Genomic DNA, 54,088 nt, shown 5'->3' with positions numbered 1-54,088 from the left:
GCAGCGCGGCGGGCCAGATCGCGCCGAACCGCCGCGTCTCGTTGGGCGGCAGCATGTCGTAGAAGCGCGCGCAGGCGAGCACGATCACCGGCTTCATGAATTCGGAGGGTTGCAGCTTGATGCCGACGTCGAGCCAGCGCTGGCTGCCGCCGCGCACCGCGCCGACCAGCTCGACCAGCACCAGCGCAACGACGATCACGACATAGGCGGGCAGCGCCGACGCCTTCCAGATCCGCTCGGGGACATAGGAGATGCCGAGCGCCGCGCCGAGCAGCACGAAGAAGCGAATGCCCTGCGACAGCGCCCAGGGCTGGAGCGAGCCGCCGGCGGCGGAATAGAGCACGATCTGGCCGAACGCACCGATCGCCACCACCAGCAGGATGACGCGCCACGGCTGGCGGGCGATGGGATCGGGGACGATACGGCTGCGGGTCATGGTTCGCTTCGTTCGGTCGTGCCGTCTTCGGCGACGGTGTTGCCGACCGGACCGGGGGTGGCGAGCGCCGCCTGGGTCTGGTTGGCGAGATCGGTCGCCGCCTCCACCGCATCGGAATCGCTCGGTACGGTCGCGTCGGTCTTGGTGGCGTTGGCGGCGGGCGGCGGCGATTGTGCGGCGCGATAGGCGGCGGCCTGCGCCGCCATGCGCGTGCCGATGTCGCCGCCCCAGGTCGGCTCGACGTCGGCGAGGCTCTTCATCGCGCGGTCGCGATCGAACAGATAGGTCATGATGTCGCGGCCGATCATCGGCGTGTCGAGGTTGCGGACGGTGTGGCCGTTGTGTTCGAGCACCACCGCGATCGCGTAGCGCGGGTTGTCGGCGGGGGCGAAGCCGACGAACAGCGCGTGGTCGCGCATCTTGAAGGGCAATTGGCCGTTCTTGATCACGCCGGTGCTGCGCCGTTCCGCCATGGTGATGCGGCGGACCTGCGCGGTGCCGGTCTTGCCGGCGATGGCGACGCCGGGCACCAGCATCCGCGCGGCGGCACCGGTGCCACCCTGATTGATCACGCCGTACATCGCATCGCGGACGATCGCGAGATGCTCCGAGGCGACGGGCAGGGCGGGGGCGTCGAAGTGGACGTGGTCGGCGAGCAGGCTCGGCTGCAACGTCCGCCCGGACGCGATGCGCGCCGCCATCACCGCGAGCTGGAGCGGGTTGGCGAGCACATAGCCCTGGCCGATCGACGCGTTGAGACCGTCGGCGACGGTCCAATTGTGCTTGTACTTGCGCAGCTTCCACTCGGAGTCCGGCACCGTGCCATAGCGCTGCGTGGCGATCGGCAGATCGAACTTCTGGCCGAGCCCGACCAGCCGGGCGATGGGTGCGATCTTGTCATAGCCGAGCCGGCGGATCATCTCGTAGAAATAGATGTCGCAGCTCTGCTCGATCGCGCCCTTGAGGTCGAGCGGGCCGTGGCCGCCCTTCTTATGGCAATGGAAGATGCCGGTGCCGACGCGGAGCGCCCCCGAGCAGACGATGCGGTCGTGCGCGCCGACGCCCGCGGCGAGCAAGGCGAGGCCGTTCATCGGCTTCACCGTCGACCCCGGTGGATACAGACCCTGCGTCACCTTGTTCATCAGCGGCACGTGGTCGTCGTCGGACAGCATCTTCCATTCGAGATGGCTGATGCCGTCCGAGAAGCTGTTGGGGTCGTAGGCGGGCATCGACACCATCGCCAGCATCTCGCCGGTGCGGCAGTCCATCACCACCGTCGAGCCCGAATTGGTGCCGAGACGGCGCGCGGCATATTCCTGCAAGCCGGCATCGATCGTCAGCCGCTGCGTCTTGCCCGGTACGTCGGCGCGGGTCGGCAATTCGGCGACGACCTTGCCGCGCGCGGTGACCTCGACGCGCTTGGCGCCGGGGGTGCCGCGCAATTGCGTCTCGAGCTGCTTTTCCAGCCCGTCCTTGCCGAGCTTGAAGCCGGGGGTGACGAGCAGCGGGTCGCGCGTCTTCTTGAACTGTTCGGCGTTGGCGGCGCCGACATAGCCGGTGAGATGCGCGACCGCGGCACCGGCGGGATAGGCGCGCGCGAAGCCGCGGGTCGGCGCGACGCCGGGCAATTCGGGCTGGCGCAGGCTGATCGCGGCGAACCGGTCCCAGCTGATGTTCTCGGCGACCTGGACGGGCTGGAAGCCGGCCGCGCCCTTGAGGTCGATCCTGATCCGCTCGACGTCGTCCGGGGTCAGATCGAGCAGCCGCGCGAGCAGCCCGAGCACGCGGTCGCGACCGGCGTCGCCCCCTTCGAGGCGGTCGGGGATGATGTCGATCCGGAAGTCGGTGCGGTTGTTGGCGATCGGCGCGCCGTGGCGGTCGATGATCCAGCCGCGGCGCGGCGGGATCATCGTCAGATTGACGCGGTTGCTCTCGGCGAGGAGATTGTATTTCTCGTTCTGCGCGATCGCGAGCCAGCCCATCCGCGCGGCGAGCAGCACGCCGACCCCCGCCTGTGCGGTGCCGAGCAGCCAAGCGCGGCGCGAGAAGCTGTACGTCTGCATCGCCTCGGTGACGATGCGGGGCGAGCGGCGGATCATGCGGCCGGTCCACGCTTGCGGTCGATCCAGGCGACGAAGCGGACCGAGAGGGGGAAGAGCATCACCGCGATCATGATCTGCGCCAATAGCACGGGATCGACGTGCGCGCCGAGCGGAAGCGCGATCCAGCGCCCGACGGTGAGGCAGAAGGCGAGCGCGCCGCTGGCGATCAGCCAGTCCTGCCAGAAGTCGCGGAACACCAGTCGCTGCTCGATGAGATCGATGGCGATGAAGCAGAGCGACCAGAGCAGAACCGCCGAACCGAGCGGCTGACCGCTGACGAGATCGTCGAACAGGCCGAGCGGCGCCGCCGCCCAGGGGCGCAGCGCGAAGCGCGCGAGCAGCCGCCAGGTCAGCAGCATCAGCAGCCCCAGCGGCGGCACCAGCGCGAGGCTGGCGACGACCGGCAGCACCGCGGTGAGCGCGGAGCCGCCGAGGACGCTCATCCACGGCACCGCCCGCGCCCGGCCGGGCGGCAGCGGCGGTTCGAAGGGCCGATAGTCGATCGTGGAGCGGGACATGGGAGTCACCCCGCTCAACGGGCTGGCGCGGGCGCGGACGGCGTCGCGGGAGGGGCGGCGGCACGCGGCGGCGGGGGCGGCGGCAGCGGCATGAACGGGCGCTCGACCAACGCGAAATCGAGCGAATCCGGCGCGGCGAACGGAATGGCGAGGACGCTGTCCGACCCCGACGCCTCGACCTGCGCGACGGGTACGCCCGGCGCGTAGAGGCCGCCAGTGCCCGAGGTGACGAACATGTCGCCGGCCGCGAAGCGGACGTTGGCGGCGTTGACCGAGCGGATGTCGACGCGGCCGTCGCCGCGGCCGGCGGCGATCGCCGGCATGCCGTCGCGGGTGCGGCGTACCGGCACCAGGCTGTCGGGATCGGTGATCAGCAGCACACGCGCGGCGAACGGCCCGGCTTCAAGCACGCGGCCGACCAGCCCTTCGGGACCGCGGACGGGCATGCCCGGGGTGACGCCCTGCACCCGCCCGGCGTCGAGCAAGGCGAAGCGCCGGCCGCTCGATGCGGTCGAGGCGACGAGCCGCGCCGCGACGACCGGTTCGGGCGTGCGGTCGCGTACCTTGAGCAGCGCGCGCAGGCGGCGGTTGTCATAGGCGATGACCCGCGCCTTGGTGAGCAGCGCGCGATGGCGCTTGGCCTCGGCGCGCAGCGTGGCATTCTCGCCATGGACGTGGAACCAGGTGCCGATCGCCTCCGGCACCGACGCCACCGCGTCGACGCCGGCGTCGAGCACGCTGGCGACGGGCGCGGTGACGCTCGCCACCGCCATCCGCGCCGCGCTGAACGCGGGCGGATTGAAGATGGAGGCGGCGAGCAGCGCGGCACCGACCACCGCGCCCGCCACTGCGAGCACGTAGCCGAAGAACGTACTATACTGCCGTCGCCGCGAGAAACCCGTGCGACGGTCGCGGGCAGGCGCCATGCGCCGATGTCCCCCCGTCTCGTGTGAAAGAACGTCCGCGGCTTAGCCGGTCTGCAGCACGCCGCGGAACATCGGATCCTCGAGCGCGCGACCGGTGCCGAGCGCGACGCAGGTCAGCGGGTCCTCAGCGACGGTCACCGGCAGGCCGGTCTCGTCGCGCAGCACCTCGTCCAGCCCCTCGAGCAGCGCCCCGCCGCCGGTGAGCACGATGCCCTGGTCGACGATGTCGGCGGCGAGTTCGGGTGCGGTATTCTCGAGCGCGACGCGGACGCCCTCGACGATCGTCGCGACCGGCTCGCTTAGCGCCTCGGCGATCTGGCCCTGGTTGATCTGGATCTCCTTGGGCACGCCGTTGACGAGGTCGCGGCCCTTGACGAAGATGATCTTGCCGATGCCGTCGGCGGGCGGGCGCGCGATGCCGACCTCCTGCTTGATCCGCTCGGCGGTGGCCTCGCCGATCAGCAGATTGTGGTTGCGGCGGACGTAGCTGACGATCGCCTCGTCCATCTTGTCGCCGCCGACGCGCACCGACGTGGTATAGGCGAGGCCGCGCAGCGACAGCACCGCGACCTCGGTGGTGCCGCCGCCGATGTCGACGACCATCGAGCCGATCGGCTCGGTGACGGGCATGTCGGCGCCGATCGCGGCGGCCATCGGCTCCTCGATCAGATAGACCTGGCTCGCGCCCGCGTTCGACGCGGCGTCGCGGATCGCTCGGCGCTCGACCTTGGTCGAACCCGACGGCACGCAGATCACGATCTCGGGCCAGCGCGCGAACTTGCGCGGCCCGTGCACCTTGCGGATGAAATGCTTGATCATCTCTTCCGCGACATCGATGTCGGCGATGACGCCGTCGCGCAGCGGCCGGATCGCCTCGATCGAGCCCGGCGTCTTGCCCATCATCAGCTTGGCGTCGTCGCCGACCGCCTTCACCCGGCGCACGCCGTTGATCGTCTCGACCGCGACCACCGACGGCTCGTTGAGCACGATGCCGCGGCCGCGGACGTAGACCAGCGTGTTCGCGGTGCCGAGATCGATCGCCATGTCATGGGACATGAATTTGAAGAAGCGAGGAAATGCCATCGAGCGCTAGGTTCCGTATGCGGGACGCGGGAGTTCCAGGAGACCCGCCGCAGACCGTGTCGGTCACGAAGTTCGTCACGTCTGGCGGAGGGGCTCGCGGGATGCGTTCGCTTGGTATAGAGCTTGCGCGGTGTCAATACGCCGTCTGCCTGAACATCTCGTCAACCGTATCGCCGCCGGTGAAGTGGTGGAAAGGCCCGCCAGCGCGTTGAAGGAGCTGGTCGAGAATGCGATCGATGCGGGTGCCCGGCGGATCGCGGTAACCCTCTCAGAGGGCGGCCTTTCGCGGATCGAGGTGGCCGACGACGGGTGCGGCATGACCCCCGCCGACATGGCGCTGGCACTGGAACGGCACGCGACGTCCAAACTGCCGGATTCGCTGGTCGGCGACGAGGGCGCGCTCGAAATGGTCGCCACGCTCGGCTTCCGCGGCGAGGCGCTGCCGTCGATCGCCAGCGTCGCGCGGCTGACGATCGAAAGCCGAGTCGCGGGGGCCGAGGGCTGGGCGCGGACGATCGACAATGGTGCGCTGGTCCGCGAGGGGCCGGCCGCGTTGCCGCCGGGGACGCGGGTGATCGTCGAGGCATTGTTCGGCCGGGTGCCGGCACGGCGCAAGTTCCTGCGCTCGCCGCGCGCGGAATATGCCGCCTGCCTCGATGCGGTGCGGCGGCTGGCGATGGCCCGCTGCGACATTGCCTTCACGCTCGAACACGATGGCCGCCGCGCGCTGGCGGTGACGCAGGCGGAGGAGCGGCCGGAGCGCGTCGCGGCACTGACCGACCGCGCGCTCGCCGACAATGCGGTGCCGATCGACCTCGAACGGTCGACCGACGCCGGGCCGCTGGTGCTCGGCGGGGTGGCGAGCATCCCGACCTACAATCGCGGCGTCGCCGATCACCAATATCTGTTCGTCAACGGCCGGCCGGTGCGCGACCGGCTGCTGATGGGCGCGATCCGCGGCGCCTATGCCGAGATGCTGCCGCGCGACCGCCATGCGGTGGTGGCGCTGTTCCTCGACGTGCCGGCGAGCGAGGTCGACGTCAACGTCCACCCCGCCAAGACCGAGGTGCGTTTTCGCGATCCCGCCATGGTGCGCGGGCTGATCGTGTCGGGGCTGCGGCGGGCGCTGGACGCCGCCGGGCATCGCAGCGTGCAGCGGCCGAGCGCGGATGCGCTGGCGATGTGGCAGCCCGAAAACCCCGCTTCTCCCGCGGCGGGGCGAGCTTGGGGGCTGCCGGAGACGGTCGGTATCGGTGAGGTGTCCGCTGCTCTCGACACCGGGCTGCGCGGGGAGGGGCTTTACGGGGGTGTGCGCGACTATCGGCCGACCTTCTTCACCGCGCCGCCGGCCGCGCGCGCCGAACCCGCCTGGGCGCCGCCGCCGCAGACCGCGTCGCACCCGCTCGGGGTCGCGCGCGGGCAGGTCGCCAAGACCTATATCGTCGCCGAGGCGGAGGACGGGCTGGTGCTGGTCGACCAGCATGCCGCGCACGAACGGCTGGTGCTCGAGCGGATGCGCGCCGCGCTCGCCGGCGGGCGGGTCGCTTCGCAGGCGCTGCTGCTTCCCGAGGTGGTCGAGCTGGAGGAGCCCGCCTGCGACCGGCTCGAGGCGCGGGCGGCCGAACTCGCCGAACTCGGCCTCGACCTCGAACGGTTCGGGCCGACCGCAATGCTGGTGCGCGCGACGCCGGCGCTGCTCGGTCAGGCCGACTCGACCGGGCTGGTCACCGACCTCGCCGACGAACTCGCCGCCTTCGATCAGGCGCTATCGCTGCGCGAGCGGCTCGACTCGGTGGCGGGGACGATGGCCTGCCACGGCTCGGTGCGCGCCGGCCGGGTGCTCGGCGTGACCGAGATGAACGCGCTGCTCCGCGAGATGGAGGCTACGCCGCACTCTGGCCAATGCAACCATGGTCGTCCGACCTGGGTGAAGCTGGCGCATGGCGATATTGAAAAACTGTTCGGCCGCCGGTGAGCGAGTCCTCGAACAGCCAAGCTTCCGCCGCGGCGCGCTCGGAGAAATAGCCGACGCCCTCGCGGCCCGGCTCGGGCAGGCGGCGCATCTGCTGGCGCGACAGCGACATGCCTACGACGAACGCCATGCGGCGCGAGCGCAGCGTGGGATCGCGCGTCATCGCCATGAACGCCTCGACGACCTCGCGGCTCTGGATACGCATCCCCGACGCATCGGTCAGCGTCAGATGCTGGTTGGGACCGCAGTGCAGCAGCTCAAGCGCATCGCGATAGGACTCGCGAAACGCCGCGACGTCTTCCACCAGGAAGAACCCCGCCGAGGTGACGGTGACGAGATGCCGGACGGGGTCGACGGCGATGCTGAAACGGGCTGGCATGAATCAGTCCATAATGGTCTAGGTCTTTCGCGTGTGTTAACGCGTTGATTAGCACTGACCATTTCGCCTCGGCCGGGAATGCTGCCGTCGGCGTCCGCTGCCATGAAAAAAGCCGCCCGGATCGCTCCGGACGGCCTCTTTGTCTTCGGGCAGGCGAACGCGGGGCTCAGCCCTGCGCCGGTGCCTCCTCCGCGGTGTCGGCCTGCACTTCGGCAGTCGCGCCCGGCTCGGCGTTGGGATCGTAATCCTCGACGAAGCCGGCTTCGTCGCGCTCGAACATCGACGACATCACGTCGACGCCCGATGCCTGCATCTCGGCCTCTTCCGGCGAGCGCGCGACGTTGACCTTGACGGTCACGGTGACCTCGGGGTGCAGCGCGACGCGCACGGTGTACAGGCCGATCGACTTGATCGGCTTGTCCAGCACCACCTGGCTCTTGGTGACCTTGTGGCCGTCGGCGACGAGCGCCTCGATCAGATCGCGGACCGCGACCGAACCGTAGAGCTGGCCGGTGTTCGACGCCTGACGGATCAGGGTGACGCTCGCGTCCTTGAACGAACCCGCTTCCTTCTCGGCCTCGCCGCGACGGTTGGCGTTGTCGCTTTCGATGCGGGCGCGGTTCGCCTCGAACACCTTGCGGTTGGCTTCGTTGGCGCGCAGCGCCTTCTTGTTCGGCAGCAGGAAGTTGCGGGCGAACCCGTCCTTGACCTTCACCACGTCGCCGATGGCGCCGAGCTTCTCGACGCGCTCAAGCAGAATGACGTCCATGTGTCCGTTCCTTACTTAACGACGTAGGGCAGCAGGCCCAGGTGGCGGGCGCGCTTGATCGCCTGGGCGAGCTCGCGCTGCTTCTTGGCGCTCACCGAGGTGATGCGCGACGGCACGATCTTGCCACGCTCGGACACGAAGCCCTGGAGCAGACGGACGTCCTTATAGTCAATCCGCGGCGCATCCTTGGCGCTGAACGGGCACGACTTGCGGCGGCGGAAAAACGGGCGAGCCATTATGCGGCCTCCTCTTCACGGTCACGACGGGGGGCACGGTCCGGACGATCGCCACGATCACCACGGTCGCCGCGCGGGCCGCCATCACGGCCGCCTTCGCGGTCGCCACGACGCTCACGATCGCGCTCCTGCTTGCGCATCATCACGGTCGGACCGTCTTCCAGCGCATCGACCTTGACGGTCATGTAGCGGATGACGTCTTCGTTGATCTGCGTCTGGCGCTCCAGCTCGGCGATCACGGTGCCGGGGGCATCGATCTCGAGCATGACGTAATGCGCCTTGCGATTCTTGGCGATGCGATACGCGAGGCTGCGCAGGCCCCAGGTCTCGGTCTTGACGACCTTGCCGCCATTGTCTTCGATGATCTTGGTGGCGGTTTCCGCCAGCGCGTCCACCTGCGCCTGTGCCAGATCCTGGCGCGCAAGGAACGTGTGCTCGTACAGAGCCATGCCTTGTCCTTCGTTGGCCGATCGCTGGCGCCGCCCCATGCGACGCCCCTCCGACTGTCGTCTCAAACATAAAAACCGGGGCGGAGAGACTGGCTCTCCACCCCGGATATCGATGCTCATACGCCTTGCGGGCGAAAAGGCAAGCCTTGGCGCTTAGCGGAACGAGCGCTGGATCACCCGCACGACGGTGCCGTTGTCGCGGACGAGCACCGCGTCGTTGCCCGAGCGCGCCCAATACTGGCCGCGCGGCGGGGCGGCGAGACGATAGGTGCGATAGTCGCGGACGACGCGATAGTTGGTCGCATAGCGGCGATCGAAACGCTGGCCGGCGCGCCAGGCGCGCGGAGCGTTGTTGCGGACGGTGGTGCGCTGGGTGACGACGGTGCGGCCGTTCGGACGCTCCTTGACGGTGGTGACGGTGCGCTCGCGCTGCACGGGGGCGGCGTCCGCGGCGGCGACCGCCAGCGGGCTGGCGACGAGGGTCGCGGCAATCGCGCTCAGGATCAGCTTCTTCATTGTAATCACTCCCATTTGCATACCGGCGCCGTGTCCGGCGTCGACACGAGAGATAGGGGCGACTTGTCGCACACCTCTCTCGCCGATCCCGGAAAACGGTCGCAAGGTGTCGCAACTCCGAGAGGTTCGTTCAGGTTGCGTGAGGGCCGCCGCGGTCCTAGTGGCGCGCTCCTGTTGTTCAGAGGAGACGCGCGATGCGGGCATTCATCTTTCCCGGCCAGGGCAGCCAGGCGGTCGGCATGGGCAAGGCGCTGGCCGAGGCGAGCCCGGTCGCGCGCGAGGTGTTCGGCGAGGTCGACGAGGCGCTCGGCCAGCATCTGTTCCGGCTGATGGCCGAGGGGCCGGGCGAGGACCTGCAGCTCACCGCCAATGCGCAGCCGGCGATCATGGCCAATGCGATCGCCACGCTGCGCGTCGCCGAGCGCGAGGGCGGCCTCCGTCTCGCCGACAAGGCCGACTACGTCGCGGGCCACTCGCTCGGCGAATATGGCGCATTGTGCGCGGCGGGGGCGTTCGACCTCGCCACCACCGCCCGGCTGCTGCGGCTGCGCGGTGAGGCGATGCAGGCGGCGGTGCCGGTCGGCGAGGGAGCGATGGCGGCACTGCTCGGTGCCGATCTCGCCAAGGCGCAGGCGATCGCCTCCGCCGCCGTCGCGGCGATCGCCGCGGAGGGGGGTGGCGACCTCGTCTGCACCGTCGCCAACGACAATGATCCGTCGCAGGTGGTGATCTCGGGCCACCGCGCCGCGATCGAGCGTGCGGTCACTTTGGCCAAGGACCATGGCGCCAAGCGCGCGCTGCTGCTGCCGGTGTCGGCGCCGTTCCACTGTCCGCTGATGCAGCCCGCCGCCGAGGCGATGGAGGCCGCGCTCGCCGATGCACGGATCGCCGCGCCGCTGGTGCCGGTCTACGCCAACGTCGACGCCGCGCCGATCGCCGACCCCGACGCGATCCGCGCCGCTCTGGTCCGTCAGGTGACGGGCATGGTGCGCTGGCGCGAATCGGTGCTGACGATGGCCGAGGCGGGGGTGACGCATTTCGTCGAATTCGGCGGCAAGGTCCTCGCCCCGATGGTCAAGCGCATCGCCCCGGACGTCGAGGCGACCAGCGTCGTGACGATGGACGACATCGAGGATCTAATAAAGAAGGTGTGATGTTGCGCGGCCGGATCGCGTAGATTTTTTCGCGCAGAGGCGCAGAGGCGCAGAGGCGCAGAGAACGCAGAGGAAGAAGAGGGCGTGCGGGACATTGATGCGATCAGCGGAGATGTCGTCGATGTCGCACTTCGTCTGCACCGCGACTTGGGCCCCGGATTGCTGGAGAGCGTTTACGAAGCGGTGCTCGCAGCGCGGTTAAACCAGATGGGCTATGGCGTGGTTCGGCAACAGCCCGTCAGCATCGACTTTGAGGGCGTTCATATAGACGGCGCTTTCAAGATGGATTTGCTGGTTGATGGCCGATTAATTGTTGAAATCAAGTCGGTCGAGCGGTTGCTGCCGGTGCACGCGAAGCAGTTGCTTACCTACCTGCGACTGACCAATCAGCCTGTCGGGCTGCTGATCAATTTCGGTGGCGAGACGCTCAAGGAAGGTGTGAGACGCCTCGTCAACAATCACCGGCCCTCTGCGTCCTCTGCGCCTCTGCGCGAACAAAAGTAGCTGTTTTTGGAGAGTAAAATGTTCGATCTGACAGGCATGACTGCGCTGGTTACCGGCGCTTCGGGCGGTATCGGCTCCGCCATCGCGAAGGCGCTGGCGGGGCAGGGGGCGACGCTGGCGGTGTCGGGGTCCAATTCGGAGAAGCTCGAGGCGTTTCGCGCCGGGCTGGGCGGCGCGCATGTCGCGGTGCCGTGCGACCTGTCGGATGCCGCCGCGGTCGACGCGCTGGTGCCGCAGGCGGTGCAGGCGCTCGGCGGGCGGCTCGATATCCTCGTCAACAATGCCGGCGTGACGCGCGACAATCTGGCGATGCGGATGAAGGACGACGAATGGGATCAGGTGATCCGCGTCAATCTGGAAGCCGCGTTCCGCCTCGTCCGCGCCGCCGCCAAGCCGATGATGAAGCAGCGCTTCGGCCGCGTCGTGTCGATCACCTCGGTGGTTGGACAGACCGGCAATCCGGGGCAGGCGAATTATGCCGCATCGAAAGCCGGCCTCGTCGGCATGTCGAAGGCGCTGGCGCAGGAGCTGGCCAGCCGCAACATCACGGTCAATTGCGTCGCGCCCGGCTTCATCCGCTCGGCGATGACCGACGTGCTGCCCGAGGCGCAGAAAACCGCGCTGCTGGGGCGGATTCCGGCCGGCGATCTCGGCACCGGCGAGGATATCGGTGCCGCCGTCGTGTACCTCGCCAGCCGCGAAGCCGGATATGTCACCGGCCAGACCTTGCACGTCAACGGCGGCATGGCCATGATCTAGGCGGGTTGGGGCTGATCACAACGATCGACCTTAACAGACGCTTGCCACCCGAACCGCCCCGTTCTACGGGCGTTTGGTAACTGACAAACACCCCCCAAAGCGAAGAGGGACTATACCATGAGCGAGACCGCCGACCGCGTGAAGAAGATCGTCGTCGAGCATCTCGGCGTCGAAGCCGACAAGGTGACCGAGGACGCGAGCTTCATCGACGACCTGGGTGCCGACAGCCTCGACATCGTCGAGCTCGTCATGGCGTTCGAGGAAGAGTTCGGGGTCGAGATCCCCGACGATGCCGCCGAGAAGATCACGACCGTCAAGGACGCGATCACCTATATCGACGAGCACAAGGGCTGAGCCTTCGGCTTGCCCGCGCCCGCTAAGGGCCGGATCTGAACGGCTCCCCGTCCCCGATTGTGAGGGCGGGGGGCCGTTTTTCGTAACAGCCGCCCGCTTCCGTCGGACGGCGACCTGTTTGGACTGGATGGAGTAAGGGTATGCGGCGCGTTGTCGTAACCGGTTTGGGTCTGGTGACCCCGCTTGGCGCGGACGTCGAAACCGCCTGGGCGAACCTGATCGCGGGCAAGTCGGGCGCCGGCCCGATCACGCGCTTCGACGCGTCGGACCAGAAATGCCTCATCGCCTGCGAGGTCAAGCCGGCGGATCATCCTTACGGCTTCGACCCCGACAAGCGCGTCGACCACAAGGTCCAGCGTCAGGTCGATCCGTTCATCGTCTATGGCATCGATGCCGCCGGTCAGGCGCTCGAGGACGCCGGCCTCACCGAGATGAGCGAGGCGGAGCGGTTCCGCACCGGCTGTTCGATCGGTTCGGGCATCGGCGGCCTGCCGGGGATCGAGAGCGAATCGCTCGTCCTCGCCGAAAAGGGGCCGAAGCGCGTCAGCCCGCATTTCGTCCACGGCCGGCTCATCAACCTGATTTCGGGACAGGTTTCGATCAAATACGGGCTGATGGGGCCGAACCATGCGGTGGTCACCGCCTGTTCGACCGGCGCGCATTCGATCGGCGACGCGGCGCGGATGATCGCGCTCGACGATGCCGACGTGATGCTCGCGGGCGGCGCGGAAAGCACGATCTGTCCGATCGGCATCGCCGGCTTCGCCGCGGCGCGCGCGCTCAACACCAGCTTCAACGACCGGCCCGAACAGGCCAGCCGCCCCTATGACCGCGACCGCGACGGCTTCGTCATGGGCGAGGGCGCGGGCGTCGTCGTGCTCGAGGAATATGAGCACGCCAAGGCACGCGGCGCGAAAATCTATTGCGAGGTCGTCGGTTACGGCCTGTCGGGCGACGCCTATCACGTCACCGCACCGGAACCCGAAGGATCGGGCGCGTTCCGCTCGATGGAAATGGCGATGAAGCGCTCGGGCCTCGCGCTCAGCGACATCGACTATATCAACGCGCACGGCACCTCGACGATGGCCGACATGATCGAGCTGGGCGCGGTCAAGCGCCTGTTCGGCGATGCGATCGGCGGCCTGTCGATGAGCTCGACCAAATCGGCGATCGGCCATCTGCTCGGCGGCGCCGGCGCGGTGGAGAGCATCTTCTGCATCCTCGCGATGCGCGACCAGATCGTGCCGCCGACGCTCAACCTCGACAATCCGTCGGAAGGCGCGGAGGGCGTCGACCTCGTGCCGCACGTCGCGCGCAAGCGCGAGGTGCGCGCGGTGCTCAACAATTCGTTCGGTTTCGGCGGCACCAACGCCTCGCTGGTGATGAAGGCGATCTGATTCCATGCGCAAGGTCGGTTGCCTCGGTCTGCTGATCGGCCTCTTCGCGATCGTCGCGGCGTTTCTGGTGGTGCAGGGCTGGGGTGGCAGCGGTCCGGCGCCGCGGACGCTGACCGTGCAGGTCGCGGAGGGCAGCAGTCTCGCCTCCGCCGCGCGCGAATTGGAGAAGGCGGGGGCGATCCGCTCGGCCGGGCGCTTCCGCCTGCTCGCCCGCGTGTTCGGTTCGGGCGAACCGATCAAGGCGGGCGAATATCGCATCCCGGCGCACACCAGCCCCGCCGATATCCTCAAGATGCTGCAGGGCGGCAAGGTGTTGCAGCGGCTGGTGGTGGTGCCGGAGGGCTATCCTTCCGTGCTCGTCCACGACGCGCTAATGAAGGCGGATGGCCTCACCGGCGACGTGCCGGTGCCGGCGGAGGGATCGGTCCTGCCCGACAGCTACGCCTTCCAGCGCGGCGATACCCGCGCGAGCGTGGTGGCGCGGATGCAGACGGCGATGCGCGACTATCTGGCCGCCGCCTGGGCGAAGCGCAAGCCGGGGATCGCCGTGACGACGCCCGAACAGGCGATCATCCTCGCCTCGATCGTCGAGAAGGAGACCGGCAAGCCTGCCGAGCGGCGCACGGTGGCGGCGGTCTATGGCAACCGGTTGAAGCAGGGGATGCCGTTGCAGGCGGATCCGACGGTGATCTATCCGATCACCAAGGGGCGACCGCTCGGCCGGCGCATCCTGCGGTCGGAGCTGCATGCGAAGAACGGTTATAATACCTATGCCGAGGCGGGGCTTCCCGCCGGGCCGATCGCCAATCCCGGGCGTGCCTCGATCGATGCGGTGCTCGACCCGGCATCGTCGAAGGCGCTGTATTTCGTCGCCGACGGCACCGGCGGGCACGTGTTCGCGGACACTTTGGCGCAGCACAACGCCAATGTGCAGAAATGGTATGCGATCCGGCGCCAGCGCGGCGAAATGTAGCGCGGGTCAGCGCGCCGCCTGATCTTCGCGCAGGCGCGCCTCGAGTTTGCGACGTGACGAGGCGGCATAGGCACGGCAAGCGCCGGGCGTCGTGCGGAAGCGATCGGTGGCGCCGTCCTGATCGGCGTGCGCGGTGATCAGCAGATCGCACGGCAGGCCCTGCATCACCCCATAGCTCTTGCGAAACCCGGCGACGATCGGGCGGCTCGTGGTGGCGGTGTAGCGATAGCCGTCGCTCGAGACGGGATTGAGGCTGGCGGCGAAGACGATCGTCCTGCACCCTTGGCGCGCGCAGGACCGCCAGCTCCAGCTTGTGCTGCCCATCGTGTGGCCGGGCGTCGCATGCGCGGTCACCGTGGTGCGCCCCAGCGTCAGCCGCTCGCCGTCCCCGATCACCCGCACCGCTGAAACGGCGGGAAAGCGGCTGTCGTAACCGCGCTGCGGATCGTCCGCGGCGAGGCGGCCGGATCGCAGTCCTTCGGCAGCACGGGCGCTGGCGATCACCGTCGCGCCGGTGGCGCGGGCGAGCGCGGCGATGCCGCCGGCATGATCGAAATGCGGTTCGGTGCTGAGGATGTAGCGAATGTCGCGCGGCCGGAAGCCGAGCCGCCTGACATTGGCGAGGATCGCCGGCGCGGCTTGCGGCAGGGCGCCGTCGATCAGGATCAGCCCCTTGCCCGTGTCGATCAGTGCGACGTTGAGGCCGCCAAAGCCCACCAGATAGCTGTCGCCGAACACCCGCACCGGCGGCCGCGGCGCCAGCCATTCGGCGACATGCTCGCCGACGATCGGCCGGGTGAGGGGATCGTCGCGCTGCGCTGTGGCGACGGGCGTGGTCTGCGCGGCGAGCATGGCGGCAACGAGGCTGGCGGTCATGGACGGGTCTCCTTCGTGCCCGGAATGCCCGTCACGGCGATGCCGTACAAACCATCTTCCCTCGTCTTAGCCATGAGGTTTACTCATGGCCGATGGATCGCGCCCAGCTCCCGCTCAACGCTTTGCGCGCCTTCGAGGCGGCGGCGCGGCATCTCAATTTCACCCGCGCCGCGAGCGAGTTGTTCGTCAGCCAGGGGGCGGTGAGCCATCAGGTCGCCGCGCTCGAAGAGAGGCTGGGTACGAAGCTGTTCCGGCGGCTGCCGCGCGGACTGGCGCTGACCGACGAGGGGCAGGCGCTGGTGCCGGTGCTCGCCGAAACGTTCGACCGGATCGGCGCCACGCTCGACCGGTTCGAGGGCGGACGCCTGCAACATCCCCTCGCGCTCGGCGTGGTGGGCACGTTCGCCACCGGCTGGCTGCTGCCGCGGCTCGATCGCTTCGCCGCAAGCCATCCGCACGTCGATGTCCGGCTGTCGATCAACAACAACCGCGTCGATCTGGCGGGCGAGGGGCTCGACGGCGCGATCCGCTTCGGCGACGGCGCGTGGCACGGCACGCAGGCCGAGCCGTTGCTTGCCGCGCCGCTGACCCCGCTTTGCGCGCCGCGCATCGCCGCGCGGTTGCGTGACCCGGCCGATCTGCTGCGCGAACCTCTGCTGCGCTCGTACCGGACCAGCGAGTGGGAGGGGTGGTTCGCCAAGGCGGGGCTGTCGCCGCCGGCGCTGCGTGGGCCGCTGTTCGACAGTTCGGCGGTCATGGCGAGCGCGGCGATGGCGGGGCTGGGCGTCGCGCTGGCACCGCGCGCGATGTTCCTGCGCGAACTCGCCGCGGAGCAGCTCGTCCAGCCGTTTGCGATCGAGATCGATGCCGGCCGCTACTGGCTGACGCATCTGCTCTCGCGCAAGCCGTCGCCGACGATGCGCGCGTTCAGGGACTGGCTGGTGACGGAGGCGGGGGAGTGATCCGCCCGCCTGCGCCCTGTCGTCAGCGGCGCAGGCCGCTCGCCGCGCGGGCCTTGGCCTCGACCTCTGCCATCGAGCCGCCGGTCACCCAGCTGCCGCCGACGCACAGCACCGGTGCGAACGCCAGCCAGTCGGGCGCGCTCGCTTCGGTGATGCCGCCGGTCGGACAGAAGCGGCACTGATAGAAGGGCGCCGCCAGCGCCTTCAGCGCCTTCAGCCCGCCCGACGTCTCGGCCGGGAAGAACTTGAAATGGGTGAGGCCGAGGTCGAGCCCGCGCATGATGTCGCCCGCGGTCGCGGTGCCGGGCAGATAGGCGACGCCCGCGTCGAGGATCGGCGTGGCGAGCCGCTCGGTGAGCCCCGGCGAGACGATGAACTCGACGCCGGCGTCGATGACTTTCCGTGCCTGGCTCTCGTTGACGACGGTGCCGGCGCCGACGATCGCGCCGGGGACCTTCCTCATCTCGGCGATCGCCTCCATCGCCGCGCCGGTGCGCAGCGTCACCTCGAGCACCTTGAGCCCGCCGGCGACGAGCGCCTCGGCCAGCGGCCGCGCGGTGGCGGCGTCGTCGATCACCAGCACCGGGATGACGGCGCTGGTCTGCATGATGGTGGCGATGTCGGTCATGACGCAGGAGCCTCTTATGCGTGTTCTTGGGCGAAGGCCGCGGCGGCGCCGAACAGGCCCGGCTGCGGATGGGTGATGAGCTTGACGGGGATGCCCGCCATCATGTTCTGGAACCGGCCCTTGGCGACGAAGCGCTGGTCGAAGCCCGACCGGATCAATTTGTCCTTGATGCGCAGGCCGAGCCCGCCGGCGATCACCACCGCTTTGGCGCCGTGTGCCAGCGCGAGGTCGCCCGCCACCGCACCGAGCGCGAGGCAGAAGCGGTCGAGCGCGGCGAGCGCGATCGAATCGGTGCCGTCGAGCGCCTCGGTCCAGATCGTCTTGTCGTCGCGGCTGGGAACGGCGCGGCCTTCGAGCTCGGCGAGCGTCTCGTACAGCGCGACGATGCCGGGGCCGGAGCAGATCCGCTCCGCCGAGACGCGCGTATAGGTGCGACGCAGGCGCTTGACGAAGGCGTCCTCGATGCCGTCGAGCGGCGCATAGTCGACGTGGCCGCCTTCGGTGGGCAGCACGTGATAGCGGCCCTTGGTCTTGAACACCTGCGCGACGCCGAGGCCGGTGCCGGGGCCGCAGACCGTCGTCACGCCCTCGGTCGGCAGCGCGATGTCGGGGCCGCAAAGGTGCTCGAAATCGTCGTGCGGCAATTGCGCGACGGCATGGCCGACCGCGCCGAAATCGTTGATGACGGTATAGATGTCGGCGCCGAGCCGCTCGGGGATCAGCGACGGGCGGATCACCCAGGGATTGTTGGTCAGGCGGATGATGTCGCCGGTGATCGGCGAGGCGACAGAGATCGCCGCCGCCTTGGGGAGGGGCGCGCCGTGGCGGGCGGCGAACGCCTGCCACGCGGTCTGCAGACTGGCGTGTTCGGCGGTCTTGAGCGTCACCGGTTCGCCGAGCGCGACGACATGGCCGTCCTCCACCTCCGCGATGGCGAAGCGGGCATGGGTGCCGCCGATATCGACGCTGACGAGCTGCATTTCTGTTCTCTCCTGACGTTCCGCTCTCACCCCCACCCATCGCCGGCTTTGCCGTCTCTCCCTCTCCCGGCGGGAGAGGGAAGGGGCCCGCCGCCGCAGGCGGTGGGAAGGGTGAGGGTGGTTGGTGTTGCTATAGACCCGCCGCCGCGAGCATGCCCGATGCGCCCTTCTCGGCCTCGTCGGCAAGGCCGCGGAACATCGCGAACAGCTCGCGGCCGGTGCCGCTCGCCGCGCCGGGGGCGTCGCACAGTGGCCGCGCCAGCCATTCCGCCGCGTCGACCAAAGCGTCGAGCGTGCCGTTGACCGCGTCGACGCGGATGATGTCGCCGTCGCGGATCTTGCCGATCGCGCCATGGCCCAAGGCCTCGGGCGAGCAATGGATCGCGCACGGCACCTTGCCGCTCGCGCCCGACATGCGGCCGTCGGTGACCAGCGCGACCTTGAAGCCGCGGTTCTGGAGCACGCCGAGCGGCGGGGTCAGCTTGTGCAGTTCGGGCATGCCGTTGGCGCGCGGACCCTGGAAGCGCACGACGACGACCATGTCCTGCTCCAGCTCGCCACGCTTGAACGCCTCGAGCACGTCGAGCTGGTCGTGGAAGACGCGCGCCGGCGCCTCGACCACCCAGCGTTCCTTGTCGACCGCGGACACCTTGATACAGGCGCGGCCGATGTTGCCGGCGAGGATGCGCATGCCGCCATCGGGCGAGAAGGCCTCGCCGACCGGGCGCAGGATGGCGGTGTCGCCGCTGTCGCCGACCGGCTGCCACGTGAGCCGATCGTCGACGATCGCCGGCTTGTCGGCATAAGCGGCGAGGCTGTCGCCGCTGACCGTCGTGATGTCGCCGTGCAGGAGGCCGGCGGACAGCAGTTCGCGGATGACGAAGGGCATGCCGCCCGCCGCCTCGAACGCGTTCACGTCGGCGGCACCATTGGGGTAGACGCGGGCGATCAGCGGCACCGCGCGGCTGAGGCGATCGAAATCCTCCCAGTCGATGACGATGCCGGCCGCGCGTGCGATCGCCGGTACGTGGAGCAGATGGTTGGTCGAGCCGCCGGTGGCGAGCAGCCCGACCGCGGCATTGACGATCGCGCGTTCGTCGACGCAATGGCCGAGCGGGCGATAGTCGTTGCCGCGCCAGCCCATGCCGGCAAGGCGATGCACCGCGGCGCGGGTCAGCTCCTGACGCAGCTTGGTGCCGGGATTGACGAAAGCGGCGCCGGGCATGTGCAGACCCATCACCTCCATCATCATCTGGTTGGTGTTGGCGGTGCCGTAGAAGGTGCAGGTGCCCTTGGAGTGATAGGCCTGGATTTCGGCGTCGAGCAGTTCCTCGCGCCCCGCCTTGCCCTCGGCATAGGCTTCGCGCACCGCCGCCTTGGCCTTGTTGGGCAGGCCCGAGGGCATCGGCCCGCCGGGGATCAGCACCATCGGCAGGTGACCGAAGCGCAGCGCGCCCATCAGCAGGCCCGGCACGATCTTGTCGCAGATGCCGAGCAGCGCCGCGCCCTCGAACGTGCCGTGGCTGAGCGCGACCGCAGTCGCGAGCGCGATCGTGTCGCGGCTGAACAGCGACAGCTCCATGCCGGCATAGCCCTGCGTCACGCCGTCGCACATCGCCGGTACGCCGCCGGCGACCTGCGCCGTCGCGCCGGCTTCGCGCGCCCAGACCTTCATCAGCTCGGGATAGCGGTAATAGACCGCATGTGCCGACAGCATGTCGTTATAGGCGGTGACGATGCCGATGTTCATGCCGGTATCGGCGCGCAGCGTGTCGCGATCCTCCTCGGTGCCGGCATAGGCATGGGCGAGATTGGCGCAGCCGAGCTGCGGCCGGCGCGCGCCGCTCTCCCGCTCGCGCTCGATCAGCGCGAGATAGGCGGCACGGCGCTCCCGCGATCGTTCGATGATGCGGTCGGTGACGGCGGAGACTTCGGGGTTCATGACGCGGATCCTGGGGAGGGGGCGAGAACGGGACCCCATTCTACCGTTCGCCCTGAGCTTGTCGAAGGGCCTTGGGATTCCAAGTGCTTCGACAAGCTCAGCACGAACGGTGCGAAGGGATGGCCACCGGCGTTACGGCGCCCAGTGGATATCGACGGGCAATTCGGCGTCGGCAAGCACGCGGCCGATCGGATAAGGCGACGACGGCCCCTGTTTGATCGCCTTCTCGATGACGTCGCGCTTGGCCTGGCCGGTGACCGCGATCATCAGCGCGCGCGCCGTCACGATGCCCTCGCGCGACAGCGTCACGCGGGCGACGGGGGCCTCGGGCGGCAGCGGATCGGGCATCACGCCGAGCGCGCGGCGTTCCTTGGGGCCGGACAGCGCCTCGTCGAAATCGGGGCCGGGGAAGATCGACGCGGTATGGCCGTCGCCGCCGACGCCGAGCAGGCACAGGTCGAGCGGCCAGTGCAGGTCCTGCATCAGTGCGTCGGCCGAGCGGCCGGCGGACTTATAGTCGGCGGTCGCCTGCGGCACGATCGGCATCACCCGCGCGCCCTTGGGCAGGAAGGTCTTGGCGATCATCGTCACGTTCGACAAAGCGTCGCCGAGCGGCACGATACGCTCGTCGGTGGGGACGATCGTCACCCGCTTCCAGTCGAGCTTCGCCTTGGACAGCGTGTCGTAGATCGGGATCGGCGTCTTGCCGCCCGACAGCGCGATCACCGCCGCGCCGCGTGCGTCGATCGCCGCCTCGATGATGAACTGGATGTCGCCGGCGACCGCCTGGGCCATTTCGGCGGCGTCGTCATATTCCCACCATTCGATCTCGGTCATGTCTTTGCTTTCGTTCGGTCGGCGTCCCGCCCGATAGACCGGGCGGACGCGCAAGGTAAGAGGCCGCGCATACGTATGAGCGGTGGAATCGACAGGTCGGTGACCCAAAACGCACCCCATATCCCGTCACCCCGGGCTTGACCCGGGGTCCCGCTATTGGCCGACCGCAGGAGAAGCGGGACTCCGGATCAAGCCCCGGGTGACGGGGGTGAACGGCTCGGCCTGAAGCCTCAATCGTCCTGCCAGGTCACGCCGTCGCGCTCGGTCAGCGCGATCGCGCCGGCGGGGCCCCAGGTGCCGGCGGCATAATGTTTGGGCTTGGTCTGGTTGGCATCCCAGCCGGCGCGGATCGCGTCGATCCACGTCCATTGCGCCTCGACCTCGTCGCGGCGGACGAACAGCGTCTGGTCGCCCTCGATCAGGTCGAGCAGCAGCCGCTCATAGGCGATCCGGCGGCGCGAGCCGGCGAATTCGGCGTCCATGCTGAGGTTGAGCGGCACCTCGCGCAGGCGGATGCCCTCGCGGTCGAGCCCCGGCTCCTTCGCCATCACCAGCAGCTGGACATATTCCTCTGGCTGCAACCGGATAACGAGCGTATTGGGCTGGAGGATGCCGCCGCGGCCCGAGAACATCGAATGCGGCACCGGCTTGAACTGGATCGCGATCTCGCTGCGCCGCTTCGCCATCCGCTTGCCGGTGCGCAGATAGAAGGGCACGCCCTGCCAGCGCCAATTGTCGATATGCGCCTTGATCGCGACGAAGGTCTCGACGTTGCTGTCATAGCCCAGCTCGTCGTCATAGCCCTTGACGACCTTGCCGCCGACTGCGCCCTCCTCATACTGGCCGGTGACGGTGCAGATCGGCACGTCCTCGGGCGCGATCTTGCGCAGCGAGCGGAACACCTTGGCCTTTTCGTCGCGGATCGCGGCGCCGTCGTAGAGGGCGGGGGGCTCCATCGCGATCAGCGCGACGAGCTGGAGCATATGGTTGGCGACCATGTCGCGCAGCGCGCCCGCGCCCTCGTAATAGCCGGCGCGATCCTCCAGCCCGACCGTTTCGGCGATCGTGATCTGGACGTTGTCGATTCCCTGCGCGTTCCACACCGGCTCGAAGAACGAATTGCCGAAGCGCAGCGCGAGGATGTTCTGGACCGTCTCCTTGCCGAGATAATGGTCGATGCGGAAGGTCCGCTCCTCGGGAAAGGCGGAGGCGACGGTGTCGTTGATCTCGCGGCTGGAGGCGAGATCGTAGCCGAGCGGCTTCTCCAGCCCGATCCGCACCGTCTCGCCGGCAAGGCCGACGCTTTCCAGCCCCTTGACCGCCGGCTCGAACAGCGACGGCGCGGTCGACAGATAGATGGCGAGCCCGCTCGACACGTCGCCGATCTTTTCGGCGAGGCCGGCGAAGCTCGCCGGGTCGGACAGGTCGGCGGGCTGGAAGAACAACCGTTCGAGGAAGCTGGCGATCTTGTCGTCGTCCTTGCGGTCGGCGGCGAGGAACTGGCCGAGCGCCTTCTGCACGAAGGCGCGGAAGGCGTCGTCATTCTGCTCGCCTCGCGCCGAGCCGACGATCGTCAACGCCTCGGGCAGCAGCCCGTCGGCGTGCAATCCGTACAGCGACGGCCACAGCATGCGCTGGGCGAGGTCACCGGTCGCTCCGAACAGGAGCAGCTTGCCGACGGGATTGCGCTGCATGACGGTCCTTCTGTTAAACGATCAGGCCGGCCAGGGGATCGAGCCCGGCCATGATGTTGAGATTCTGCACGGCGGCGCCACCGGCGCCCTTGCCGAGATTGTCGAGCGTGGCGATCAGCCGCACCTGGCCGCTGTCGGCATTGCCGCAGACGCGCAAGGTCATCCGGTCGGTGCCGCTATTCTCCTCGATCGTCACCGCGGCGACGTCGCCACTCGCGACCGTGATCAGCGCGCTGTCGGCATAGGCCGCGGCGAGCGTCTCCTCGACCGCGGCGAGGCTCGGCCGGCCGGGTAGCTGGGCGAGCGCCAGCGGCACCTCGCCGAGCATGCCGCGGTTGAGCCGCGCCACCGCGGGCGCGAACACCGGCGGATGGGCGAGGCCGGCATGCGCGCGCATCTCGGGTAGATGCTTGTGCGACAACGTCAGCGCATAGGCGCGCAGCGCCGTATCGACCCCGCCGCCCTCGAATTCCGCGATCATCGCCTTGCCGCCACCCGAATAGCCCGACACCGCATTATAGGTCAGCGGCCAGCCGGCAGGGATCAGTCCCGCGCGCACCAGCGGCGCGACCAGCGCGAGGAAGGCGGTGGGATAGCAGCCGGGGTTCGACACGAACCGCGCCGCGGCGATCCGCGCCGCCTGACCCTCGGTCAGTTCGGGAAAGCCATAGGTCCAGCCGTCGGCGACCCGATGTGCCGACGAGGCGTCGATCAGCCGCGTCGTGCCGCTACGCACCAGCGCGGCCGCCTCGCGTGCCGCCTCGTCGGGCAGGCAAAGGATGGCGATATCGGCGTCGTTGAGCGCCTCGGCGCGAGCATCCGCGTCCTTGCGGCGCGAGTCGTCGAGCGTCACGACGGCGATGTCGGTGCGGCCGCTCAACCGCTCGCGGATGTCGATGCCGGTGGTGCCGACGGCGCCGTCGATGAACACGGTGACGCTCATGCTGCGCTCGCCTTGTCGAGGATGGAACGGTCAACATAGCCGACCAGATTCTGGCCGATCGCCCGGCCCCAGGCATGGCGCCCGGCGAGTTCGAGCACCTCGAACACGTCACCGGTGGCGAGCGTCGCGATCGGCTCGCTCAGATTGCGATCGGCGAAGAGGCCGGCGTCGCCCAATGCCACCGCGGCCATCGGCGCGGCATAATGCGGCGCAAACACCTGTTCGGCGAGGCGGACATCGGCGAGATCGCCGCGCACCGCATGCGTCCGGGGATCGAGCGTGACCGACGGGCCGGTGAGCGCGAACGCCCTACGCGAGGGCTGGCTGGCGCGACCGGGCGTCGCCTTCGCCAAGGAATTGCCCGAACTCTTCAAGAAACTCTGCCCCTTCGGAAGTACGCGCGACGAAGATGTTGCGCTTGTCGCTGTCGTCGCGTTGCCGGCGCAGATAGCCGAGCGCACCCAGCCTGTTCAAGGCGCGCGTGACGACGGGCTTCGATACGTTGAGGGCCCGGGCCAGGCCCCGCACCGTATGCGGGCCGGGATTGAGGTAGACGAGGAGGAGCAGCGCCATCTGCCGGTTGGTGAGATCGGGTTCGCCCGAGCGCACGTAATCCACCAGGGCCGTCATCCACGTCGCGAGTGATTGCGCGGCAGTTCCCACGTTCAAATATCCGTTTCTGCGCCGTTTTCGGGGCTTTGTTTCGCGGTCATAACGCCCCCGCACGGTGCAGGTTTCCGGTAAACGGACGGGTAGGGTGAATAAGTGGCCTGGGTACGGTTGCGGACCGGCGGGTGGCTTCGGTGCCCGATGCCGTGATCGTCGCGCGCACCCGCACGGTTGATCGTTTCGCAGCCCTCGCCTATGTGCGCGCCTTCATACGCGTTTCCGGGACCATAGATGTTCACCTTCCTCCTCGTCGTTCATGCCATCATCGCCGCGGCGCTCGTGACGGTGATCCTGATGCAGCGGTCGGAGGGTGGTGGCCTCGGCATGGGCGGCAGCCCGTCGGGGCTGATGTCGGCGCGCGGCGCGGCCGATTTCCTCACCCGGATGACGTCGATCCTCGCGACGGTGTTCGTCGGCATGTCGATCGCGCTCGCCTTCATCGCGGCGCATCGCCAGACGCAGACGATCGACACCTCGCTCGCCCGCACGCCCCCGGCGGCGGCACCGGCCCCTGCGCCCGCGCAGGATGCGGTGCCCAACGCTCCCGCCGACAATGGTGCGGTGCCGCTCCAACGCTAACCCGCTGATCCGTTCATCGTGAATCGCGCGCGGGGCCGACCCGCGCGCTCTTGTCGTTCGACCCCATAACACGCTAGGCGATTTCTCCCATGGCGCGGTACATCTTCATCACCGGCGGCGTGGTTTCGTCGCTCGGCAAAGGCCTCATGGCGGCCTCTCTCGCAGCTTTGCTCCAGGCGCGCGGCTACCGCGTCCGGATTCGCAAGTTCGATCCCTATCTCAACGTCGATCCCGGCACGATGAGCCCGTATCAGCACGGCGAGGTCTACGTGACCGACGACGGTGCCGAGACCGACCTCGACCTCGGCCATTACGAGCGATTCACCGGCGTCGCCTCGCGCCAGTCGGACAACGTCACCTCGGGGCGCATCTACAAGACGATCATCGAGCGCGAGCGGCGCGGCGACTATCTCGGCGCCACCGTGCAGGTGATCCCGCACGTCACCGACGCGATCAAGGCCTTCGCCCGCGCCGAGACCGATGACCTCGATTTCGTGCTCTGCGAGATCGGCGGCACGGTCGGCGACATCGAGTCGCTGCCGTTCATCGAGGCGATCCGCCAGCTCAAGAACGAGGTCGGCCGCGGCAATGCGATCAGCATCCACGTCACGCTCGTTCCCTATATCGCCGCCGCCGGCGAGCTGAAGACCAAGCCGACGCAGCATTCGGTGCGCGAACTCGCCGCCTTGGGCGTGCAGCCCGACGTGCTGGTCTGCCGCTGCGAACATCCGCTGCCGCCGTCGGAGCGCGCCAAGATCGCTTTGTTCTGCAACGTGCCGGAGACGGCGGTCATTCCGGCGCTCGACGCCAAGAGCATCTATGCCGTGCCGCTGCAATATCACGGCGAGGGCCTCGATTCGGAGGTGCTGCGCGCCTTCGGCATCACGCCGTCGTCGGCGCCCGACCTCAGCCGCTGGACCGATATCATGGATCGGCTCACCAATCCGGAGGGCGAGGTGACCGTCGGCGTCGTCGGCAAGTACGTCGGCCTGCAGGATGCGTACAAGTCGCTCAACGAGGCGCTCGTCCATGGCGGGATCGCCAACCGGGTCAAGGTCAACGTCCGCTGGATCGACGCCGAGATCTTCGAGAACGACAATGGCGAGATCGTCAGCCAGCTCGAGCCGTGCGACGCGATCCTCGTCCCCGGCGCGTTCGGCGAGCGCGGTGCCGAGGGCAAGATCAAGGCGGTCAAATTCGCCCGCGAGCGCGAGATCCCCTATTTCGGTATCTGCTTCGGTATGCAGATGGCCTGCGTCGAGGGCGCGCGCGACCTCGCCGGTATCGCCAATGCCTCGTCGACCGAATTCGGCCCGACCGACGAGCCGGTCGTCGGCCTCATCACCGAGTGGATGGGTCGCGACGGGCTCGAGAAACGCGAGGAGCAGGGCGATCTTGGCGGCACGATGCGGCTCGGCGCCTATGAGGCATCGCTCGACGGCAACAGCGTCGTGTCGTCGATCTACGGCGATACGGTGATCCACGAGCGCCATCGCCACCGCTACGAGGTTAATACGCATTACAAGGATGCGCTGGAGAAGGGCGGGCTGGTGTTCAGCGGCATGTCGCCCGACGGCACCCTGCCCGAGATCGTCGAGCGGCCGGATCATCCGTGGTTCGTCGGTGTCCAGTTCCACCCGGAGCTGAAGAGCAAGCCGTTCGATCCCCACCCGCTGTTCGCGAGCTTCATCCAGGCGGCGCTGACGAAGAGCCGCTTGGTCTGACGCTCTTGCGCGGATCCGCGCGACTGCGGCATGATGGCGGTGGAGCATCGATATGGCGACATCATCACCAAGGCTGCCCGCGGATCCGACGTTCGACGATTATGCGTTGGTGAGGCTGCGCTCTGTCGTCGGCACCGACGCAGGGATTTTGTTGCCGGGAACAATTGGGACAATCGTACACCGGCACGATGGCGGCGAGGCCTATGAGGTGGAGTTCGTCGAACCGGTCGCCATCGTCGTCACCTTGCGCAATGGCGATCTTGCCCGCGTGATATGATCGGCCTTCCCGGCATTCGCGTCGTCGAGATCGCGAAAGTCGAGGCGTATCTGCTCAATCGCGATCATCCGACCGGGCGTGCCAAGGCGACGTTCTTCGGACGCTTCGGATATGATTCGTCCGACCCAATCGCCTTTGCGGTGGCGCTGGATCGGCATGGGGCGACACGGCCGATCGTGCGAACGTCGAGCAACGCTTACGGTATAAAACATGAGGTGCGATGCAGCCTCGAAACGCCTGACGGGCGCGACCCCTGTATCGTGACGATCTGGCTCCAGCCGGACGGCGAGGCAGGCTGCCGCCTGATTACCGCCTATCCGGCCGATCACCGTTAACAGAGCGCTCGGACCGATCGGCCCGGACGCCCCGATGATTACGCGGCCGCGGCCACGTCCTTGTTTTCCACCGCGGCGAGCGGTGCGCCGGTCTTGATCGCGATGGTCTTCGGCTTCATCGCCTCGGGCACCTCGCGGACCAGGTCGATGACGAGCAGGCCGTCGTTGAGACGGGCATCCTCGACGAAGACGAAATCGGCGAGTTCGAAGCGGCGCTCGAAGCTGCGGTTGGCGATGCCGACGTGCAGGAAGTTGGCGTTACCGGCCTTGTCGTCCTTCTTGCCCGAGACCAGCAGCAGGTTCTGCTGCGCGGTGATCTCGATCTCGTCACGCGAGAAGCCGGCGACCGCGAGCGTAATGCGATAGCGATCCTCGGCGAGGCGTTCGAGGTTGAAGGGCGGGTAATTCTCCGCCGTGGCGGCACGCGCGTTGCTTTCCAGCATGTCGAACAGTCGGTCGAAACCGATGGTCGAGCGGCGATAGGGGGTCAGGTCGAGTCGCATGTCAAATCCTCCGCGAGAAGCGAGTTGAACGACGGCATCCACGGGCGTGCGATGCCGGTGCACGGCCCGTGATCGGCGCCGCGCAGCCCCGATTTTGGATTGCCCCGGCCGCGGTTCAAGAGGGCCTCTGTTCGCCCGTTTCGTAATTTTCGGGGTCGGCGCCGAAGCCCCGCTTTGTCGCCGCGAAGCATCTCCATCTTTGAACATCCCCCGAACCAGTGGAGTTTGCGGCGAAAATAACATCAGGGAAACCGCATGTCGCTGACGCTCGCCATTCTTCTCGCCGGCCAGACCGCCGCTGCCGCCGCCGCACCCGCCGCAGCGCAGGACGATGCCGCACCCGCGCCGGTGACCGCCGGGGGAAGCGAAGACGCCCGGCCGGCGGCTCCGGCACCGGGCGGCGGCGACATCCTCGTCACCGCGCGCCGGCGTGCCGAATCGGTGCAGCGGGTGCCGATCGCCATGTCGGTGGTCGGCGGCGCCGATATCGACAAGACCGGCGCGTTCAACGTCAACCGCCTCCAGCAGCAGCAGCCCTCGCTGCAATTCTTCTCCAGCAACCCGCGCAATTCGGCGATCAACATCCGCGGCCTCGGCGCACCGTTCGGCCTGACCAACGACGGCATCGAACAGGGCGTCGGCTTCTACGTCGACGGCGTCTATATCGGCCGGATCGGCGCCTCGACCTTCGATTTCGTCGACGTCGACCGGGTCGAGGTGTTGCGCGGTCCGCAGGGGACGCTCTACGGCAAGAACACCACCGCCGGCGCGCTCAACGTCACGACCCGCCCGCCGAGTTTCACGCCGGAGGGCAGGGCCGAGGTCAGCCTCGGCAATTACGATTTCGTCCAGGCTAAGGCGTCGGTGTCGGGGCCGCTGTCCGACACGGTGGCGCTGCGGCTGTCGAGTTCGGCGACGACGCGCAAGGGGACGATCCGCGACGTGACTTCGGGTGAGGACCTGCATCGCCAGCGCAATCTGGGGGTGCGCGGCCAATTGCTGTGGAACGCGAGTCCGTCGCTCAATTTCACGTTTTCGGGCGATTTCAACGTCCAGAACCCGGAATGCTGCGTGCAATATTACGCCCGCGTCGGCACCACGCAGCGCCCGATTGCGCGGCAATATGACGCGCTCGCCGCGGCGCTCAATTATACCCCGCCGAGCAAGGACCCGTTCGATCGGCGCACCGACCTCGATGCGGCGATCAATTCGCGGCAGGAGGTCGGCGGCGCCTCGCTGGTCGCCAATTGGGATCTCGGCCCGGCGACGCTGACCTCGGTCAGTGCGTGGCGCTATTGGGACTGGCAGCCGCAGAACGATCGCGACTTCACCGGCCTGCCGATCACCACCGTCTCGCAGAATCCGTCGCAGCAGAAGCAGGTGTCGCAGGAATTCCGCTTCGCCTCGAACGGCACCAACCGGCTCGACTACACGGTCGGCGCCTTCCTGTTCCACCAGACGATCGATACCCAGGGGTCGCAGGTGCAGGGATCGGCGGCGAGCCGCTTCCTGCTGTCGGGCACCGACGCCAGCAACCCCAACGTTCTCAACGGCCTGACCTCGACCAATACGATCAGCTTCGACAACACGAGCTTCGCGGTGTTCGGCAAGCTCAACTGGGCGCTGACCGATGCGCTGCACATCCAGCCGGGGCTGCGCGTCAATTACGACCGCAAGTCGGGCTTCTACGAATCGGTCGTCAGCATCGCCAACAGCCAGTATAATTTTACCGCCACGGCCGACAATGTCGCGACGCTGCTCGCCGCGCAGCCCACCACGGCGGCGCGCACGACCTTCCAGAACCAGATCAATACACTCGCACCGCAGCGTTACAGCCCGCGGTTCAGCGCCTGGAATACGTCGGGCGATATCACCGTCTCTTATGATTTCGCGTCCGAGATTCACGGCTACGCCACCTATGCGCGCAGCTTCAAATCGGGTGGGATCAACCTGTCCGGCCTGCCGCTCAATTCGAACAGCACCGGCGTCGATCTGACGACGCAGACGGTGAAGCCCGAAAAGGTCAACAATTACGAGATCGGCCTCAAGACGCAGTTCCTCGACCGGCGGCTGACGCTCAACCTCGCCGGCTTCTGGACCGACGTGTCCGACTATCAGGCGACGGTGAACAACAATGCGATCAACGTGATCCGCGGCTATCTCGCCAATGCCGGCAAGGTGCGGTCACGTGGCGTCGAGTTCGATTCGAGCTTCCGCCCGAGCAAGCGGCTCAGCGTCTACGTCAGCGGTGCCTTCACCGACGCCAAATATGTCGACTTCAAGAACGCGCCGTGCCCGCCCGAACTGTCGGGTGGCACCGCGACTGCGCCCGGTGGCGTGACCGATCCGGCGGGGACGCCCGGCGGGCGTAGCCCGGCCTTTTGCGACATCTCCGGCCAGCGCCTGCCGGGCATCTCGAAATGGTCCTTCTCCTACGGCGGCGAATATAACGTCCCCGTCGACGGCGCGGGCGGCGAGGTCTATATTGGCTATGACGGAAATTACCGGTCGCGCTTCTCGTCCAACCCGTCGCCGTCGGCCTATACGTGGATCGAGGGCTATTCGCTGTCGAACGTCCGCGCGGGCTATCGCAAGAACGATTTCAACGTCTTCGGTTGGGTGCGCAATGCGTTCGACCAGAACTACTTCGAACTGCTGTCAACGCAGTCGGGCAACACCGGCCTCATCGTCGGCCAGCCCGGTGATCCGCGCACTTATGGCCTGACGGTGTCGAAGCGGTTCTAGGCGTTTGAACGTTCGGGAAGGGCGGGGATCGGACAATGTCGCGACACGTTCGGCCGGTCTGCCAACCGCCTGAGCTACCCGCAGTTCGTCACCCCGGCGAAGGCCGGGGCCCATGGTTTCGGTGATTTCAAAGGCAGCGCATACCGTTGTCGCCATCGCATCCATGGGTCCCGACTTTCGCCGGGATGACGAAGCGGGGGAGGGATGACGCCACGCCCGCATTGTGCGTGCCAAACGGTTCGGAATCGCAGATACTTCGGTCCGCGTTATGACCCGGTTCAGGATTGATCGGCAATAAAGACGATCGCCGGACAGGGGGCGCGACCTGGAAGCTCCCACCCTCTGCCCGGCTACTCTGGTCTAAAACTGCGGCGGACAAGCAAACGCCCGGACCGTTGCCGATCCGGGCGCCTGCGTGACGAGAAAACCCGTCAGCCCCCTTAGGTCGCTTTCCGACAATCGCGCGTTGTTTCGCTGCGCTGTCGTTCCGCTCTTCCCCGAACCACGGCCGTTGCCTGTGTCTCAGTAAGTCTTTGCTAGGCAGCACTGCCGGCTTTGTCACCGGCTATGTGGAGGGGCAGAATCGATTGGCCGAAACCTGTGTCGAATCCGCAACATTTGTTGCTTGTGACTCGCACGTCACCTAGAGGTCCGGCCATGCTCCTCTCACGCTACGAACGGATGATCGCCCGGCGCTACCTGCTCCCGGGCAAGGGCGAGGCGTTCATCTTCCTGGTCGCCTCGATCAGCCTCGTCGCGGTGATGCTCGGCGTCGCCGCGCTCGTCATCGTGATGAGCGTGATGAACGGCTTTCGTGCCGAGCTGTTCGACAAGATCGTCGGGCTCAACGGCCATGCCGTGATCCAGGGCGTCGGCGGCCGTCTGCCCGACTGGCGCGAGATCGTCGCCGAGGCGCGCAAGACGCCCGGCGTCACCTCCGCCACGCCGATGGTCGAACAGCCGCTCGCCGCGACCTATAACGGCCGCGCTGAAGGCGTGCTGGTCCGCGGCGTCCGCCTCGCCGACGTCAAGCCGGTGATCGGCGACAAGCTCGTGATGGGCACGCTCGCCGGCATCACGCCGGGCAGCGGCCGGATCGCGATCGGATCGCGGCTTGCCGAGGCGCTCGGCGCGCAGGTCGGCAGCGAGATTTCGCTGTTCAACCCGCAGGGGCAGGCGACTCCGTTCGGCACCGTGCCGCGTATCGTCAATTATACGGTCGGCGCCATCTTCGAGATCGGCCTGTACGATTACGACAAGGCCTATGTCATCATGCCGATCGAGGATGCGCAGACGCTGCTGCTGCTGGGCGACAACGTCAGCCAGATCGAATTGCAGACCGTCGATCCCGACAAGGTCGCGCCGATCCTCGCGCCGCTCGCCGATCGCCTTCGCGGCGGCGCGGTCATCGCCGACTGGCGCAGCATGAACGCGCAGCTGTTCCAGGCGCTCGAGGTCGAGCGGGTCGCGATGTTCACCGTGCTGTCGATCATCATCCTCGTCGCGGTGTTCAACATCCTGTCGTCGCTGATCATGCTGGTCCGCGCCAAGACGCGCGACATCGCGATCCTGCGCACGATGGGCGCGACGCGGGTCGGATTGATGCGCATCTTCATGGTCGTCGGCACGACGATCGGCGCGCTCGGCACGCTCGCAGGCCTCGTGCTCGGCTTCGTCTTCCTCTTCTATCGGCAGGCGGTGGTGAACCTCGTCCAGCTCGTCACCGGGCAGAATCTGTGGGACCCGTCGATCCGCTATCTCACCGAGCTGCCGTCCAAGCCCGACCCGGTCGAGATCGTCATCATCGCGCTGATGGCGCTGGTGTTCAGCTTCCTCGCCACGCTCTATCCGGCGTGGAAGGCGGCGAGCACCGATCCGGTACAGGTGCTGCGCTATGAATGACGTCCTCCGCACCACCGGCCTGACCCGCAGCTTTCGCCAGGGCGAGGAGACGATCCACGTCCTGCGCGGCGTCGACCTCTCCGTCGCGCCGGGCGAGATCGTCGCGCTGGTCGGCCCGTCGGGTTCGGGCAAGTCGACCCTGTTGCAGGCGGTCGGCCTGCTCGAGGGCGGCTTCCAGGGCTCGATCATGATCGGCGGCGAGGAAGCCGCGAAGCTCGATGCGCACGGCCGCACGATCATGCGCCGCGACCGGCTCGGCTTCGTCTACCAGTTCCACCATCTGCTGCCCGACTTCAACGCGACCGAGAATGTCGTGCTGCCGCAGCTCGTCCACGGCGCCGAGCGCAAGCCCGCCGACGATCGCGCGGTGTCGCTGCTGACGGCGCTCGGCCTCGGCCACCGGCTGACGCACCGGCCGAGCCAGCTCTCCGGCGGCGAGCAGCAGCGCGTCGCGGTGGCGCGCGCGCTCGCCAACCGGCCGGCGCTGGTGCTCGCCGACGAACCGACCGGCAATCTCGACGAACATACCGCCGACGTGGTGCTTGCGGAATTCCTGCGGCTGGTGCGCGGCGAGGGCTCGGCGGCGTTGATCGCCACGCACAACGAGCGGCTGGCGCAGAAGATGGATCGCGTCGTCCGCTTACACGAAGGCGTGCTGACGTGACGGCGTGGGGCGAGACGCCGACGCTCGTCGGGCGTCACGTCACGCTGCGGCCCCTGGAGCGCGCCGACCGGGACGCGCTGGTCGCGGTCGCCGCGGCGGACGATCTGTGGGACACCTTCTACGCCAACGTCTCGCAGCTCAAGGATGCGGACCGTTGGCTCGACACGGCGTTCGAGCAGCAGGCGTTCGGCCGCGCCCGCCTGTTCGCGGTGTGCGATCCGGCGGGGCGGGTGGTCGGCACCACCCGCTATATGCGCATGGCGCCGACGCATCGCCGGCTCGAGATCGGCGGCACCTTCTATGCGAAGGCGGTGCAGCGCACCGGCGTCAACACCGAAGCCAAACTCATGCTGCTCACCCACGCCTTCGAGGCGCTGGACTGCCAGTGCGTGCAGATCCGTACCGATTCGCTCAACAAGCGCAGCCAGGCGGCGATCGAGCGGCTCGGCGCGAAGCAGGACGGTGTGTTGCGCGGTCATCAGCAGATGGCGGACGGCCGGCTGCGCGACAGCGTCGTCTATTCGATCCTCGACCGCGAATGGCCGGGGGTGAAGCAGAACCTCCTTTTCCTGCTCGCGAGGCACGCATGACCGCGATCACCGACTTCACCGTCACCGGCGCCGACGGCGCGCCGATCCCGCTCGATCGCTGGGCGGGGCAGGTGCTGCTGATCGTCAACACCGCCTCGAAATGCGGCTTCACGCCGCAATATGAGGGGCTCGAGGCGCTGCATCGCCGCTTCGCCGAGCGTGGCTTCGAGGTCCTCGGCTTCCCCTGCAACCAGTTCGGCGCGCAGGAGCCCGGCGACGCCGCCGAGATCGCCAATTTCTGTTCGCTGACCTATGACGTGACCTTTCCGGTCTTCGCCAAGGTCGACGTCAACGGGGCAGGGGCCGATCCGTTGTTCTCGCGGTTGAAGACCGAGGCGCCGGGCCTGCTCGGCTCTAAGGCGATCAAGTGGAATTTCACCAAGTTTCTGGTGAACCGCGAGGGCAAGGTGGTCCACCGCTACGCGCCGACGACCAAGCCCGAGGAGATCGCCGCCGATATCGAGGCGTTGCTCTAACGCCTGCAAATTCCAATACCCCGGCGGAGGCCGGGGTATTGGTTTCGCCCTCACACCTCCGGTGCGGCGAAGGGCTTCGCGCCTGTCTTGTGGTTGAGCGCCGACGCCACCGAGGCGACGCCGCCGAGCAGGAAGCTGATCCCGAGGATGAAGCCCGGCAGCGTCAGCGCCGACCAGGGCAGGGTCGCGAGCACGTAGATCGCGAGCAGGATGTTGACCACGCCGAGCACGATCATCAGCGCGCGCCCCCGTTTGAACCGCGCGCCGAGCCCGATCTCGAGCGCCCCGCGGATGCCGAGCCAGATCGCGACCAGCAAGGTCAGCGAGATCGCCGCGGTCGCTGGCGCGAACGCCATCAGCAGTCCGATGACCAGCGACAGCACGCCGAAGCCGATCGCATAGCCGCGCCCTTCGTGATCCCTGCCGGCAAACCCGGCCGCGATCGACACCAGCCCGGCGGCGATGAAGAATGCACCGATCACCAGCGTCGCCGCATAGGTCGCGGCGAAGGGATTGAGGAAGGCGAGCACGCCGAGCACGATCGACAGCACGCCATAAGCGAGGATCCAGCCCCAGCCGGCACCGGCGGCACGCGGCGCGAGCGGATCGGTGAATACAGTGTCCGACATTGACGTAACCTCCTCCGTTATGCCCGCGTAACGGAGTTATCCACCGCAGGTTCCTTGGCCTGCCCTGTTCGAATCGGGGTTGAGCGGCTAAGTCTCCGCAATGGCTCATTCCGGTTTCGTACCGCTCCGCATTTTCTCGTCCTACACGATGCTCGACGGGGCGATCGAGCCCAAGGCGATCGCCAAACAGGCGAAGGCGATGCGCTTTCCCGCCGCCGGCCTGACCGATCGCAACGGCCTCTATGCGGCGATGGCCTTTTCCGATGCCGCCAAGAAGGACGGCGTCCAGCCGGTGATCGGCACGATGCTGTGCGTCGCGCGGCCCGGCATGCCCGACGGCGTCGCCGTCCCGCTCGACTGGATCGCCCTCTATGCGCAGGATGCGACGGGCTATGACAATCTGTGCGCGCTGGTCAGCCTCGCGCATCTCGAACGGCCGATCGAACTGCCCGCGCATGTCGATTTCGCCGCGCTGGAGGGGCGCACCGACGGCCTGATCGCCCTGACCGCGGGCGGCGAGGGCGCGCTGGCGCGATTGATCCACGAGGACCAGCCGGATCGCGCCGCCGCCTATCTCGACCGGTTGCAGGCGCTGTTCCCCGACCGCCTCTATATCGAGCTGGCCCGCCGCAGCGACGTGATCGAGGAGGCCGCCGAACAGGCGTTGGTCGACTTCGCTTATGATCGCAACCTGCCGCTGGTCGCGACCAATCCCTGCTGCTTCTCCGACAGCGCCTTTCTCGACGCGCATGATGCGATGCTGTGCATCGCGCACTCGACCTATGTCGAGAGCGAGGACCGCATCCGCTCCTGCCCCGACGCATGGCTCAAGCCCGCCGAAACGATGCGCGAACTGTTCTCCGACCTGCCCGAGGCGATCGACAATACGTTGGTCGTCGCGCAGCGCTGCGCGGTGATGGCGCCCTATCGCAAGCCGATCCTGCCCAGCCTTGCCGGCGATCGCGAGGGCGAGGCGGCGATGCTGCGCGCCGAGGCGGCGGCGGGGCTGGAAAAGAGGCTCGACCGGATCGAACAGCTCGGCGCCCAGCCCGTCGACGATCCGAACTGGCGCGACGCCTACCGTGAGCGGCTCGCCTTCGAGGTCGACGTCATCGTCCAGATGGGCTTTCCCGGCTATTTCCTGATCGTCGGCGACTTCATCAAATGGGCGAAGGATCACGACATTCCGGTCGGGCCGGGGCGCGGTTCGGGCGCCGGCTCGGTCGTCGCCTGGGCGCTGACGATCACCGATCTCGATCCGATGAAGCTCGGCCTGCTGTTCGAACGCTTCCTCAACCCGGAACGCGTCTCGATGCCCGACTTCGACATCGATTTCTGCGAAACCCGGCGTGGCGAGGTCATCCGCTACGTCCAGGAGAAATACGGCCGCGATCAGGTCGCGCAGATCATCACTTTCGGTAAGCTCAAGGCGCGGGCGGTGCTCAAGGACACCGGCCGCGTCCTTCAGATGAGCTACGGCCAGGTCGATCGCCTCGCCAAGCTCGTCCCCAACCATCCGACCGATCCGTGGGACCTCAAGCGCGCGCTCAACGGCGTGCCCGAGCTCGCCAAGGAATATTCGAACGACAATCAGGTCCGCCGCCTGCTCGATCTGGCGACGAAGCTGGAGGGCCTGCCGCGCCACTCGTCGACGCACGCCGCCGGCGTGGTGATCGGCGACCGCCCGCTCGCGCAACTGGTGCCGCTCTACCGCGACCCGCGGTCGGACATGCCGGTCACCCAGTTCGACATGAAGTACGTCGAGGGCGCCGGCCTGGTGAAGTTCGACTTCCTCGGCCTCAAGACGCTGTCGGTGCTCAAGAAGGCGGTGCAGCTGCTCGCCAAGCGCGGCATCAGCGTCGACCTCGACGCTTTGCTGTGGGACGACGAGGCGGTCTACAAATTGCTCCAGAAGGGCGACACGGTCGGCGTGTTCCAGCTCGAATCGGAGGGCATGCGCCGCACGCTCAGCGCCGTGCGCCCGACCAATTTCGGCGACATCATCGCGCTCGTCTCGCTCTACCGCCCCGGCCCGATGGACAATATCCCGAGCTTCGGCCGCCGCAAGCAGGGCACCGAGCCGATCGTCTATCCGCACGACCTGCTCGAACCGATCCTGTCCGAGACCTACGGCATCTTCGTCTATCAGGAACAGGTGATGCAGGCGGCGCAGATCCTCGCCGGCTTCTCGCTCGGCGGCGCCGATCTGCTGCGCCGCGCGATGGGCAAGAAGATCAAGGCGGAGATGGACGCGCAGCGCGCGATCTTCGTCGAGGGCTGCGCCAAGGTGAACGGCATACCCAAGAACAAGGCGAACGAATTGTTCGACTTGATCGACAAGTTCGCCGGCTATGGCTTCAACAAGAGCCACGCCGCTGCCTACGCGCTACTCGCCTATCAGACCGCGTGGCTGAAGGCGCATCACCCGGAGGAATTCTACGCCGCGTCGATGTGCTACGACATGGCGCAGACCGACAAGCTCTGCATCTTCGTCGACGATATGCGCCGGCTGGGCGTGACGATCTGCGGCCCCGACATCAACAAGAGCGACGCCGAATTCGACGTCGAGGCGACCAAGGACGGCGGCCTCGCCGTCCGCTATGCGCTCGCCGCGCTGAAGTCGGTCGGCGAGGGGGCGATGGAGAAGCTCGTCGTCGAGCGCAGCACCAACGGCCCGTTCAAGAGCATCGACGATCTCGCCACCCGTGTCGATCCGCGCCTCATCAACAAGCGCCAGCTTGAAACGCTCGCCGCCAGCGGCACGTTCGACTGTTTCGATGCCAACCGCGCGGGCATCCACGCCGTCGCCGAGACGATCCTCGCCGTCGCCGCCCGCACCCACGAGGGCAAGACCAGCGGCCAGCACGGCCTGTTCGGGGCGGAGGATGTCGCGGGCGATGCGATCAAGCTGCCCGCCAGCGTGCGCTGGTCGATGGCCGATGCGATGGAGCAGGAAAAGGAGGCGTTCGGCTTCTATTTCTCGGCCCACCCGGTCGACCGCCACGCGCATCTCGCCAAGATGCATGGCGCGCGCCAATATGTCGCGCTGACCGAGCTCAACATCCCCGAGGACGGCACCCGCGCCGGCGCGACGATGGCGGTGCTGGTCGAGGATGCGCGCTGGCGCACCTCGGCGCGCGGCAAGCGGTATATGATGGCGACCTTGTCCGACGCGAGCGGCCAGTTCGTCGCCACCTGTTTCGACGATTCGGTCGCCGCCGAGCTGGAGGATGCCGCGCGCTGCGGCGGCTGCGGCCTCATCACCGTCGAGCTCGACCGCCGGCCCGGCGAGGAGACGCCGCGCGTCTCGGTGAAGCGCATTCAGCCGTTCGAGGGGCTTGCCTCGATCGCGCGCTTCACCATCGCCGCCAGGGTGGCGCATGCCACCGCCTTCGAGGCGCTGTCGGCGCTGCTCGCGCATCATCGCGGCGCCCGCGGCGAGGTGCGTGCGCATATCCCGGTCGGGGAAGGCGAGGCGACGGTGCTGCTCGGCCGCGACTTCCTGCTCGACATGGAATTGGTCGAGACGATCCAGGCGATCCCCGGCATCAGCGACGTCGCGCTCGACCGCGTCGCCTCGCAACTGCGCTCGGTGGGCTGAGCCATGCCGATCGACACCAGCCTGACCTTCCGCCCGGTCAACATCGCCGTGCTCACCGTCTCCGATACGCGTGGCCTCGCCGAGGATCGCTCGGGCGATACGCTGGTCGGACGGATCGAGGCGGCGGGCCATGTCCTCGCCGAGCGCGTCATCCTGCGCGACGATGCCGACGCGATCGTCGCACAACTCCATCGCTGGATCGACGACGAGAGCGTCGACTGCGTCATCACCACCGGCGGCACCGGTGTCACCGGCCGCGACGTCACCCCCGAGGCGGTCGAGCGCGTCGCCACCAAGATGATCCCCGGCTTCGGCGAGCTGTTCCGCTATCTGAGCTATGCCAAGATCGGCACCAGCACCGTCCAGTCGCGCGCCTGCGCCTGCGTCGCGCGCGGCACCTATATCTTCGCTCTGCCCGGCTCGACCGGCGCGGTGAAGGACGGCTGGGACGGCATCCTGCAGGACCAGCTCGACAGCCGCCACCGCCCCTGCAATTTCGTCGAACTGATGCCCCGGCTGATGGAACGGTGATCGGTCCGCGACCGTAAGCGCAAGTCGGGTGTGCCGACGTCGCCCCGAACTACCCGTCACCCCGGACTTGTTCCGGGGTCCACCGGCCCGCAGGACCAACAGCTTTTACTCCTGCCGAACAGTGGATGCCGGAACGAGTCCGGCATGACGGACGTGTGGATCGGCCGGCCCGTGACGGACAGACCTAACCCGCGTCGACCTGCATCACCGCCAGCTCGTGCCCATCCGGATCGGCGAAGTGGAACCGCCGTCCGCCCGGGAAGGCGAAGACCGGCATCGTCACCCGGCCGCCGGCTGCCTCGACCGCGGAGAGTGCCGCGTCGACATCCGCGACCTCGATCACCGGCAGCGCCGCCGCGGTCTGCTGCGCGGGATCGGCCTGGAAGCCGATATCAGTATCGCCACTGGTCGTCGCCGCATAGCTCGGCCCGAAATCGCTGAACGCCCAGCCGAACGCTTCGCCGTAGAACGCCTTGGCCCGCGTCGTGTCGGCCACCGGCAGTTCGAGATAGTTCAACCGCGCCATCTTATATCTCCCATTGCGTTCTTGCTATGTTCTATTCAGCTGCCTACCATCGCGCAATGGCCAAGCCGCTCGTCAAACGCGCCGTTCGCGGTGCCACGGTCAACACCGGGAGCCGCCGCTTCAACCTGCCCGAGCGTGAGGCGGATGGCGACTGGCTCGATGCGCAGGGCGAGATCGATGGCGCGCCCGCACCGTTGCGGACCAGCGTCACCGTCGAAACCCCGCGCACGATCATCACCCGCAACAGCTCGCCCGACGTCTTCTTCGATCGCTCGATCAACCCGTATCGCGGCTGCGAACACGGCTGCATCTATTGCTTCGCGCGGCCGACGCATGCCTATCACGATCTCTCGCCCGGCCTCGATTTCGAATCGCGGCTGTTCGCCAAGCCGCAGGCCGCCGAGCTGCTCCGCGCCGAATTGCGCAAGCCCGGCTACGTCGTCGCGCCGATCGCGCTCGGCACCAACACCGATCCCTATCAGCCGATCGAGCGCGACTGGCGGATCACCCGCGGCGTCATCGAGGTGCTCGCCGAGACGCGCCATCCACTCACGATCACCACCAAGTCGGATCGGGTGACGCGCGATATCGACCTGCTTTCGGCGATGGCGGCCGAGGGACTGGCCGGCGTGGCGATGTCGATCACCTCGCTCGACCCGAAGATCGCCGCGACGATCGAGCCGCGCGCGCCGCATCCCGAACGGCGACTGCGCGCGGTGCGGATGCTCGCCGATGCCGGCGTGCCCGTCTATGTCTCGATCGCGCCAGTGATCCCGTCGATCACCGACCACGAACTCGAGCATCTCGTCGAACGCGCCGCGGAGGCTGGCGCGAAATCCTGTTTCTTCATCCCAGTCCGCCTGCCGCACGAGGTCGCGCCGCTGTTCCGGGCGTGGCTCGACGCGCATTTCCCCGATCGTGCCGGCAAGGTGATGGCCATCATCCAGTCGCTGCGCGGCGGTCGCGACAACGATCCCGATTTCTTCACGCGCATGCAGGGCGCCGGCCCCTGGGCCGAGCTGATGCGCACCCGCTTCCGTATCGCCTGCCGCAAGCACGGCCTCGGCAATCGCGGCGCACCGCTGCGCACCGACCTGTTCCGCCCGCCCGCCGGGCCGCAGGGCGAGCTGTTCTGACCGCGTTAGCGCGCCGCTAACCCTCTTTGCGCCATGACGCATGGTACATGACGCAGCGGCTTTCCTGGCTGATCCTGATCCTCGCCGCGGTGGCGTTGCGCCTGCCGGATATCGGCAACCCGCTGATCGACGTCGACGAACAGATGTACCTGCTCGTCGGGCAGCGGATGTGGGAGGGGGCGATCCCCTATGTCGACATCTGGGACCGCAAGCCGATAGGCCTGTTCCTGATCGCCGCGGCGGCGCGGGGCCTGCCCGGCGATCCCGTCGTCGCCTATCATCTGCTCGCGCTCGCCGCCGCAGCGGCCACCGCCGGCCTGATCGCGACGATGGCGCGACGCCATGCCGGCGCCGCCGGTGCGCTGGTGGCGGGCCTGCTCTATTTCGTCTGGCTGGAACTGCTCGGCGGCCGCGGTGGCCAGTCGCCGGTCTTCTACGATCTCGCCATCGTCGCGGCGGCGATGCTGACCCGTGACACGATAGCTGGTCGCCGCCGCGCCGCGATCCCGGCGATGCTGCTCGCCGGGATCGCGTTGCAGATCAAGCCGACCGCAGTCTTCGAAGGCTGTTTCTTCGGCGTCGCGCTGCTCGGCGCTACATGGCACCGCCATCGCAACCCCGCACGGCTCGCCGCTGCGGCAGCGCTCTATGCCGCCAGCGCGCTGCTCCCGACGATCGCTGCCGCCGCCGCTTATGCCGGCATGGGGCACGGCGGCGCCTGGTGGTTCGCCACGATCGAGTCGATCTTTCTGCGCCAGGCGACCCCCGGCGATCCGATCGCGGCACGGCTGGCCGGCGTCGCCCTCGTCCTGCTCGTCCCCGCCGGACTCGCGATCCGCGGGCTGGTCGCGCGGCCCGACCGATTCCTGACCGGTTGGCTCGCCGTCGCGGTGGTCGGCTGGCTGCTCGTCCCGCCCTATTTCAACCATTACGCGCTGCCACTGCTCTTGCCCATCGCGGTCTGCGCCGCCGCCGCGCTCGACCGCCGCGCGATGCAGGCGCTCGCCGCCGTCGCGGGGGGCGCATTGCTGGTGTTCAGCGGCTATCCGCATCGCGGCGATACCGCCGACACGCGCCAGCGCGTCGCCACGCTCGCCCGGGTCATCGATCGGATGCGCGGGCAGGGCTGTCTGTTCCTCGTCCAGGCCCCCCCGGCGCTTTACGACGCGACGGAGAGCTGCCTGCCGACGCGCTATCCGTTTCCGTTCCACCTCGTCGAGGCGAGCGAGGCGCGCGCGATCGGCATCGACCCGACGCAGGAGGTCGCCCGCATCCTCGCCGCCCGCCCGCCGGTGATCGCGATCGGCGACATCCCCCGCAACCGCCGGCGGCCCGGCGTGATCCTCGTCCACCGCGCGCTCGCGCGCCATTATCGCGCCGTCGCGCGCGAACTCGGCGTGACCGTCTATCGTCGCATGTCGGCCGCCGCGCCGCCGGCGAGATCCGGAAACACGCACGGAACGTAGCGGCCGACCGTCGGTTGGTCCTCCACCTCCGCGCTGCAGAAGGACTGACGATGACCGACCCCGACCGCACCGACGACCAGGACAAGAACGACCACAATATCGATCCGCTCGCGCCGACGGAAAACACCGACACCGAGGAATCGGGTGCCGGCTACGGCAATCACGGCGAGGGCCAGGGCGGCGTCAACGACAACACCTGATCGTCCTCCACCGTCGTCCCGGTACCTGCCGGGATGACGGACGGGGATCAGGCCGCCCCGTCCCGCCGTTCGCGCGCATCCGCCATCAACCGGTCGCGGCTCGACAGGAACGGTCCCTCCGGCCGCCGCGCCGGTGCGAAGGCGCCGAGCCCCACGGGATCGTCGATCCCGACATAGATCGCCTCGATCCCACCCTTGGCGCTATACGCCTCGTGCCAGAACCCGCAGCCGTGGCGATCGCTGAGGAAGTCCCGCCACCAGTCGCTATGCGGCGCCGACCGGGTGAAGCGGCCGAGGCTGTCGAGATCGCGCCAATAGTGGCGGATGCCGACGTGGTTCCACGCGAACATCATGCCGTCATTGCCCAGCAAGCCGTCGGGCGGCGTACGGCCGATGGTGGCGAGGCCGCGACCGATCCGCATCAGCGCGGGCAATCCGCGCAGGCTGCCGACCCGGAAGCCGAGCAATACCATCACCAGATCGGGATAGCCCGACAGATCCACCGTCGCGCGGGCCGTGGCGGCACGCCCATCCATTTGCATCATCCGACTCCTTTGTTTACAGCGTAAGCTACCATCAGCTGCTTACAGTGTAAACACACCGAATGACGTCGACGCCTTCTTTGCGCCAGTCGCTTGTCGAGCATGCGATGCGTCTGCTCGATGCGGGCGATCACGATCTCTCGCTCCGCGCCGTCGCACGCGCCGCAGGGGTATCGGCGATGGCGCCCTATCGCCACTTTCCCGACAAGACGGCGCTGCTCGGCGCGGTGGCGGCGGAAGGCTTTGCGATGCTGCACAACCAGCTTGTCGTCGCCGACGCGCAGGGTAACGCCATCGCCCCCGAACAGGCGCTGGTCGAACAGGGGCTGGCCTATGTCGCCTTCGCGCAGGCGCATCCCGCGCTGTTCCGGCTGATGTTCACCGATGCGATCGCCACCGCCGCGCACGTCAGCCCGGATCACGCCGCCGAGGGCGATGCCTATGGCATACTCGCCGCGCGCGTCGCGACGCTCTGTCCCGGCACCGCGCCGACCGCGACGATGGCGGCCTGGGCGCTGGTCCACGGCTTCGCGACGCTCGCGCTCGACCGCCGCCTGCCGCCCGATCCGGAGGCCGCCCGCGCAGCGCTCGCCCTGTTCGTCGCCGGCCTTACGAAAAAGGGCCCGGAAGCCTAAGCCTCCGAGCCCCCGATCGTCTCAGGCGAAGCGGATCAGCCCCAGTTCGCCATTTTCTGCTCGAGGTTGGCGCGCACCGCCTCGAAGAACTGCTCGGTGGTCATCCACGGCTGGTGCGGCCCGATCAGGATCGCGAGATCCTTGGTCATCTGGCCGTTCTCGACGCACTCGATGCAGCAGCGCTCCAGCGTCTCGGCGAACTTGGTCACCTCGGGGGTGCCGTCGAACTTGCCGCGATATTTCAGGCCGCCGGTCCAGGCGAAGATCGACGCGATCGGGTTGGTGCTGGTCGCCTTGCCCTGCTCGTGCTGGCGATAGTGGCGCGTGACGGTGCCGTGCGCGGCCTCCGCCTCGACCGTCTTGCCGTCCGGCGTCAGCAGCACCGAGGTCATCAGGCCGAGCGACCCGAAGCCCTGCGCGACCTGATCCGACTGGACGTCGCCGTCGTAGTTCTTGCAGGCCCAGACGAACTCGCCGTTCCACTTCAGCGCCGAGGCGACCATGTCGTCGATCAGGCGATGCTCGTAGACGATGCCCGCTTCCTTGAACTTGTCCTTGAACTCGGTTTCGAACACCTCGGCGAACAGGTCCTTGAAGCGGCCGTCATAGGCCTTGAGGATCGTGTTCTTGGTGCTGAGATACACCGGCCACTTGAGGTTGAGGCCGTAATGCATCGAGGCCCGGGCGAAATCGCGGATCGAATCGTCCAGATTGTACATCGCCATTGCGACGCCCGAGCTCGGGAAATCGAAGACTTCGCGGTCGATCGTCTGGCCGTCGACGCCCTCGAATACGAGGCGCAGCTTGCCGGGGCCGGGGACGAGGAAGTCGGTCGCGCGATACTGGTCGCCGAAGGCGTGACGGCCGACGACGATCGGATGCGTCCAGCCCGGGATCAGGCGGGGGACGTTCTTGATCACGATCGGTTCGCGGAAGATCGTGCCGCCGAGGATGTTGCGGATCGTGCCGTTGGGCGACTTCCACATCTTCTTGAGGCCGAATTCCTCGACGCGCTGTTCGTCGGGGGTGATCGTCGCGCACTTGACCGCGACACCGTGCTTCTGCGTCGCCTTGGCGGCGTCGACCGTCACCCGGTCCTCGGTCGCGTCGCGATTCTCGATGCCGAGATCGTAATAGTCGAGCTCGATGTCGAGATACGGCTTGATCAGGCGCTCGCGGATCCATTCCCAGATGATCCGCGTCATCTCGTCGCCGTCGATCTCGACGATCGGGTTCTTCACCTGAATCTTGGCCATATGCGCTTCCTGCGAGAGGGGATTTGCGCCGTCGTCTAGGCACAAGCGGGCAGGGGATCAACCATCTCGGGCGGATTGGCCGCGCAGTGAACGTCGTCGCCGGCAAACGTTGTGTTGCATGAACGACACGGTTACACCCCGTGGTTATGCCATCGCTCGAAAAGCCACCGACCAGCCCGCTGCCGACGACCACGGTGAAGTGGCGCTTCCCTTCGGTCCACCCCGAAGGCCATAAATACGCCGCCATCGCGCTTGGGCTCACGCTGATCGCGACGATCGTCACCAAGGTGCTGTTCTGGCCGCTGCTCGCCGTCGTCGTCTGGGTGCTGACCTTCTTCCGCGATCCGATCCGGACCACGCCGGTCGGCGACGGCCTCGTCATCGCCCCCGCCGACGGGCTCGTCACGATGATCCAGCGGGTGGCGGTACCGCGCGAATTGGTCGGCGAACTCGGCGAGGTGCCGTTGACGCGCGTGTCGATCTTCATGTCGGTGTTCGACGTGCACATCAACCGGACGCCGATCGCGGGTACGATCCGCCAGGTCGTCTATATCAGCGGCAAGTTCCTCAACGCCGATCTCGACAAGGCGTCCGACGAGAACGAGCGCCAGCATATCGTCGTCGAGGGGCGGGATGGCCGCCGCATCGGCTTCACCCAGATCGCCGGGCTGGTCGCGCGCCGCATCGTGCCCTTCGTCAAGCCGGGCGACATGGTCGCGACCGGCCAGCGGATCGGCCTGATCCGCTTCGGCAGCCGCGTCGACGTCTTCCTTCCGGACGACATCATCCCGCAGGTGACGCTCGGCCAGCGCACGATCGCCGGCGAGACGGTGGTCGGCCGTATCGGCGGCATGGCCGTCACCGGCATCGCACAATGATCGGCAAGTAAATGGAACCGCGCGACTCCACCCCCGATCCCGCCCGCCGCCTGCCGCGTCGCCTGCCCCGCCGTCCGCGCGGGCTGCCGCTGCGCGCCGTCGCTCCCAATGCCGTCACCGCGCTCGCGCTCTGCTCGGGCCTCAGCGGCGTGCGCTTCGCGATCGGCGGCGAATGGCAGAGTGCGGTGACGATGATCATGATCGCCGGCGTGCTCGACGGGCTCGACGGACGCATCGCCCGCATGCTCCACGGCGAGAGCCGCTTCGGTGCCGAACTCGATTCGCTGTCCGATGCGATCTCCTTCGGCGTCGCGCCGGCGCTCATCATGTATCTATGGTCGCTCGCCGCCCTGCCGCGGCTCGGCTGGATCAGCGCGCTGATCCTCGCGGTCTTCTGCGCGCTTCGCCTCGCCCGCTTCAACGCGGCGATCGACGCCGACGACCAGCCGCACAAATCGGCGGGCTTCCTCACCGGTGTGCCGGCACCGGCCGGGGCGGGTCTCGCGATGCTGCCGCTCTATTTCTGGTTCTGGACCGATCAGCCGATCTTCGCCAACCCGTATCTCGTCGCGCTCTGGGTGGCGTTCATCGCGCTGCTGATGGTGTCGAGCGTCGCCACCTTCTCGTGGGGCTCGCTGCGCCTGCGCCGGACGATCCGGTTCGAGGCGATCGCTGGCGTCGTCCTGCTCGGCGCGGCGCTCGTCTCGGCGCCATGGCATACGCTGAGCGCGATCTGTGTCGGTTACCTGATCACGATCCCGTTCAGCGTCGCCAGTTATGCGAAGATCAGGCGGCAGCGCGCAGGCGGCGAACGCCAGCGGGAACCGGAGCCGACGCCCAGCGCCTGACGGCGATGCGGCGTTCGGCCGAGGCGAGCTGCGACAGCGGAGCGAAGGCGGGCTCGACGTTGCCGGCGGCGAGGCGGACGATACGCTGCCACTGGGGCGCGACCGTCGCGGCGATCACGCCCGCGGCAACCGCGAACGCACCGGCAAAAACGAGAACACTGACGACTGCAACCATCGAACCGACTCCCTGGCAGGCGAGCGAGCAGCCTGTGGATAACTCGCTTAACCATTGTTTAATCAGTGAGTTCCGCGCTGGGTCCATTTTCGCCGATTTCGCTTCGCCGCAGCGCCGCTAAACTGGGTTAGACTCACCGTGTCCACTGTCTGGACGCTTTATGTTCCACCTACGTTCTACCTGTCAAGCGGGTTGGAACGACTTGCGTTCTGCGTCCGCTGCGGCTAATGGCGCAGCCCTCTAACCCCGCATGGGAAGCATCATAGCCCGGTGCGTGCGGCCGCAAGGCCCGCGTCATCCGCTTCCCAGAGGCATTAACCGGAAAGGACTCATCCTATGGCGGCTCCCGTCGTCACCATGCAGCAGCTCATCGAGACCGGCGCGCACTTCGGCCACCAGACCCACCGCTGGAACCCGAAGATGAAGCCCTACATCTTCGGCGACCGTAACGGCGTCCACATCCTCGACCTGTCGCAGACCGTTCCCCTCTTCGCCCGCGCGCTCGAGTTCGTCTCGTCGTCGGTCGCCAGCGGCGGCAAGGTGCTGTTCGTCGGCACCAAGCGCCAGGCGCAGGACGCCGTCGCCGATGCGGCACGTCGTTCGGGCCAGCATTTCGTCAACCACCGCTGGCTGGGCGGCATGCTCACCAACTGGAAGACGATCAGCAACTCGATCAAGCGCTTGAAGACGCTCGAAGAGCAGCTTTCGGGCGACACGCACGGCCTCACCAAGAAGGAAGTGCTCCAGCTCACCCGTGAGAAGGACAAGCTCGAAATGTCGCTCGGCGGCATTCGCGACATGGGCGGCGTGCCCGACGTCATGTTCGTGATCGACGCGAACAAGGAAGAGCTGGCGATCAAGGAAGCCAACACGCTCGGCATCCCCGTCGTCGCGATCCTCGATTCGAACGTCTCGCCCGACGGCATCGCATTCCCGGTGCCGGCGAACGACGACGCCAGCCGCGCCATCCGCCTGTATTGCGAAGCGATCGCCATCGCGGCGACGCGCGGCAACCAGGAGCAGCAGTCGCGCCGCGGCGTCGATCTCGGTGCGCAGGATGTCGCCCCGGTCGAGGAAGCGCTGACCGTCCCGACCCCCGAGCCCGAGCAGCAGGCTGCCGGCACGGTCGAGGGTGCGGGCGCCGAGGCCGAGCGTCAGATCGACGCGTAACCGCCGTCGTCGAACCGTCATGCGGGCGGGGTAGGGCGGCGCCCTGCCTCGCCCGTAAACACATTCAGAACAAGGAATATGCAACATGGCTGATATCACCGCAGCGATGGTCAAGGACCTGCGCGAGAAGAGCGGCGCGGGCATGATGGATTGCAAGAAGGCGCTCAACGAGACCTCGGGCGACATGGACGCCGCGCTGGACTGGCTGCGCACCAAGGGCCTCGCCGCCGCGCAGAAGAAGTCGAGCCGCACCGCCGCCGAGGGTCTCGTCGGCGTCGCCACCGCCGGCACCAAGGGCGCCGCGGTCGAGGTCAATTCGGAAACCGACTTCGTCGCCAAGAACGACCAGTTCCAGCAGTTCGTCCGTGAAGTGACCCAGATCGCGCTCGCCACCGGCGGCGACATCGAGGCGCTGAAGGCCGAGGCGATGCCGTCGGGCACCACCGTCGCCGAAGTGCTGACCAACAACATTGCCACGATCGGCGAGAACCAGTCGCTGCGCCGCGCGCGTCGCCTCGAAGTGTCGCAGGGTGCGGTCGTGTCCTACGTCCACAACCAGGCGTCGCCGGGTCTCGGCAAGATCGGCGTGCTCGTCGCGCTCGAATCGGATGCCTCGGACGAGGTGCTGCAGGGTCTCGGCAAGCAGATCGCGATGCACATCGCCGCGGCCTTCCCGAAGGCGCTCAACGAGGAAGACCTCGACGAGGCCGAGATCGAGCGCGAGCGTGCGATCGCGACCGAAAAGGCCGCCGAATCGGGCAAGCCCGCCGATATCATCGCCAAGATGGTCGAGGGCGGCATCGCCAAGTTCCGCAAGGAGCATGCGCTGGTCAGCCAGCTGTTCGTCATGGACGGCAAGACCAAGATCAGCGACGTCGTCGCCAAGGCGGCCAAGGACGCCGGCGCGTCGATCGTGCTGAAGGACTATGTCCGCTTCCAGCTCGGCGAGGGCATCGAGAAGGAAACGTCCGACTTCGCCGCCGAAGTCGCCGCCGCCTCGGGCGTCGCGCAGAAGGCCTGATCCGGCCGGCGCGCTGCGGCGCGCCATGGCATCCAGCGAAGGGCGTCGCGCATCCCGCGCGGCGCCCTTTGTCGTTGCCATGACCGTCGGGCGGATCGGCATCCTGCACCGGCGCACATAACCCCGGATCCGATCAGGCGAAGGTTGCCCCGGCGCGCGCGTCGGCCTAAGGTCCGACCCGCTTTCTCCCACCAGCGATAGGAACTTATGACGTTCGCGCCGCGCTTCAAACGCATCTTGTTGAAACTGTCCGGCGAAGTGCTGATGGGCGAGGGCGGTGGCCTGTCCATCGATCCCGCCGTGACCGCGCGCGTCGCCGAGGAGATCGCCGACGTCAAGGCGCAGGGCTATGAGCTCTGCATCGTCGTCGGCGGTGGCAACATCTTCCGCGGCATCTCCGGCGCGGCGCGCGGCATGGAACGCGCGACCGGCGATTATATGGGGATGCTCGCCACGGTCATGAACGCCCTCGCGGTGCAGAATGCGCTCGAGCAGATCGGCGTCGAGACGCGCGTCCAGTCGGCAATTCCGATGGCGTCGGTGTGCGAGCCGTTCATCCGTCGCCGCGCCGAACGCCACCTCGAAAAGGGGCGCGTGGTGATCTTCGCCGCCGGCGTCGGCAGCCCGTTCTTCACCACCGATTCCGGTGCCGCGTTGCGCGCCGCCGAGATGAAGTGCGATGCCTTGTTCAAGGGCACCTCGGTCGACGGCGTCTACGATGCCGATCCCAAGAAGGTGCCGACCGCGACGCGCTATGCCACGGTCAGCTATTCGAAGGTGCTGTCCGACGACCTCAAAGTCATGGACGCCAGCGCGATCGCGCTGTGCCGCGACAACAACATTCCGATCGTCGTCTTCAACATTCGCGAACACGGCAATTTCGCCGCGGTTCTCAACGGTGATGGCATCTCGACGGTCGTCCAGAACGAACAGGAGTAGACCATGGCAGCCTATGACAAGGCCGATCTCGAGCGCCGGATGGCCGGCGCCGTCGAGGCGCTCAAGCACGACCTCAACGGCCTGCGCACCGGCCGCGCCTCCACCGCCCTGCTCGATCCCGTGACGGTCGAGGTCTATGGCAGCCATATGCCGCTGGTGCAGGTCGCCACCGTCTCGGTGCCCGAGCCGCGCATGCTGTCGGTGCAGGTTTGGGACAAGTCGAACGTCGGCCCGGTCGAGAAGGCGATCCGCTCCGCCGGCCTCGGCCTGAATCCGATCAACGACGGCCAGACGCTGCGCCTGCCGATCCCCGATCTCACCGAGGATCGCCGCAAGGAACTGGCCAAGCTCGCCGGCAAATATGCCGAGGGCGCGCGCATCGCGGTCCGTAACGTGCGGCGCGACGGCATGGACGCGCTGAAGACCGACGAGAAGAAGGGCGTCATCAGCGAGGACGAGCGCAAGCGCCACGAGACCGAGGTGCAGAAGCTCACCGACGCGACGGTCGCCGAGCTCGATGCGGCGGCGGCGGCGAAGGAAAAGGAAATCCTCGGAAAGTGAGTCCGATCGCGGCCTCGGTTGCGTCGCTGGCGGCGGTCCCGGACACGGGGCCGGTGCCGCGTCACGTCGCGATCATCATGGACGGCAACGGCCGCTGGGCGAAGGCGCGGCATCTGCCGCGCGTCGCCGGTCACAAGGCCGGGGTCGAGGCGGTGCGCCGCGTCACGCGCGCCGCGCGCGCGATGGGCGTCGAGGCGCTGACGCTCTACGCTTTCTCCAGCGAGAACTGGCGCCGTCCCGAGGATGAGGTCGGCGCGCTGATGGGGCTGCTGCGACTGTTCATCCGCAGCGACCTCGCCGAGCTAGTCGCCGAGAACGTGCGGCTGCGCATCATCGGCGACTATCGCCGCTTCGCACCCGATCTGGTCGCGCTGGTCGACGATGCGATGGCCAAGACCGCCGCCAACACCGGTCCGATCCTGGTGATCGCGCTCAACTACGGCTCGCAGGCCGAACTGGTCGCCGCCACCCGCCGGCTCGCCGCACGCGCCGCCGCGGGCGAGATCGACGCGGCCGCGATCACCGCTGAGCATATCGAGGCGGAGCTCGACACCGCCGACCTGCCGCCGCTCGACCTCGTCATCCGTTCGTCGGGCGAGCAGCGCCTGTCCAATTTCCTGCTGTGGCAGGCGGCCTATGCCGAGCTGCTGTTCGTCGACACGCTCTGGCCCGATTTCACCGCCGACACGCTCGGCGACGCCATCGCCGCCTTCGGGCAGCGCCAGCGGCGCTACGGCGGCCTGTGAGCGACGCGCCCGCCGGCAAGCGCCCCTCGGAGCTTGCGACCCGTACGCTTACCGGTCTGGCCCTGATCGCGCTTGCGCTGGTCGCGCTGGCATTCGGCGGCTTCGTCTTCTGGCTGCTCGCCGTCACCCTCGGCGTCTTCATGATGGCGGAGTGGAGCGACCTCCACGGCGCCGATTCGAAGACCAAGCGGCTCGGCCAATATGTCCTGTCGGTGCCGCTCGCGATCATGTGTCCGCTTGCCGCCGGCCCTGATTTCTTCGCGCTCGGGCTGCTGGTCGGCGCCTTCTTCTTCCTGACGATCATCAGCCGCCGCCCGCAACTGGGCGCCGGCGTGCTCTATTGCGGCCTGCCGATCTACGCGCTGGTGCTGATCCGCCACGAACCCGATGGCCTGCGCAACGCTTTATGGGCGCTGAGCCTCGTCTGGGCGACCGACATCGGTGCCTATTTCGCCGGGCGCAGCATCGGCGGCCCCAAGCTCGCGCCGCGGGTCAGTCCTAACAAGACCTGGGCCGGCCTGATCGGCGGCATCGTGCTCGCGACGGTCGTCGCCGCGGTGATGGGCCAGGTCTACCTTCTCCCGTTGCGCTTCGTGATCGCGACGCCGCTGCTCGCGATCCTCGCGCAGGCCGGCGACCTCTACGAAAGCCACCTCAAGCGCCGCGCCGGCGTCAAGGATTCGGGCAGCGTCATCCCCGGCCATGGCGGCTTCCTCGACCGTCTCGACGGCGTCGTCCCGGTGATGCCGGTCGCGGCGCTGCTCGTCGTCGTGCCGCTCGCCTTCTGATATGAAAACCGTCTCCATCCTCGGTGCGACCGGCTCGGTCGGCACCTCCACGCTCGATCTCGTCGAGCGCGAGCCCGACCGTTTCAGGGTCCGCGCGCTCACCGCGAACGGCGACGTCGGCAAGCTCGCCGCCGCCGCGCGCCGCACCGGGGCGGAGCTCGCGGTGGTCGCCGACGAATCCTGCCTGCCTGCTTTGCGCGACGCGCTCGCCGGCACGGTCACGCAGGTCGCCGCGGGGCGGCAGGCAATCTGCGACGCCGCGGCGGGCGCCGACTGGACGATGGGCGCGATCGTCGGCTGTGCCGGGCTCGAACCCGTCATGGCGGCGATCCGCCACGGCGGCACGGTGGTGCTCGCCAACAAGGAGCCTTTGGTGTCGGCGGGCGAGGTGATCCTCGCCGCGGCGGCGCGCTCGGGGGCGACGCTGCTGCCTGCGGACAGCGAACATAACGCCATCTACCAATGTTTCGACTTCGCCCGGCCCGAGGGGGTGCGACGCATCATCCTCACCGCCAGCGGCGGCCCGTTCCGCGACTGGTCGCGCGAGCAGATGGCGGACGTCACCGTCGAACAGGCGGTCGCGCATCCCAATTGGTCGATGGGCGCCAAGATCAGCATCGACAGCGCGACGATGATGAACAAGGGCCTCGAACTGATCGAGGCGGCGCGGCTGTTCCCGGTGCCGCACGAGCGGATCGAGGTGGTGATGCACCGCCAGTCGGTGATCCACTCGATGGTCGATTACGTCGACGGCTCGATGCTCGCGCAGCTCGGCCCCTCCGACATGCGCGTGCCGATCGCGCATACGCTCGCCTGGCCCGAGCGGATGGCGACGCCGATGGCGCCGCTCGACCTCGTCGCGATCGGCCGGCTCGACTTCGAGGCGTGCGATCCCGTCCGCTTCCCGGCGATCAAGCTGGCGCGCGACGCGCTGGAGGCGGGCGGCGCGCGTCCCGCCATCCTCAACGCCGCCAACGAGATCGCCGTCGCCGCGTTTCTCGACCGGCGTATCGGCTTCCTCGAAATTGCCGCAATCGTCGCCGATACGCTGGATCATTACGATCCGCCGGCTCCGGAGACGCTGGAGGCGGTCCTCGCCATCGATGGCGAGGCGCGACGAATGGCGGACGAGCGTATTCGGGACCATGCTAAGGGGCGTGTAAGGGTTCGCGCGTGAAGGATTGCCTAGCTTGATCCAGTCTCCCGGCGTTCTGATGGCCGTACTCGCGTTCCTCTGCGCGATCGGCCCGCTCGTCTTCATCCACGAGATGGGCCATTATCTCGCCGGCCGGCAGTTCGGCGTGAAGGCGGAGGCCTTTTCGATCGGCTTCGGGCGCGAGATCGCGGGGATCACCGATTCGCGCGGCACGCGCTGGAAGTTCGGCTGGCTGCCGCTCGGCGGCTATGTCCGCTTCGCCGGCGACATGAACCCGGCGAGCCAGCCCGACGCCGCGTGGCTGGCGCTCCCCGCCGCCGAACGTGCGCTGACCTTCCAGGCAAAGCCCCTGTGGCAGCGCGCGATCATCGTCGCCGCCGGGCCGGCGATCAACCTGATCCTCGCGGTGCTGATCCTCGCCGGTTTCGCGCATCATTATGGCGTCGACCGTACCCCGGCGGTGGTCGGCACGGTCATCGCCGGCGCCCCCGGCGCGAAGGCTGGCCTGCAACCGGGGGATCGCATCCTGTCGATTGACGGCCGCGCCATCCAGACCTTCACCGATGTCGCCCGCTATGCGCTGATCCGGCCGGGCGAGCAGGTGACGTTGCGCGTCGTGCGCGGCGGCACGACGTTCGACCGCCCGCTCGCGATCGGCGTCGTTCACCAGCGCGACCGCTTCGGCAACGAATATCGCATCGGGCGGATCGGCATCGGCAGCGGCGATCCCGTGCTCGCGCCGGTCGGCCTCGCCGAGGCGCCGGCGGCGGGCGTGCGGATGACCGTCGACATCATCTCGGGCACGCTCGAAACGCTCGGCCAGATCATCAGCGGCCGCCGCTCGATCGACGAACTCGGCGGCCCGATCCGCATCGCCAAGATCTCGGGCGAGCAGATGGCGCTCGGCGTGTCGGCGTTCGTCTGGCTGGTGGCGATGCTGTCGATCAATCTGGGGTTCATCAATCTGCTGCCAGTACCGATGCTCGATGGCGGACACCTCTTCTTCTATGCGATCGAGGCGATCCGCCGCCGGCCCCTCGAACCCAGGGTGCAGGAATGGGCATTCCGTGGTGGACTCGCCGCGGTATTGGCGCTGATGCTGATCGTGACCTTCAACGATTTGAGTGCAGTCGGTCTGTGGCAGCGGCTGGCCGGCTTGATCGGCTGACCGGCTTGGGGCAGGGCAGGCGCCTGCGTCCCGGCGGATATTGGTATCCTGACGTATTTGGGGTGGGTTGAGTGACAGCGATGAAGAGTACCAAGTTCGCGCCGGTGAGCGCCGCGTTGCTGGCCGGCACGATGCTGTCGGGCATGCCGGCGATGGCGCAGACCGCGCCCGAACCGGCGGCGCAGCAGCCCGCCGCGCCGGCCGCCGACTCGCCCGCCGCGACACCGACGCCGGCTCCGGCCCCCACCCGCGCACCCGCCACC

At 67.9% G+C, this 54,088-nt stretch carries 59 protein-coding genes (1 of these 59 cut by a window edge); 34 read left to right on the top strand and 25 right to left on the bottom strand.

Annotated features, from left to right (window positions below):
* The 5 genes in view from rodA to FFS23_RS11215 are tightly spaced (at most 42 nt apart) and all read right to left on the bottom strand, a layout consistent with a single transcriptional unit that may run on beyond the window.
* Nucleotides 1-436, bottom strand: the beginning of a protein-coding gene (gene rodA / locus FFS23_RS11235) for a rod shape-determining protein RodA (RefSeq protein WP_038660025.1). 674 nt of this gene lie to the left of the window's left edge; the window shows 436 of its 1,110 coding nt (coding positions 1-436); the start codon lies at nt 434-436; the stop codon falls past the left edge of the window.
* Nucleotides 433-2,535: a penicillin-binding protein 2 gene (gene mrdA, locus FFS23_RS11230; RefSeq protein WP_171009457.1), complete on the bottom strand. Its 2,103-nt coding sequence runs from the start codon at nt 2,533-2,535 to the stop codon at nt 433-435. The genes rodA and mrdA overlap by 4 nt, the downstream gene beginning before the upstream one ends.
* Entirely contained in the window at nt 2,532-3,056 is a 525-nt protein-coding gene (gene mreD / locus FFS23_RS11225; protein ID WP_038660022.1) for a rod shape-determining protein MreD, read from the bottom strand. Before mreD ends, mrdA begins: the two co-directional genes overlap by 4 nt.
* 14 nt (nt 3,057-3,070) lie before the next feature.
* Entirely contained in the window at nt 3,071-3,982 is a 912-nt protein-coding gene (locus FFS23_RS11220; protein WP_137898688.1) for a rod shape-determining protein MreC, read from the bottom strand.
* Between the two features lie 42 nt (nt 3,983-4,024).
* Entirely contained in the window at nt 4,025-5,065 is a 1,041-nt protein-coding gene (locus FFS23_RS11215; protein WP_038660014.1) for a rod shape-determining protein, read from the bottom strand.
* Between the two features lie 130 nt (nt 5,066-5,195).
* On the opposite strand from FFS23_RS11215, the gene mutL reads away from it, so the two are divergent.
* On the top strand, nt 5,196-7,040 hold the full coding sequence (gene mutL / locus FFS23_RS11210; protein ID WP_137898687.1) for a DNA mismatch repair endonuclease MutL: 1,845 nt from the start codon (nt 5,196-5,198) through the stop codon (nt 7,038-7,040).
* Here mutL and FFS23_RS11205 read toward each other — a convergent pair.
* The 5 genes from FFS23_RS11205 to FFS23_RS11185 form a co-directional block, all read right to left on the bottom strand.
* On the bottom strand, nt 6,949-7,416 hold the full coding sequence (locus FFS23_RS11205) for a hypothetical protein (RefSeq protein ID WP_038660008.1): 468 nt from the start codon (nt 7,414-7,416) through the stop codon (nt 6,949-6,951). The genes mutL and FFS23_RS11205 overlap by 92 nt on opposite strands.
* A 166-nt stretch (nt 7,417-7,582) precedes the next feature.
* Nucleotides 7,583-8,185 (bottom strand): 50S ribosomal protein L9, encoded by a 603-nt coding sequence (gene rplI, locus FFS23_RS11200; RefSeq protein WP_038660005.1) that lies wholly within the window; start codon nt 8,183-8,185, stop codon nt 7,583-7,585.
* Nucleotides 8,186-8,196: 11 nt separating this feature from the next.
* The gene (gene rpsR / locus FFS23_RS11195) at nt 8,197-8,421 is read right to left on the bottom strand and encodes a 30S ribosomal protein S18 (protein WP_007403456.1); all 225 of its coding nucleotides are present in this window, start codon (nt 8,419-8,421) and stop codon (nt 8,197-8,199) included.
* Nucleotides 8,421-8,870: a 30S ribosomal protein S6 gene (rpsF, locus tag FFS23_RS11190; protein WP_038660000.1), complete on the bottom strand. Its 450-nt coding sequence runs from the start codon at nt 8,868-8,870 to the stop codon at nt 8,421-8,423. Before rpsF ends, rpsR begins: the two co-directional genes overlap by 1 nt.
* A 153-nt stretch (nt 8,871-9,023) precedes the next feature.
* A complete protein-coding gene (locus FFS23_RS11185) occupies nt 9,024-9,386 on the bottom strand; it encodes an RcnB family protein (RefSeq protein WP_137898686.1) in 363 nt (120 codons plus the stop codon).
* Between the two features lie 194 nt (nt 9,387-9,580).
* Between FFS23_RS11185 and fabD the strand changes: the two genes are divergently transcribed.
* The 6 genes from fabD (at nt 9,581) to mltG (ending at nt 14,527) form a co-directional block, all read left to right on the top strand.
* A complete protein-coding gene (gene fabD / locus FFS23_RS11180) occupies nt 9,581-10,540 on the top strand; it encodes an ACP S-malonyltransferase (RefSeq protein ID WP_137898685.1) in 960 nt (319 codons plus the stop codon).
* An 84-nt stretch (nt 10,541-10,624) separates the two neighbouring features.
* Nucleotides 10,625-11,044 carry a GxxExxY protein gene (locus FFS23_RS11175; RefSeq protein WP_137898684.1) on the top strand — a complete coding sequence of 140 codons (420 nt, stop codon included), beginning with the start codon at nt 10,625-10,627 and terminating at the stop codon, nt 11,042-11,044.
* 18 nt (nt 11,045-11,062) lie between these two features.
* Nucleotides 11,063-11,803, top strand: coding sequence for a 3-oxoacyl-[acyl-carrier-protein] reductase (fabG, locus tag FFS23_RS11170; RefSeq protein ID WP_137898683.1), 741 nt, complete (start codon nt 11,063-11,065; stop codon nt 11,801-11,803).
* A gap of 117 nt (nt 11,804-11,920) precedes the next feature.
* Nucleotides 11,921-12,157: an acyl carrier protein gene (locus FFS23_RS11165; protein ID WP_019515010.1), complete on the top strand. Its 237-nt coding sequence runs from the start codon at nt 11,921-11,923 to the stop codon at nt 12,155-12,157.
* Nucleotides 12,158-12,297: 140 nt separating this feature from the next.
* Nucleotides 12,298-13,554: a beta-ketoacyl-ACP synthase II gene (gene fabF / locus FFS23_RS11160; RefSeq protein ID WP_137898682.1), complete on the top strand. Its 1,257-nt coding sequence runs from the start codon at nt 12,298-12,300 to the stop codon at nt 13,552-13,554.
* Between the two features lie 4 nt (nt 13,555-13,558).
* A complete protein-coding gene (gene mltG, locus FFS23_RS11155; RefSeq protein ID WP_137898681.1) occupies nt 13,559-14,527 on the top strand; it encodes an endolytic transglycosylase MltG in 969 nt (322 codons plus the stop codon).
* A gap of 6 nt (nt 14,528-14,533) precedes the next feature.
* Here mltG and bla read toward each other — a convergent pair whose 3' ends face one another.
* Nucleotides 14,534-15,403, bottom strand: coding sequence for a subclass B3 metallo-beta-lactamase (gene bla, locus FFS23_RS11150; RefSeq protein ID WP_137898680.1), 870 nt, complete (start codon nt 15,401-15,403; stop codon nt 14,534-14,536).
* Between the two features lie 92 nt (nt 15,404-15,495).
* Here bla and FFS23_RS11145 point away from each other — a divergent pair, with 92 nt between their 5' ends.
* Nucleotides 15,496-16,365 (top strand): LysR family transcriptional regulator, encoded by an 870-nt coding sequence (locus FFS23_RS11145; RefSeq protein ID WP_137898679.1) that lies wholly within the window; start codon nt 15,496-15,498, stop codon nt 16,363-16,365.
* 22 nt (nt 16,366-16,387) lie between these two features.
* Here the strand turns inward: FFS23_RS11145 and eda are convergent, their stop codons facing one another.
* The 8 genes from eda to FFS23_RS11105 all read right to left on the bottom strand — a co-directional run bounded on the left by eda (nt 16,388) and on the right by FFS23_RS11105 (nt 24,019).
* A complete protein-coding gene (eda, locus tag FFS23_RS11140; RefSeq protein WP_137898678.1) occupies nt 16,388-16,993 on the bottom strand; it encodes a bifunctional 4-hydroxy-2-oxoglutarate aldolase/2-dehydro-3-deoxy-phosphogluconate aldolase in 606 nt (201 codons plus the stop codon).
* Nucleotides 16,994-17,007: 14 nt separating this feature from the next.
* Complete coding sequence (glk, locus tag FFS23_RS11135; protein WP_038659969.1) at nt 17,008-17,973, bottom strand: glucokinase; 966 nt, start codon at nt 17,971-17,973, stop codon at nt 17,008-17,010.
* A 130-nt stretch (nt 17,974-18,103) separates the two neighbouring features.
* Entirely contained in the window at nt 18,104-19,915 is a 1,812-nt protein-coding gene (gene edd / locus FFS23_RS11130) for a phosphogluconate dehydratase (RefSeq protein ID WP_137898677.1), read from the bottom strand.
* Nucleotides 19,916-20,047: 132 nt separating this feature from the next.
* Nucleotides 20,048-20,752: a 6-phosphogluconolactonase gene (pgl, locus tag FFS23_RS11125; protein WP_137898676.1), complete on the bottom strand. Its 705-nt coding sequence runs from the start codon at nt 20,750-20,752 to the stop codon at nt 20,048-20,050.
* A gap of 230 nt (nt 20,753-20,982) precedes the next feature.
* Complete coding sequence (gene zwf / locus FFS23_RS11120) at nt 20,983-22,446, bottom strand: glucose-6-phosphate dehydrogenase (protein WP_137898675.1); 1,464 nt, start codon at nt 22,444-22,446, stop codon at nt 20,983-20,985.
* Nucleotides 22,447-22,459: 13 nt separating this feature from the next.
* Nucleotides 22,460-23,389 carry an N-acetyl-gamma-glutamyl-phosphate reductase gene (argC, locus tag FFS23_RS11115; protein WP_137898674.1) on the bottom strand — a complete coding sequence of 310 codons (930 nt, stop codon included), beginning with the start codon at nt 23,387-23,389 and terminating at the stop codon, nt 22,460-22,462.
* Entirely contained in the window at nt 23,386-23,742 is a 357-nt protein-coding gene (locus FFS23_RS20430; RefSeq protein ID WP_245640836.1) for an SH3 domain-containing protein, read from the bottom strand. The genes argC and FFS23_RS20430 overlap by 4 nt, the downstream gene beginning before the upstream one ends.
* Nucleotides 23,699-24,019 (bottom strand): MarR family transcriptional regulator, encoded by a 321-nt coding sequence (locus FFS23_RS11105; protein ID WP_038659952.1) that lies wholly within the window; start codon nt 24,017-24,019, stop codon nt 23,699-23,701. Before FFS23_RS11105 ends, FFS23_RS20430 begins: the two co-directional genes overlap by 44 nt.
* Nucleotides 24,020-24,289: 270 nt before the next feature.
* Here FFS23_RS11105 and secG point away from each other — a divergent pair, with 270 nt between their 5' ends.
* From secG to FFS23_RS11085, 4 genes are all read left to right on the top strand, one after another.
* On the top strand, nt 24,290-24,637 hold the full coding sequence (secG, locus tag FFS23_RS11100; protein ID WP_038659948.1) for a preprotein translocase subunit SecG: 348 nt from the start codon (nt 24,290-24,292) through the stop codon (nt 24,635-24,637).
* A gap of 89 nt (nt 24,638-24,726) precedes the next feature.
* On the top strand, nt 24,727-26,361 hold the full coding sequence (gene pyrG, locus FFS23_RS11095; RefSeq protein ID WP_038659946.1) for a CTP synthase: 1,635 nt from the start codon (nt 24,727-24,729) through the stop codon (nt 26,359-26,361).
* Between the two features lie 52 nt (nt 26,362-26,413).
* Entirely contained in the window at nt 26,414-26,638 is a 225-nt protein-coding gene (locus tag FFS23_RS11090) for a DUF4926 domain-containing protein (protein WP_052075507.1), read from the top strand.
* Nucleotides 26,635-26,973 carry a DUF6883 domain-containing protein gene (locus FFS23_RS11085; protein WP_137898673.1) on the top strand — a complete coding sequence of 113 codons (339 nt, stop codon included), beginning with the start codon at nt 26,635-26,637 and terminating at the stop codon, nt 26,971-26,973. Before FFS23_RS11090 ends, FFS23_RS11085 begins: the two co-directional genes overlap by 4 nt.
* A gap of 38 nt (nt 26,974-27,011) precedes the next feature.
* Here FFS23_RS11085 and FFS23_RS11080 read toward each other — a convergent pair whose 3' ends face one another.
* Complete coding sequence (locus FFS23_RS11080) at nt 27,012-27,476, bottom strand: Hsp20 family protein (protein WP_038659940.1); 465 nt, start codon at nt 27,474-27,476, stop codon at nt 27,012-27,014.
* A 255-nt stretch (nt 27,477-27,731) separates the two neighbouring features.
* Here FFS23_RS11080 and FFS23_RS11075 point away from each other — a divergent pair, with 255 nt between their 5' ends.
* The 5 genes from FFS23_RS11075 to FFS23_RS11055 all read left to right on the top strand — a co-directional run bounded on the left by FFS23_RS11075 (nt 27,732) and on the right by FFS23_RS11055 (nt 33,853).
* Nucleotides 27,732-30,221 carry a TonB-dependent receptor gene (locus FFS23_RS11075; protein WP_137898672.1) on the top strand — a complete coding sequence of 830 codons (2,490 nt, stop codon included), beginning with the start codon at nt 27,732-27,734 and terminating at the stop codon, nt 30,219-30,221.
* A 657-nt stretch (nt 30,222-30,878) separates the two neighbouring features.
* Entirely contained in the window at nt 30,879-32,123 is a 1,245-nt protein-coding gene (locus tag FFS23_RS11070) for a lipoprotein-releasing ABC transporter permease subunit (RefSeq protein ID WP_038659934.1), read from the top strand.
* On the top strand, nt 32,116-32,787 hold the full coding sequence (locus FFS23_RS11065) for an ABC transporter ATP-binding protein (protein WP_038659931.1): 672 nt from the start codon (nt 32,116-32,118) through the stop codon (nt 32,785-32,787). Before FFS23_RS11070 ends, FFS23_RS11065 begins: the two co-directional genes overlap by 8 nt.
* Nucleotides 32,784-33,377 carry a GNAT family N-acetyltransferase gene (locus tag FFS23_RS11060; RefSeq protein ID WP_137898671.1) on the top strand — a complete coding sequence of 198 codons (594 nt, stop codon included), beginning with the start codon at nt 32,784-32,786 and terminating at the stop codon, nt 33,375-33,377. The genes FFS23_RS11065 and FFS23_RS11060 overlap by 4 nt, the downstream gene beginning before the upstream one ends.
* On the top strand, nt 33,374-33,853 hold the full coding sequence (locus FFS23_RS11055) for a glutathione peroxidase (protein ID WP_137898670.1): 480 nt from the start codon (nt 33,374-33,376) through the stop codon (nt 33,851-33,853). The genes FFS23_RS11060 and FFS23_RS11055 overlap by 4 nt, the downstream gene beginning before the upstream one ends.
* Before the next feature lie 50 nt (nt 33,854-33,903).
* Here the strand turns inward: FFS23_RS11055 and FFS23_RS11050 are convergent, their stop codons facing one another.
* Nucleotides 33,904-34,482, bottom strand: coding sequence for an HdeD family acid-resistance protein (locus FFS23_RS11050; RefSeq protein WP_137898669.1), 579 nt, complete (start codon nt 34,480-34,482; stop codon nt 33,904-33,906).
* A gap of 100 nt (nt 34,483-34,582) precedes the next feature.
* On the opposite strand from FFS23_RS11050, the gene dnaE reads away from it, so the two are divergent.
* Nucleotides 34,583-38,083, top strand: coding sequence for a DNA polymerase III subunit alpha (gene dnaE / locus FFS23_RS11045; RefSeq protein ID WP_137898668.1), 3,501 nt, complete (start codon nt 34,583-34,585; stop codon nt 38,081-38,083).
* A gap of 3 nt (nt 38,084-38,086) precedes the next feature.
* Nucleotides 38,087-38,614, top strand: coding sequence for a molybdenum cofactor biosynthesis protein B (gene moaB, locus FFS23_RS11040; protein ID WP_137898667.1), 528 nt, complete (start codon nt 38,087-38,089; stop codon nt 38,612-38,614).
* Nucleotides 38,615-38,798: 184 nt separating this feature from the next.
* Here the strand turns inward: moaB and FFS23_RS11035 are convergent, their stop codons facing one another.
* Nucleotides 38,799-39,140, bottom strand: a complete 342-nt coding sequence (locus FFS23_RS11035; protein ID WP_137898666.1) for a VOC family protein — start codon at nt 39,138-39,140, stop codon at nt 38,799-38,801.
* A 56-nt stretch (nt 39,141-39,196) separates the two neighbouring features.
* On the opposite strand from FFS23_RS11035, the gene FFS23_RS11030 reads away from it, so the two are divergent.
* Genes FFS23_RS11030 through FFS23_RS20100 form a run of 3 tightly spaced genes read left to right on the top strand, consistent with a single transcriptional unit; the run spans nt 39,197 to nt 41,942 of the window.
* Nucleotides 39,197-40,276, top strand: a complete 1,080-nt coding sequence (locus FFS23_RS11030; protein WP_137898665.1) for a PA0069 family radical SAM protein — start codon at nt 39,197-39,199, stop codon at nt 40,274-40,276.
* A 47-nt stretch (nt 40,277-40,323) separates the two neighbouring features.
* Nucleotides 40,324-41,742 (top strand): hypothetical protein, encoded by a 1,419-nt coding sequence (locus FFS23_RS11025; protein ID WP_137898664.1) that lies wholly within the window; start codon nt 40,324-40,326, stop codon nt 41,740-41,742.
* Nucleotides 41,743-41,792: 50 nt separating this feature from the next.
* Nucleotides 41,793-41,942: a hypothetical protein gene (locus FFS23_RS20100; protein ID WP_171009456.1), complete on the top strand. Its 150-nt coding sequence runs from the start codon at nt 41,793-41,795 to the stop codon at nt 41,940-41,942.
* 47 nt (nt 41,943-41,989) lie between these two features.
* Here the strand turns inward: FFS23_RS20100 and FFS23_RS11020 are convergent, their stop codons facing one another.
* The gene (locus FFS23_RS11020) at nt 41,990-42,487 is read right to left on the bottom strand and encodes a monooxygenase family protein (protein WP_137898663.1); all 498 of its coding nucleotides are present in this window, start codon (nt 42,485-42,487) and stop codon (nt 41,990-41,992) included.
* A gap of 59 nt (nt 42,488-42,546) precedes the next feature.
* Here FFS23_RS11020 and FFS23_RS11015 point away from each other — a divergent pair, with 59 nt between their 5' ends.
* Nucleotides 42,547-43,119 carry a TetR/AcrR family transcriptional regulator gene (locus FFS23_RS11015; protein WP_137898662.1) on the top strand — a complete coding sequence of 191 codons (573 nt, stop codon included), beginning with the start codon at nt 42,547-42,549 and terminating at the stop codon, nt 43,117-43,119.
* A 35-nt stretch (nt 43,120-43,154) separates the two neighbouring features.
* Here the strand turns inward: FFS23_RS11015 and FFS23_RS11010 are convergent, their stop codons facing one another.
* Nucleotides 43,155-44,375 (bottom strand): NADP-dependent isocitrate dehydrogenase, encoded by a 1,221-nt coding sequence (locus tag FFS23_RS11010; protein ID WP_038659905.1) that lies wholly within the window; start codon nt 44,373-44,375, stop codon nt 43,155-43,157.
* Between the two features lie 146 nt (nt 44,376-44,521).
* Between FFS23_RS11010 and FFS23_RS11005 the strand changes: the two genes are divergently transcribed.
* Together FFS23_RS11005 and FFS23_RS11000 are read left to right on the top strand one after the other, a co-directional pair.
* Complete coding sequence (locus FFS23_RS11005; protein WP_137898661.1) at nt 44,522-45,253, top strand: phosphatidylserine decarboxylase; 732 nt, start codon at nt 44,522-44,524, stop codon at nt 45,251-45,253.
* An 11-nt stretch (nt 45,254-45,264) separates the two neighbouring features.
* Nucleotides 45,265-46,101, top strand: a complete 837-nt coding sequence (locus FFS23_RS11000) for a CDP-alcohol phosphatidyltransferase family protein (RefSeq protein WP_052075505.1) — start codon at nt 45,265-45,267, stop codon at nt 46,099-46,101.
* Here FFS23_RS11000 and FFS23_RS10995 read toward each other — a convergent pair.
* Nucleotides 46,040-46,276 (bottom strand): hypothetical protein, encoded by a 237-nt coding sequence (locus tag FFS23_RS10995; RefSeq protein WP_081974326.1) that lies wholly within the window; start codon nt 46,274-46,276, stop codon nt 46,040-46,042. The genes FFS23_RS11000 and FFS23_RS10995 overlap by 62 nt on opposite strands.
* Nucleotides 46,277-46,612: 336 nt before the next feature.
* Between FFS23_RS10995 and rpsB the strand changes: the two genes are divergently transcribed.
* From rpsB to FFS23_RS20270, 9 genes are all read left to right on the top strand, one after another.
* Entirely contained in the window at nt 46,613-47,446 is an 834-nt protein-coding gene (rpsB, locus tag FFS23_RS10990; RefSeq protein WP_038659894.1) for a 30S ribosomal protein S2, read from the top strand.
* An 85-nt stretch (nt 47,447-47,531) separates the two neighbouring features.
* Nucleotides 47,532-48,467, top strand: a complete 936-nt coding sequence (tsf, locus tag FFS23_RS10985; protein WP_038659892.1) for a translation elongation factor Ts — start codon at nt 47,532-47,534, stop codon at nt 48,465-48,467.
* 207 nt (nt 48,468-48,674) lie between these two features.
* On the top strand, nt 48,675-49,406 hold the full coding sequence (gene pyrH / locus FFS23_RS10980; RefSeq protein WP_038659889.1) for a UMP kinase: 732 nt from the start codon (nt 48,675-48,677) through the stop codon (nt 49,404-49,406).
* 3 nt (nt 49,407-49,409) lie between these two features.
* Nucleotides 49,410-49,967, top strand: a complete 558-nt coding sequence (gene frr, locus FFS23_RS10975) for a ribosome recycling factor (protein WP_038659886.1) — start codon at nt 49,410-49,412, stop codon at nt 49,965-49,967.
* Entirely contained in the window at nt 49,964-50,713 is a 750-nt protein-coding gene (locus FFS23_RS10970; RefSeq protein ID WP_137898660.1) for an isoprenyl transferase, read from the top strand. Before frr ends, FFS23_RS10970 begins: the two co-directional genes overlap by 4 nt.
* Complete coding sequence (locus FFS23_RS10965; protein WP_137898659.1) at nt 50,710-51,501, top strand: phosphatidate cytidylyltransferase; 792 nt, start codon at nt 50,710-50,712, stop codon at nt 51,499-51,501. The genes FFS23_RS10970 and FFS23_RS10965 overlap by 4 nt, the downstream gene beginning before the upstream one ends.
* A gap of 1 nt (nt 51,502) precedes the next feature.
* Nucleotides 51,503-52,678, top strand: coding sequence for a 1-deoxy-D-xylulose-5-phosphate reductoisomerase (locus FFS23_RS10960; protein ID WP_038659881.1), 1,176 nt, complete (start codon nt 51,503-51,505; stop codon nt 52,676-52,678).
* A gap of 37 nt (nt 52,679-52,715) precedes the next feature.
* Nucleotides 52,716-53,825: an RIP metalloprotease RseP gene (gene rseP, locus FFS23_RS10955; RefSeq protein WP_137898658.1), complete on the top strand. Its 1,110-nt coding sequence runs from the start codon at nt 52,716-52,718 to the stop codon at nt 53,823-53,825.
* A gap of 80 nt (nt 53,826-53,905) precedes the next feature.
* On the top strand, nt 53,906-54,088 hold a 183-nt coding region (locus FFS23_RS20270; RefSeq protein WP_212742945.1), incomplete at its 3' end, for a hypothetical protein.

Origin of the sequence: Sphingomonas sp. 2SG (assembly GCF_005503285.1) — a bacterium.
GTDB lineage: Bacteria > Pseudomonadota > Alphaproteobacteria > Sphingomonadales > Sphingomonadaceae > Sphingomonas > Sphingomonas taxi.
Note: the sequence above shows the minus strand (reverse complement) of the source record. Positions and strands in the feature narration are given on the sequence as shown.

What these genes read in the sequence shown, in the direction of transcription:
- rplI (WP_038660005.1), bottom strand. Translation starts at nt 8,185, where the DNA reads ATGGACGTCATTCTGCTTGAGCGCGTCGAGAAGCTCGGCGCCATCGGC.
- FFS23_RS11105 (WP_038659952.1), bottom strand. Translation starts at nt 24,019, where the DNA reads ATGACGGCCCTGGTGGATTACGTGCGCTCGGGCGAACCCGATCTCACC.
- FFS23_RS11080 (WP_038659940.1), bottom strand. Translation starts at nt 27,476, where the DNA reads ATGCGACTCGACCTGACCCCCTATCGCCGCTCGACCATCGGTTTCGAC.
- pgl (WP_137898676.1), bottom strand. Translation starts at nt 20,752, where the DNA reads ATGACCGAGATCGAATGGTGGGAATATGACGACGCCGCCGAAATGGCC.
- mltG (WP_137898681.1), top strand. Translation starts at nt 13,559, where the DNA reads ATGCGCAAGGTCGGTTGCCTCGGTCTGCTGATCGGCCTCTTCGCGATC.
- FFS23_RS11085 (WP_137898673.1), top strand. Translation starts at nt 26,635, where the DNA reads ATGATCGGCCTTCCCGGCATTCGCGTCGTCGAGATCGCGAAAGTCGAG.
- pyrH (WP_038659889.1), top strand. Translation starts at nt 48,675, where the DNA reads ATGACGTTCGCGCCGCGCTTCAAACGCATCTTGTTGAAACTGTCCGGC.
- FFS23_RS11205 (WP_038660008.1), bottom strand. Translation starts at nt 7,416, where the DNA reads ATGCCAGCCCGTTTCAGCATCGCCGTCGACCCCGTCCGGCATCTCGTC.
- FFS23_RS11055 (WP_137898670.1), top strand. Translation starts at nt 33,374, where the DNA reads ATGACCGCGATCACCGACTTCACCGTCACCGGCGCCGACGGCGCGCCG.
- pyrG (WP_038659946.1), top strand. Translation starts at nt 24,727, where the DNA reads ATGGCGCGGTACATCTTCATCACCGGCGGCGTGGTTTCGTCGCTCGGC.
- fabD (WP_137898685.1), top strand. Translation starts at nt 9,581, where the DNA reads ATGCGGGCATTCATCTTTCCCGGCCAGGGCAGCCAGGCGGTCGGCATG.
- FFS23_RS11025 (WP_137898664.1), top strand. Translation starts at nt 40,324, where the DNA reads ATGACGCAGCGGCTTTCCTGGCTGATCCTGATCCTCGCCGCGGTGGCG.
- rpsR (WP_007403456.1), bottom strand. Translation starts at nt 8,421, where the DNA reads ATGGCTCGCCCGTTTTTCCGCCGCCGCAAGTCGTGCCCGTTCAGCGCC.
- moaB (WP_137898667.1), top strand. Translation starts at nt 38,087, where the DNA reads ATGCCGATCGACACCAGCCTGACCTTCCGCCCGGTCAACATCGCCGTG.
- FFS23_RS11220 (WP_137898688.1), bottom strand. Translation starts at nt 3,982, where the DNA reads ATGGCGCCTGCCCGCGACCGTCGCACGGGTTTCTCGCGGCGACGGCAG.
- FFS23_RS11165 (WP_019515010.1), top strand. Translation starts at nt 11,921, where the DNA reads ATGAGCGAGACCGCCGACCGCGTGAAGAAGATCGTCGTCGAGCATCTC.
- glk (WP_038659969.1), bottom strand. Translation starts at nt 17,973, where the DNA reads ATGCAGCTCGTCAGCGTCGATATCGGCGGCACCCATGCCCGCTTCGCC.
- FFS23_RS11070 (WP_038659934.1), top strand. Translation starts at nt 30,879, where the DNA reads ATGCTCCTCTCACGCTACGAACGGATGATCGCCCGGCGCTACCTGCTC.
- FFS23_RS10960 (WP_038659881.1), top strand. Translation starts at nt 51,503, where the DNA reads ATGAAAACCGTCTCCATCCTCGGTGCGACCGGCTCGGTCGGCACCTCC.
- FFS23_RS11020 (WP_137898663.1), bottom strand. Translation starts at nt 42,487, where the DNA reads ATGATGCAAATGGATGGGCGTGCCGCCACGGCCCGCGCGACGGTGGAT.
- mreD (WP_038660022.1), bottom strand. Translation starts at nt 3,056, where the DNA reads ATGTCCCGCTCCACGATCGACTATCGGCCCTTCGAACCGCCGCTGCCG.
- FFS23_RS11065 (WP_038659931.1), top strand. Translation starts at nt 32,116, where the DNA reads ATGAATGACGTCCTCCGCACCACCGGCCTGACCCGCAGCTTTCGCCAG.
- FFS23_RS11010 (WP_038659905.1), bottom strand. Translation starts at nt 44,375, where the DNA reads ATGGCCAAGATTCAGGTGAAGAACCCGATCGTCGAGATCGACGGCGAC.
- FFS23_RS11000 (WP_052075505.1), top strand. Translation starts at nt 45,265, where the DNA reads ATGGAACCGCGCGACTCCACCCCCGATCCCGCCCGCCGCCTGCCGCGT.
- mrdA (WP_171009457.1), bottom strand. Translation starts at nt 2,535, where the DNA reads ATGATCCGCCGCTCGCCCCGCATCGTCACCGAGGCGATGCAGACGTAC.
- rpsF (WP_038660000.1), bottom strand. Translation starts at nt 8,870, where the DNA reads ATGGCTCTGTACGAGCACACGTTCCTTGCGCGCCAGGATCTGGCACAG.
- zwf (WP_137898675.1), bottom strand. Translation starts at nt 22,446, where the DNA reads ATGCAGCGCAATCCCGTCGGCAAGCTGCTCCTGTTCGGAGCGACCGGT.
- bla (WP_137898680.1), bottom strand. Translation starts at nt 15,403, where the DNA reads ATGACCGCCAGCCTCGTTGCCGCCATGCTCGCCGCGCAGACCACGCCC.
- FFS23_RS11215 (WP_038660014.1), bottom strand. Translation starts at nt 5,065, where the DNA reads ATGGCATTTCCTCGCTTCTTCAAATTCATGTCCCATGACATGGCGATC.
- FFS23_RS11050 (WP_137898669.1), bottom strand. Translation starts at nt 34,482, where the DNA reads ATGTCGGACACTGTATTCACCGATCCGCTCGCGCCGCGTGCCGCCGGT.
- FFS23_RS11145 (WP_137898679.1), top strand. Translation starts at nt 15,496, where the DNA reads ATGGATCGCGCCCAGCTCCCGCTCAACGCTTTGCGCGCCTTCGAGGCG.
- FFS23_RS11185 (WP_137898686.1), bottom strand. Translation starts at nt 9,386, where the DNA reads ATGAAGAAGCTGATCCTGAGCGCGATTGCCGCGACCCTCGTCGCCAGC.
- edd (WP_137898677.1), bottom strand. Translation starts at nt 19,915, where the DNA reads ATGAACCCCGAAGTCTCCGCCGTCACCGACCGCATCATCGAACGATCG.
- tsf (WP_038659892.1), top strand. Translation starts at nt 47,532, where the DNA reads ATGGCTGATATCACCGCAGCGATGGTCAAGGACCTGCGCGAGAAGAGC.
- FFS23_RS10995 (WP_081974326.1), bottom strand. Translation starts at nt 46,276, where the DNA reads ATGGTTGCAGTCGTCAGTGTTCTCGTTTTTGCCGGTGCGTTCGCGGTT.
- rpsB (WP_038659894.1), top strand. Translation starts at nt 46,613, where the DNA reads ATGGCGGCTCCCGTCGTCACCATGCAGCAGCTCATCGAGACCGGCGCG.
- FFS23_RS11075 (WP_137898672.1), top strand. Translation starts at nt 27,732, where the DNA reads ATGTCGCTGACGCTCGCCATTCTTCTCGCCGGCCAGACCGCCGCTGCC.
- FFS23_RS11090 (WP_052075507.1), top strand. Translation starts at nt 26,414, where the DNA reads ATGGCGACATCATCACCAAGGCTGCCCGCGGATCCGACGTTCGACGAT.
- rseP (WP_137898658.1), top strand. Translation starts at nt 52,716, where the DNA reads ATGGCCGTACTCGCGTTCCTCTGCGCGATCGGCCCGCTCGTCTTCATC.
- secG (WP_038659948.1), top strand. Translation starts at nt 24,290, where the DNA reads ATGTTCACCTTCCTCCTCGTCGTTCATGCCATCATCGCCGCGGCGCTC.
- frr (WP_038659886.1), top strand. Translation starts at nt 49,410, where the DNA reads ATGGCAGCCTATGACAAGGCCGATCTCGAGCGCCGGATGGCCGGCGCC.
- fabF (WP_137898682.1), top strand. Translation starts at nt 12,298, where the DNA reads ATGCGGCGCGTTGTCGTAACCGGTTTGGGTCTGGTGACCCCGCTTGGC.
- dnaE (WP_137898668.1), top strand. Translation starts at nt 34,583, where the DNA reads ATGGCTCATTCCGGTTTCGTACCGCTCCGCATTTTCTCGTCCTACACG.
- eda (WP_137898678.1), bottom strand. Translation starts at nt 16,993, where the DNA reads ATGACCGACATCGCCACCATCATGCAGACCAGCGCCGTCATCCCGGTG.
- argC (WP_137898674.1), bottom strand. Translation starts at nt 23,389, where the DNA reads ATGAGCGTCACCGTGTTCATCGACGGCGCCGTCGGCACCACCGGCATC.
- FFS23_RS11015 (WP_137898662.1), top strand. Translation starts at nt 42,547, where the DNA reads ATGACGTCGACGCCTTCTTTGCGCCAGTCGCTTGTCGAGCATGCGATG.
- FFS23_RS11005 (WP_137898661.1), top strand. Translation starts at nt 44,522, where the DNA reads ATGCCATCGCTCGAAAAGCCACCGACCAGCCCGCTGCCGACGACCACG.
- FFS23_RS20100 (WP_171009456.1), top strand. Translation starts at nt 41,793, where the DNA reads ATGACCGACCCCGACCGCACCGACGACCAGGACAAGAACGACCACAAT.
- FFS23_RS11030 (WP_137898665.1), top strand. Translation starts at nt 39,197, where the DNA reads ATGGCCAAGCCGCTCGTCAAACGCGCCGTTCGCGGTGCCACGGTCAAC.
- FFS23_RS11035 (WP_137898666.1), bottom strand. Translation starts at nt 39,140, where the DNA reads ATGGCGCGGTTGAACTATCTCGAACTGCCGGTGGCCGACACGACGCGG.
- fabG (WP_137898683.1), top strand. Translation starts at nt 11,063, where the DNA reads ATGTTCGATCTGACAGGCATGACTGCGCTGGTTACCGGCGCTTCGGGC.